The sequence below is a fragment of the Adhaeribacter soli genome (assembly GCF_008727925.1).
Lineage (GTDB): Bacteria > Bacteroidota > Bacteroidia > Cytophagales > Hymenobacteraceae > Adhaeribacter_A > Adhaeribacter_A soli.
The window spans coordinates 1-57,671 of sequence record NZ_VTWT01000010.1; the positions used below are offsets into that span (position 1 = coordinate 1).

Below are 57,671 nucleotides of genomic sequence, written 5' to 3' on the forward strand. Positions count from 1 at the left end.
AAGTTAGTTTTTATCCGCTAACGTGGTTTTCAGGGGCGCTGCGCTGGCGATATGCGTGAAATCAGAAAAGGGAAATTCTGAAAATTCTTTAATTCTGAGAATTCTGATTCTGATTCTGATTCTGATTCTGATTCAAACAATTGTCCTGAAAATCCTTTAATCCTGAAAATCCTGATCAAAAAACCCTCCCCTGAATTAGCTATTGGGTGGGGTCAATCGAATCGTTCTACCAGCAATACGCCGTTTACTTTGCTCAGGCGCTGAATCAGTTTTTCTAAGTGGGCGGTATCGTTTACGAAAACCATGATGCTGCCTTCAAAGAATCCGTCGTCGGAATCGATGGTAATGGACCGCATGTTTACCCGTAGGGAGTTCGAAATAATTCTGGTTACGTCGTTTACCAATCCTACCCTATCGGAACCTTTTATGCGGATACCGGCCAGGAAGGCGAGTTCCTGCTGCTCGGTCCATTTGGTTTTTACGATGCGGTTGCCGTGGTTGGCCAGTAACTCGATGGCTACCGGGCAGGAAGTACGGTGGATCACAATGCCTGCTTCCTCGGTCTGAAAACCAAACACATCGTCGCCGGGAATCGGGTTGCAACAGGTAGCTATTTTATAATCGAACTTTTCGGTATTTTCTCCGATCACGAGCATATCCGAATGGATGCCCCGCGCTTTTTGCACTTCCTTATCGAATTCCTTCGGTTCGAACTTCGACAGCGTTTTGGAAGCTTCGCTGTTGGGATCAAAAATATCGGCAATAATATCGTTCGGCTCGATCTTTTCGGAAGCGATGCGATAGTAGAATTCCGGCAGGCTGTGCACGTTGAAGTGTACCAGCAAGCGGTTTAAATTATGGTGGCTGTTTTCGATCTTCAGTTCCGCTAACCGTTTTTCGACCAGCGCTTTTCCTTCTTCGGCTTTCAGGCGTTTTTCGTCGCGGAGGTATTCTTTGATTTTTGCGCGGGCTTTGGAAGTGGTTACAAATTTGAGCCACTCCTCCGTAGGACGTTGCTTCTGGGAAGTAAGGATCTCTACCTGGTCGCCGTTCTTTAGCTGATAACTTAGCGGTACGAGTTTCTGGTTTACTTTCGCGCCCAGGCACTGCATGCCGATCTGGGTATGAATGTCGAAGGCGAAATCGAGGGTGGTAGATTTATCGGGCAAGATAATAAGGTCTCCTTTCGGGGTAAACACGAATACCTCTTCTACGAACAGGTTTTTCCGGAACTCGTCCATGAACTCCAGGGCATTGGAGTCGTTGGTTTCGAGCATTTCCCGCACCTTGTTGATCCATTGCTCCAGGGCTGTTTCGGAAGTGCTTGGTCCGCCGGCTTTGTATTTCCAGTGCGCGGCATAGCCTTTTTCGGCAATTTCGTCCATGCGCTTGCTCCGGATCTGCACTTCCACCCACTGGCCGGTCTTGCTCATTACAGTGGTGTGCAAACTCTCGTAGCCGTTGGCTTTGGGAGTGCTCACCCAATCGCGGAGACGGTCAGGGTTGGGTTGGTAATGGTCGGTAACGATGGAATAAACCTGCCAACAGGCAGCCTTTTCACTTTCCAGCGGCACGTTCAGAATAATACGGATCGCAAAAAGGTCGTAAATTTCGTCGAAGGTGATATTCTGTTTCTTGATCTTTTTCAGAATAGAATAAATGGATTTCGGACGGCCTTTAATTTCAAACTCGAAACCGTGCTTGCCCAGCTCCTCTTCTATTGGGGTAATAAAATCGCGGATGAACTTGTTGCGGGAGCTTTTGGTTTGCCGGATCTTGTTCGAAATATCCTTGTACGTTTCGGTATCGGTGTACTTTAAGTATAAGTCTTCGAGCTCCGATTTTATGGCGTACAAACCCAGACGGTGCGCCAGCGGTGCGTACAGGTACATGGTTTCCGAAGCGATCTTCAGCTGCTTGTCGCGCGGCATGCTATCCAAGGTACGCATGTTGTGCAAGCGATCGGCAATCTTAATGAGGATCACGCGCACATCGTCGGAAAGCGTGAGCAGCATTTTCCGGAAGTTCTCGGCCTGCTGGGAAGTACCGTATTCGAAAACGCCGGAAATCTTGGTTAAGCCTTCTACGATCTTCGCTACCTTCGGCCCGAATTCGCGCTCGATGTCGGAAAACTCCCAATCGGTATCTTCCACCACGTCGTGCAGCAGGGCCGCTACGATGCCGGTGGTGCCTAAACCAATTTCTTCCACCACGATCTGGGCTACGGCCAGCGGATGCAGAATATAGGGTTCGCCGGACTTGCGGCGCATGTCTTTATGAGCTTCTACGGAGGTATTAAACGCTTTCTTGATTATTTTGGCATCGTTGCCTTTCAGGAAAGGTTTGGCATATTTGAGAATCCGGCGGTAATGCCGGAGTATTTCTTTGCGTTCTACTTCAGGATCGATCATTCCTAAGTTATATGTTCAGTTTCGCTTGCGCGGGGTAATTCAAAAAAGTTCGTAAATATATTACGAATAAAAACAGTTTTTAAGAAATATTTGGTTCGGTTTTTTAGGAAATAAAGATTGGAGCCACTAAACAACCTGTTACTTACTGTCTTTAGAACTTTCTAAAGTGGAACTTCCAGATTGTTTGACAGAGACAACAGAAACATTGTCAATAAAATAATAAGCGTATTTCTTTGACTCACTTTTATCCTTCGCTGGATAAATAAGATTTCTTTTTAATATAGCTTTAAATTGTCCTTTAGAGATATCATCAGAAAAAGAGCCGATTACCAAATATTCTTCTCCTCCTTTGGCTTCGTATTCTATTTCTATTTTATTCCAGTTAACTGAATCTTTAGCTATACTAGGGTTCAAATTATATTTTACGACATTAATACCTTTTAATAAATGGTGTGGCACCTTTTCCATAAAGAGCTTCTTTTCTGGCGCAAAGCAAACACTAATATGATCTGAAAATAATTTAGAGCATTCTCCTAAACTCAAATAGAAGGACACCTTATACTTTATTCCTTTTTGCAGTCTCTGGAGAAGTTTTGTATGTATGTATTCTCTATAATAGAAGTCTTCATACCTTTTATCTTTCATAAGCAGAAATAAACCAGCATAGGCATTACCATCGTGCGGGTATTGAAAACCGCTGAAATTTTTAGGTACATTTTGCATATTACCTGCTTGACAACAGGCATTAAATAAATCTGCACTCCCAGTTAACCGAAACCACCCACTAGCATCTTCAATCATTCCGTAATCATTACAGCAGCCGGATTGCTTCGAATTTTCCTCAAAGCTCCCATTGTAAACTAAATTCTGCCCAACCGCATTCTTAGAAAACAAAAACGGTAGCAAAACCATTAAAATAAGCCTGATCATTCTTTAAAAATTGAATCCACCAAAAGTATACATTCTGATTTCTAACTCCTTACAAAACGCTATCAAATTTCCGGAAAAAACTTTTGGGAAAGTATTGCAGGAATTAAAACTTCGCCTTACCTTTGCCACGCAATAAAGCAATTCACCCTGCGGATGTGGCGAAATTGGTAGACGCACTAGACTTAGGATCTAGCGCTGCGAGGCATGGGGGTTCGAGTCCCTCCATCCGCACTTTAAAAAACCCTCAATAGCCCTGGTTGTTGAGGGTTTTTAAGTTTTTACCCCGGAAATCAGTTCTAACTAAATACGTTAAAGCCTTGAATATTACATTAGAAAAGCAGAACCCGACCAACGCCCGCCTGCGCGTGCAGCTTGCCGAAGCAGATTACGCGCCGAAAGTTGACGAACAAATAAAAGAATACAGCAAAAAAGCGCAGATCAAAGGTTTCCGTCCGGGCAAAGTGCCGGCTGGCATGATCCGCAAAATGTACGGCAAAAGCCTGCTGGTAGATGCGATCAACAAATTGCTGCACGAGTCGGTAAACAACTACATCAAGGAAAACAAGATCAAAATTTTAGGCGAGCCGCTGCCGGAGCGCGTAGAAAATATTGACTGGGATACCCAGAAAGAATTCGACTTCTCTTACGAACTGGGCTTACTGCCGGAGTTTGAGTTGAACCTGGGCGAAACTGCCAGCGTGGAAGGCTACAAAGTAGAGGTTGACGATGCTACTATTTCGGAAGCGTATGAGCACATGCAGCGCCAGTTTGGCACCACCACTAACCCGGAAACTTCCGAAGAGAACGATTACCTGTACGGCGAACTGAAGCAGCTTGACGGCGATTTCAAAACCACTACCCTGCTGCCGATCAACAAGATCGTAAACGGCAAAGAAAACTTCATCGGCAAGAAAAAAGGCGACGTAATTTCTTTCGACCTGCAGCAAGCGTTCAACAACGATGCCAGCGCGATTAACCACGTTACCGGCGCCGGTAAAGAGAAAGCTGCCGAACTGAAAGGTACTTTCGAATTCACCGTTGAAAATATTAACCGCACCGAGTCTGCTCCGATGGATCAGGAGTTCTTCGACAAAATTTTCGGTAAAGATGCCGTGAAAAGCCGCGAAGAGTTCGACGAGAAAGTAAAAGAAACTATTGCTGAAAACTATAAAGAAGAAGCTGAGAAGGTTCTGAACCACCAGATCGTTGACAAACTGGTAAAAGAAACCCAGATCGATATTCCGCGCGACTTCTTAAAGAAATGGTTACTGGCTGCCAACGAAGGTAAACTGACCCAGGAGCAGATCGACGAAAACATCGAAAACTACGAGAAAGAGCTGAGATGGTCGATGATCCGCAACAAAGTGGTAGAAGAAAACGACCTGAAAGTAAGCAACGAAGAGGTTATTAACCGCACCAAAGAGAAAATGATGGCCCAGTTCAACCTGCCGGAAGTTTCTGAGGAGCTGGCAGAAAGCCTGAACCAGTTTGCTGACAACTACCTGCGTCAGGACAACGGCAAGAACTACATTAACGAATACGAAGCCATTTTGGCAGAAAAAGTAATCGAGCGTTTAAAGGAAAAAATGACAGTAGTAGAAAAAACCGTTTCGGCCGAAGAGTTCCGTAACATGACTTTCTAAGCTGTTTTCATACCGTTTTACTAAAAAGTCCTCCTGTTACGGGAGGACTTTTTTTATTTTCGCACGATTTGTGTAACCTTGTTTCTGTAAAAAGGTAAACGCAAAAAACTCAATAACCAGACACTATGAATAGAGATGAATTCCGCAAGTTTGCTGTGAAGGGCCAGGGCCTGAGCGGCCTGGGTGTAGACCAGTACCTTCACCATGTGGAAAGCCTGACCATGCACAACATTAGCAATATGACCCGCTCGGTGATTGAAGAACGTCCGACTAACTTCCGCGAAATCGACGTTTTCTCCCGCCTGATCATGGACCGGATCATTTTCCTTGGCACCCAGGTAGACGATTTTATTGCCAACATTATTACGGCCCAGCTGCTTTTCCTGGAATCTTCCGACTCTAAAAAGGATATCCTGCTTTATATTAACTCGCCGGGCGGTTCGGTTTATGCCGGTCTGGGTATTTACGACACCATGCAGTACGTAGGTCCGGATGTGGCTACGATCTGTACCGGTCTGGCCGCTTCTATGGGTGCGGTTTTATTATGCGGCGGCGCGGCCGGCAAACGTTCTGCCCTGCCCCACGCCCGCGTAATGATCCACCAGCCAATGGGCGGCACGCAAGGCCAGGCATCGGACATTGAAATTACAGCCCGCGAGATCCTGAAGCTGAAAAAAGAACTTTACGACATTCTGGCACAGCACTCCGGCAAAACCTACCAGGAAATCCACGACAACTCCGACCGCGACTACTGGATGCGCGCCGATGAAGCCAAAGAATACGGCCTGATCGATGAGGTTTTGGTTAGACCTGCCAAATAATTTTATTCGAACGTATTACAGAAAGCTGCTCCGGACCCCGGGGCAGCTTTTTTCGTTTAAAATGGTACCGTTTTGCGATAAAAAATCCGGCTAAGGAATGAAACAAAAACATGCGTAAAACTGAATTTATTCCGTAGAACCGGTTAGATTTATAAGAAGCCTATAAAATTCCGCCCCTCCTGCTCTATGATCTTTAGAACCCCGTTGCTCTTTATTTCCGCTAAAGTAGAAGCGTTTTTCCGGCTGCCGTTCATGCAAAAGCTGGCCGTAAAATACCCGAAGCTTTTTCAATTTATCAGCCGGCGGTTTACCATGCATCATTTCTTTGGGCTGCCTTTTACGTTGCTCATCGGAATTTTAACTTTTAACCTGGCCCTGCTTTCAGATCTTTCGGAAGATGTGGTAAACTCGAAAAAACTGCAGGCCATGGACCGGCAGGTTTCTTTATGGCTTTTTCAGGACCGCACCGACCTTACCAGTCTGACTTTATTTTACTTTACCTGGCTGGGTTCTTTAGAAGGGGTATTAGTAATTTGTTTCTTGGCAGCCGGCTACTTTATTTATCAGAAAAAGTACTTTTACTTTGTAGCGCTCGCAATTTCTTTAACGGGAAGCGGACTTTCAGTTTATTTTACCAAATTATTTTTCCGGCGGGAAAGGCCTTTAGAGCTGGCTTATTACCAGGAACACACCTTTTCGTTTCCTTCAGGCCACGCTACCTACGCCGTTTCGGTTTTCGGTTTACTTTTCTACCTGGGTTTGCTGGAAATTAAAAGCACCGCCGGGCAGATCTGGTGGATCCTGGGGAGCCTGATCTTTATCCTGCTTTTAGGTTTCAGCCGCATTTACCTGGGCGTACATTTCCTGACCGATGTCGTTGGCGGCTACCTGCTTGGTTTGCTCTGGGCCATTCTGGCGGTATGCGTAATGGAGTTTTTGGCCTTGAGAGCAAGCAAGGTAGTAAGGAAAATGTAAAATAATTCAGATGGAAGCTTTAGCCAGACTTCGCTCTTAATAGGCTGTCTGCTATCCGTCAGCTAAAGCAGACGGCAATGAAACTCCCTAATTATTTTTTAATTCTTTAAAGCAACCAGTTTTGTCCTGGTTATTCCTACAGCCTTGGAGCAGGGCTAAAGCCCATTTTCGTTCTGAAGAATTCGTGAGTTTAGGTTATGCAATGATATTCGCACAAAAGTCTTGTCGTACTTTTTAAACAGAAATGGTACGGTTTAGGGCAAAAAAACAAAAAGCCGTTCAGGAATCCGGAACGGCTTTTTTGAAACATGAAGAAACTCTTTTACTCGGATACTTTTTGCAGTTTCAGGGTTGCATTCATTTCTTTCCCGCCTACTTTTATCAGATACATGCCGGCCGGCAGATCTTTCGTTTCCACCGGAAGCAGGTTACTGCCGGTTTTTAGCGTCACCGATTTTTGCGTCAGCAGATTACCCACCGCGTCGTAAACTGCCAGGGTTACTGTCTCCGCCATTTTACTTTCTACCAGAACCGAAGCATTTCTGCTGGCCGGGTTCGGATAAAGGATCGGTTCTGTCTTTCTGTTAAGTTTACTGTCCAGCGCAATTACCTTGCTGTATTCAAACGTACCATCCAGGTCTACCTGCTTTAACCGGTAGTATTGCAGCGAAGAAACCGGCTCCATATCGGTAAAGCTGTAGGTCTGCCATTGCGAAGAATTCAGGTTGCCTTTTACTTTTCCAATTTGGGTGAACTCTTTTCCGTTCAGGCTTCTTTCCACCATAAAGTGATCATTATCTTTTTCAATTGCCGTAGCCCAATCCAGTACCGCAAGGTCGTTAACCAATTTGCCGGTAAAAGAAACCAATGCCACCGGAAGCGGAGCAACAGGGGCATCAGTGTTAATGGTTACGGTTCTGGTTAACTGAGCCGTACAGTTGGTAGAACGCGTTACATCGGTAGCTAACACATTGAAGGTTTTAAGTTCATTTATAGCGCCGGTAGGCAGGTATATATTTCCTCCATTGCCGGATACTATTCCACCAATATTGGTTGTGCCTTCTCTTAACTGGTAACGGTAATTCAATTGTGAATTTTCAACCACCACGTTAGCCGTTCCACCAGGAGCAACGGAGGCAGGAGCCGTTACATTAAGGCCTGTATTCGGAGCCGGGTTAATGGTTACCACGCCCGGTGGATTTGCCGATGGATTTAGCGTCATAGTGGTAGGGGTACAGGTTCCGCCGGTTATACTTTTGGCCACAATGGTAAAGGTTTCCGTTACCGGGCTCGATGTACTGCTTGTAAGGGGGAAGGAAATAACGGATACATAGGCCGGAGAAGCATCGCCGGTTCCCAGCACGGATGGTCCCCGTTCTGTACTGCCATTCATTAACGTATAAATAACGCCTGCCTGGGACCCCGTAAGCCTGAATTCTGTAGCGCTACCCGAACAAACCTGGGGATTGGTTAAAGAAGCGGTTCTGATGGCAGGCGGGTTGCATTGCACAATTACGTAAGTGCCCGTGGTATTATTGGAATAAGCGCTTTCGTTGCTGCCGATGGTGCCGGAAGTGGCATTCAGGTAGCCGCCGGCATAAAGGTCATTGTTATGAGTTCCGGCAGGAGCTGCAGTAGTTAAATTTAAGGTCCAGGTAGTTGTTGGGGAAGTAACCGTACCGATCAGGTAACCATCTATGTAAACGTTTATCGGGGTATTGGCCGGTCCGGTTCCGGATACGGTTGTACCGCCTTCCAGGTAAGGGCCGCCTGTAATATTAGGCAGCGCAGGTACTGCAGGCGGGATGGCGGTAACTGCTACAGAATTAGAAACTGGACTTTCAGTTTTACCCGTGGCAGTAGCAGTTGCGGTAATGGCACTGCCAACTGCTAAAGTTACTGCTGCAGGCTTCGCAAAACTCCAGGTACCATTTGTAACGGTAGTAGTACTGGAAGTAACATCTCCTGTAATGGGTGTGCCATTCAAATAAATCGTAATAACGGAACCGTTTGCTTCGGTTGAAGTTCCGGAAATAGTAGTTGCATTGGTTCTGATCGGGCTATTGACAATTGGCGGGTTGCTTGGGTTTACTACATTAGCTGTGATTGAAGCCGAGCAGCTTGTTCCTGAAACAGCTTCGACTTGTACAGTTTGGCCGGAGCGCAAAACAAGATTTGAAATAGTCCAAGTTGCATTGGTGGTTCCGTTTGTAACAGTAGCCCGGCCAACGTACTGCCCCCCTACATAAACAAAAACCGAAGCGCCATTAATTACATTCCCGCTTAAAGTGGTGGTGCTTTGCAGCACCGGACTAGTAGAAAGCGTTAAATTATAGGTAATAGCCGAGCCAAAGCAGGTAGAAGAAGAAGTTGCGGTACGGGCAGATTCGCATTTACCAGCTTCTGTTGCTGTTACATAATAACTTCCTAGCGGCATATCGTTGGCCCCGGAATTACAGTTATTATAATTGTTATTATATTTAAACATAAAGGCACTACCAGGATTAGTGGCACTGATTGAACTGGCTCCAGTTCCGCCTGTAGTTACCGTTGCAAACACTACCCCAGGATTTTTGGCATCATAAATTTTTATTACCGTTCCAGCGGCTGCTCCCGGCACAGTACCATCAATCCCTTTAACCCCCGTACAAGTGCCCAAAACCGGCGCGGTGCTGTAGGTACAATTTGTGCCTACAATTACTTCATTCGAAAAGGCAGATTCAGATTCTCCAGTGAAAGTTGCCGTGGCGGTATAGCGCTCGTTTGTAGTCAGGGTCATGGTACCGGTAGCCGGGTACGTCCAGGTGCCGCCGGCTTGTACCGTGGTTTGCCCTAGATAAACTCCGTTGCGGTAAATTTTAATAATGGTTCCGGCAGCCTCCGAGGATGTTCCGCTAATGGTTTTTCCGGTACCTGCCACCAAAGAAGTACTGGTAATTACCGGCGCATCGGAACGGAAGGATTGGTAATAAGTAGTGGTTGTGCCGTCCGGAGCTTTGGCCACGAAACCGTTTACCAGTTTCTCCCAGGCAGCAGCCGGGTTACTGTAAGCCCGGTCATCAATTCCACTTATATCAGAGATTGGACCTTTAATTACGCTTTGGGGCGCCATGATGGTATTAGCCACCATCCGTAAAGGAGTACTGGTGGTAACCAGCGGCCGCAAGCTTGAGGAGCCGTTAAAGTAGGCCGTTATTTTAGAAAAAGGAATGTAAAAATCGTAGAAATAATCGGCACCGGCGTTTTCAAAGTAAGCGATGCCTTTTTGTGCGTACGTATTATAGGGCAGTTCGGCGTCGGTTCCGATCTGGGTAGCCGTGCCGGTTGCATTATTAATATCGTAAAGCCTTACCGCAAAATTGGTAGCCAGCAGGATCTCAAACTCAAATCCGGGATTATCGACGCTTGCCTGCGGGTCGGCGTTTACGCCTGAAAAACCAAATTTACCGTCAGCATCTACCAGAATGCTGTAACCTTTGGAATTCGGCGCAATACCGCCCAGGCGAAAGCGGAACATAAAATTACCGGCCGGGGAAAGGTAAGAAGATACAGGATATACCTTGGTACCGGGCACATCGGCAAAATCAGAAAAGCCTTGTCGTGGTCCCCTGGCCAAATCTTCCATGGGTTCTTTTCCCGGAAGCGGAAATGGTTTATAGGGAATTTCACTCTCGGTGGTATCGTTGGTTTGGAACCCGCGCTGTACCCCGGCAGTCTTCTTAGAAATATAACCATCCAGGTCCGGATCCAGCACTGGTTTTCCGTGATTGATATGAGGAGCCACCGTTCCGGTTCTGGCAGGTTCCACAATCAACCCTTTTGTTTGGGCAAAGGTATAATGGTTAAAGACAAGCACTAAAATCAGTCCCATGAAGGAGCCAATCCAGTTAAAGCCTCTCAGTGCATTGCGTAAATTCATATCAAATTATATTTCTATTGTGGTTTTCAGAACTCAGTAAACAAAATTAATTCTAAATAACATGCTATATCAATCTATTCGGTAAACACCTGATTTTACCCGATAAAAGCCGTATTCATGCCGACGAAAATCTAAGCTTATTGCCTGTTAATAAGATTTACTTTACCTTTTTACAGCACACAAAAGCCTGGAACCCGATTGGAATAAAAAAAGTATAAACTTTTATCGCTTTTCCCCCTTTTCTTCGAAACCTTGTGAAAGCTTAATCGTTATGGGAATTGATGGTACTTAGCTAAAATTTATCTGGATGAAACTCAGGTTAAAGTTGGTTATTTATCGCTGAACACCCCTCAAACGATCCGTTACAAAATCGTTACACTTTCTTATTCATCTGTTTTACAGATATTTACACTCCGCACTACGATCAGACAGGTAGCCCCCGGTAAAGCAAAACTTGCCGGACAAAACATCCTAAGAAAAGCGGGAGAAATAAAGCAGGCAGGAAATACCGAAAAGCGGAACTGGAAAAGCGGTAGCCTTTCAGAAAAGGAAGGTAGTTAAAACCAGAAGATTTTTATTAAAGCAGGAGCTTATCCGTACTGATCAGATAGACACAATAAGTTCTTCCAGCGATTGTTCGCCCCGGCTCTCCAGTTTTTTGCGAAGGCGGTGGCGGGTAAGACGAATGGCTTCCGGGCTTACCCCCAGCATGGCGGCCATTTCTTTGTTTGTAAGCTCCAGCTTGCTCAGTACCATAAACCGGGTTTCGGCCGGGCTTAAACCGGGGAGCTTTTCTTTTAAGCGTTGTAAAAATCCCTGATGAACCGTTTCGAAGGTCTGCCGGAAGTCTTCCCATTGATCATCGGTGAGAATGGTAGCCTGCTGGAGTTGCAATAACGCTTCCTGGTCAACTAAAACCCCGGTAGCTAAGGCGTGAGATTGCGCCTGCTTCAGGTCGGCGGCAAATTGCTCAAGCAGCTTGTTCTTCTCGCGGATACTTTGGGTAAAATCCTGCAGTTTTTGCGCGGCTTGTTGCAGTTCGTCTTCCATGGTGGCTTTTTCGGCCTGCAGCTTACCTTGTCTTTGTTTATAAAGCAGGCGCTGCCGGCTTATAACCAGCGTGGCAATAATTAAAAGCAACACCACCCCTACCAGCAAACTATTAACCCAAAGGCCCTGAAATTTTTTCTGCGCTTCCAGCCGGTCTACATCGGCCCGGTATTTTTCCAGCTCCGCTTTATTTTCGGCCCGGGCCAGTAAGAAAGCATCCCTGCGCTTGTAAAGGCTGTCTTTAACCATAGAAGCCGAATCGGTATAGCGGTAAGCCAGGTACATATTGCCTTGTTTGGCACTTAGCTGCGCCAGGATGGGGTAAAGTTCTTTCAGGTGCTGGTAGGGATTGCCGGTGTGGGGCAGTACCTCACGGGCCTGCTGTATTTGTCCGGCAAGTATAGCCCAGTTCTTCTTCAGCAGGTTAATTTTCATTAAGATCAGCAGCGAATGCAGGCCGTTGTCTCTTTCGGAGGCTTTAAAACTTTCCCGGACATCCATTTCCAGTAACGGTATGGCCTCATCGTATTTCCCCTGCGCAAAATAGCTGATACCGATATTACCAGCCGCAATGCCCATCCAGGTACTGTCGTTGATTGCCAGGGCCATGGCATACGCCTTGCGGAAGTTTTTCTCGGCCTCCGGGTACCGTTTTTCGGAACGGTGAATGAGCCCAAGGGTATTCTGAAGGTTTATCGGAAAGCGTTTTTTATAAGATGGCGGTAACTTCTGGGCTTCGGCAAAATATTTCCGGGCATTCTGGTTATCGCCGAAATTAAAATAGGCCGATCCGATATTGGCAATCAGTTCCTGCTTTTCCGGCAATGCAGCATCCGGCATTTCTTTCAGCAACTGGTAATAAGCCAGGTAATTTTCGAAGCTGGGGCCATGCTTATGCATGATATGATAATAGTAATGCGCCAGTTTATCGCGGGTCCTGATCTGCAGTTGCTTTATTTTTTTCTCGTCGGCAATTTCCCGCAAAGCCAATAGCTTCTTTTCAGCCAAAGGGTGGTCGGGTTGCCGGCCTACCATATAATAAGTGTAGCGGATCAGCTTCGTTTCAAGAAAAAGCTCCTCGTCAGAATTCGCAAGGGCCAGCCGGGCAAGTTTTTCTATTTCCGGAAAGAGCGTTAGGGAATCCTGACGCAGGATCTTGCCCGAGTAGTACGTAGAATCTAAATAAATAGAGCGCTCGGCGTAAGTTTTGTTCAACAGAAAACCGGGCTGCCCGGAAACAGCAAACGGAAGAACCAGAAATACGAGCAGAAAAGCAATGCGGGCTGACATTACAGCAGATGTGATTTCAATACAAATATATAATTAAATATTATTTTCGTTATATACTTATCAGGAAATAAATCAGCTGCACAGGATGCCAAAATGGTTAAAACCCACCTAATCTGTATTTTAACCGGAAAAACGCTATATAACCCGAACCAGAACAGCCAGGCAGCGGTACGCTACGGTTGACAAATGAAGAAACGATGAATTCTGCCCGGGAATTTAGCCACTTACTTATCTTTTTCCGTGAGCGGCTGCCGCCGGCAAAACATTTTTTTCTCCGCCTAGTTAAAATTCAGTAACTCCCTGTTCCTGAAAAAATGCTTATAGAATGCAACGAGCACTAATATTTCCGCATCTCTATTATCTGATATTTATCCGAAGGAAAATTTTCTCGCAAACTATTGTATCGGGAAACCTTTTCCTTTTATTACCTTTGTAAATGCTTTACTTTTAAAGCAAGTATTTTTTACTTCACTAATTCCTATGGCAGAAATTATTTGCTCCTTCTGCGGCAAACAGAAAAAAGAGGTTTCGGTAATGATCTCGGGCGTAAATGCACACATCTGTGAGCGTTGCGTAGGCCAGGCTCAGCAAATCCTGAACGAGGAAAACAAGATCCGGTCGAAAGAGAAAACCCCGAAATTCAACCTGGTGAAACCACGGGAAATGAAGGATTACCTCGATCAGTTTGTGGTAGGCCAGGACGAAGCCAAAAAGGTAATGAGCGTGGCAGTGTACAACCATTACAAACGCCTGATGCAAAGCCCGAAACAGGATGACGTGGTGATCGAGAAATCGAACATAATAATGGTAGGCGAAACCGGAACCGGTAAAACGTTTCTGGCCCGCATGCTGGCCGGTATGCTGCAGGTGCCTTTCTGCATTGCCGACGCCACCGTTTTAACCGAAGCCGGTTACGTGGGAGAAGACGTGGAAAGCATTTTAACCCGCTTACTACAGGCTGCCGATTACAACGTAGAAGCGGCCGAACGCGGCATTGTATACATCGACGAGATCGATAAAATTGCCCGCAAGAGCGATAACCCCAGCATTACGCGCGATGTAAGCGGCGAAGGCGTGCAGCAGGCCATGCTGAAACTGCTGGAGGGCTCGGTAGTGAATGTGCCGCCGCAAGGAGGCCGCAAACACCCGGAGCAAAAAATGATCTCGATCAATACGGAAAACATCCTGTTTATCTGCGGCGGTGCTTTTGTTGGCATCGACCGGATCATTAAGAGCCGCCTGAATACCAAACCGATCGGCTTTGCAAAAACGTCGCTGGAAGAAACCGATCATAATAACTTCCTGAAATACATTTCGGCCCAGGACCTGAAAGCGTTTGGTTTAATTCCGGAGCTCATCGGTCGATTGCCGGTACTCACTTTCCTGAACCCGCTCGATGCCGAAACGCTGCGCCTGATCTTAACGCAACCGAAAAACTCCATTGTAAAGCAATACAAGCGCTTGTTCGAAATGGAGAACATCAAGCTTAACTTCGATGAAGACGCGCTGAACTACATTGTAGAGAAAGCCTCCGAATATAAATTAGGCGCCCGCGGCTTACGCTCCATTTGCGAAAGCATTATGACCGATGCCATGTTCGACCTGCCTTCAGAATCGGAAGTGAAAGACCTCTTAATCGACCTGGATTACGCCCGCGAGAAATTTGAAAAATCGGCACTGAAGCAACTGAAGGTTGCGTAGGTTCGAATTTTCGATGTTCGAATGTTCGATTTATAAAAAAAGCTCCGGAGAGATCCGGAGCTTTTTTTGTCTGAACTATGATTTATTTGATTTTTATGATTCTTATGAATCCTTTCATTCAATGTACGGGCGGGGCTTGTCCCCGCCCCACGATATTGCGATAAAGCATTACGAAAAAATATTGCGGGAAAGCCTAGCAATTTTTCCAGAAAAAAATAGCGTAAGATTAAAACCCTAAGCTTCCTTTTCCTTCAGATATCCTACCATTAATTTAGCAGCCTGTTCGGCGGTATTGGCGCTTCCTAATTTCGCTTTAATCTCCGCATAGCCGTTAAGCATTTGCTGGCGGTAAGGTTTTTCGAAAAGAATGCGCTTTAGTTCTTCGGAGATTTTATGCGGGTTCAGTTCTTCCTGGATAAGTTCTTTTACCACTTCCTTATCGGCAATTAAATTAACCAGCGAAATGTAATTTACCTTGATCACCATTTTACCGATGGCGTAGGAAATGGCGCTGGTTTTATAGCAGACAATTTGGGGCACGTTGAACAAAGCCGTTTCCAGGGTAGCCGTACCGGAAGTTACTAAGGCTGCTTCGGCGTGCGAAAGCAGGTCGTAAGTTTGTTCGTAGAGGATCTTGATGTTGGTGCCTTGCGTAAATTGCGCGTAAAATTCCGGGCTGAAGGTAGAAACGCCGGCCACTACGAATTGATGTTCCGGAAAATCGGGCATAACCTGCAGCATGATGCGGAGCATATTCTCGATTTCCTGTTTGCGGCTGCCGGGTAAAACGGCAATGATCGGCTTTGCTCCTAATTCATTTTTCGGTAAGAAATCCTCAGAAACCTTATGCGCATTTACGCTGTCGGAAACAGGGTTGCCAATGTAATCGGTTTTATAATCGAAGCGCTGGTAAAAATCTTTCTCGAAGGGCATGATCACGAACATGCGGTCTACGGACTTTTTAATGCCGTATACACGCCCCTGGTTCCAGGCCCAGATCTTCGGAGAAATGTAGTAGAACGTTTTGAACCCGTTGGCTTTGGCGAACTTTGCAATGCGCATGTTAAAACCGGCATAATCTACCAGAATTACCACGTCGGGCTTCCAGCTTAGAATATCCTGCTTGCAATGCTTTAGAAAACGGGAAATTTTGAAAATACTTTTAGCTACTTCCACAAAGCCCATGAAAGCCATTTCGCGGTAATGCGTAACCAGCTCCCCTCCTACAGCCTGCATCTGCTCGCCCCCCCAGAAACGGAATTCTGCCTCCGGATCCTGGAGTTTGAGTTGCTTCATCAGATTAGAAGCATGCATGTCGCCCGAGCGTTCGCCGGCTATGAGGTAGTATTTCAAAATTTGAATTGTTGATTGTTGATTGTTGATTGTTGATTGAATTACCCGGAAAACCAATTAGCAATTAACAATCAGCAATTAACAATAAAATTACTCGCCGTAATATTCCACGAAGTTGCGTGGCGTTTCGTAGAGTTTGAGGCTGTGGAGCTTAGCGCCAGAAGCTGGGGAAGCGATTTTTTCAATTTTTGGGGCCAGGATATTCCAGAATTCGATCACTAAATTTTCGGTGCTGGCCAGCTTGCCTTCCATGAAAGATACGTCCAGGTTCAGGTTCTTATGGTCTACTTTCTGAATGATGTTCTCGCGGATCAGGGTGCTGAGTTTTTTAAGATCGATCACGAAGCCGGTCTCCGGATCGGGCTTGCCCTTTACCGTTACGATCAGGTCGTAATTATGGCCGTGCCAGTTCGCGTTGGCGCAGGGCCCGAAAATTTCCTGGTTCTTCGATTGCGACCAGTTCGGGTTATGTAGTTTATGGGCGGCGTTAAAGTGCTCGGTCCGGCTTACGTAGATCATTAATTTAATGTGCTAATGGCTTAATATGGTAATGTGCTAATTTTTAAATGGTTTAAATGGCGTAATTGTTAATGTAATTGTTTGAAAATCGGTAGGGTTTAAGGCTAAAAAAGTCAGCAGAAACTGACCTGATTGCACCATTACCCGATTTCCAAATCCATTAACACATCAGCACATTAACCCATTAGCACATTAACCAAATTTATAATTCTTTTTCAGGAGCAAATATACGAAAAAAGGCACCCCGAACAGCGAAGTTACGACGCCAACCGGCAATCCGGCGGGCGGAAAAACGATGCGGGACAAAAGATCGCAGACGAGCATGAACAAACCGCCGGTCAGGGCACAGAAAATCAGGTTCAGTTTGCCGGTTATGCCCAACAAACCACGGGTTACGTGCGGAATGATGAGGCCCACAAAGCCAACCGGTCCGGAAAGCGCTACGGCAAAGCCGGTTACTACCGAGACCGTGAGCAAAATGATCCAACGTGTTTGCGCTACGTTTACACCTAACATTTTGGCACGTTCAGGACCAAGTAAAAGTACATTCAGGCGCTTTTGCATGAACATGAAAATTACCAAAGCCAGCAACAAAGCCACCGCCGGATAAGGCAACGATTCCCAGCTGGCTTTTTCAAAACCGCCCATGGCCCAGAAAATTACCGATTTCAGTTTGCCTTCGGAAGAGGAAAGAAAGGTAATGAGCGAAGTTAAGGCCCCGATAAGGGATGTTAACGCAATACCGGCCAGCAGCATCTGGGAGGGAATAAGTTGCCCGGAGCGGGTACCAAGGGCGACCACGATTATCGTTACCACAAACGAACCCAGCAAAGCGGCAAAAGGCGGCAGGTAAATTCCGAAAACGGTTAGGTTGGTGAAGGCAAAAAAGCAGAACGAGGCTCCGAAAGAAGCTCCCGAAGCGGTGCCCAAAATGTAAGGATCAGCCAAGGCATTGTTGATCATGGCCTGCATGAGGTAGCCGCAAAAAGCCAGCGAACCGCCTACGCAAATAGCCAAAAGCAAACGCGGCAAACGCAAATGCAGCACCGCAAAATGCGCCGGATCTTCGGGATTATAATTAAAAAGGGCGTTCCAGACGGTAGCGAAATCGGTCTCGAAACTGCCCAGCTTCAGCCCGGCCACCGTTACCGCAAAGGTGAGGAACAGCATTAAAAGAATATAAAGCAGCGGCCGATTCACTTTTGCAGGTAATTTCTGATTTCACGAATAGATTCTACCACGCGCGGACTGGGGCGTGAAGCCAGGTCATCGTTCAGGACAAAGATGCGCTTATTTTTGTAAGCGTCCACTTTCTGCAGTTCGGGGTAAAGCCGGAAAAGCGTTTCGTTCTGCTCTTTGCTGATGCCGAAAATAAAACCAGGGTTCAGCTGCAACACGTATTCGCGGGTAAGTTGCGGCGACTGTTGCGGGAAAACTTCTTTCAGCGCATTCTCGCCACCGGCTTTTTCCAGCTTATCGGTCATGAGCGTATTGCGGCCGTACACGTAGATCGGATCGGTGTTAATGATGACTAGCGCACGTTTCAGTTCATGGGTTTTTACTTCGTTCTCGATAGCGTTCAGTTCGGTTTGCAGCGAATCGGTAAGCTTTTTTGCGGCAACTTCCCGGTGCATAATTTTGCCAATGTCGTTCAGACCGCGGAAAATATCAGCTACTTTATCGTACCTCTGAAAATAAACCGGAATGCCGAGTTGCTCGATTTTAGCAGCCGTTTCCATGGGCGTAATGCCGTCTTCGGTGAAAACAATTTCCGGTTTCAGGGCCAGCAATCCTTCCAGATCCACCGGATATGAATTGATAACCGTTTTCTTCTTCGCCGCTTCCGGATAATTGCAAACCTGCGTACGGCCCACGATCATAGAATCCAGCACCACGGCAAAAAGCATCTCGGTCATAGCGGCAGAAAGCGCCATAATGCGTTTTGGGTTTTCAGGAACTTGTAGTTTGCGACCCAGATCGTCGGTAACAGTTATTTTGCTTAATTCAACTTTTTGATTGGAATTGCCTATCGACTTTTCGGAATTTCCGCCGCAGCCGGCAAGGAAAACCAGCAGCAGGATTTTGCTGAAAAAGCTTCGGAAAAATGATAGGGGTTTAGGCATAAAAAGTACTAATTGTCATCCTGAGCGTGAGCGAAGGACCTTGTCGGCGCATAGCAGAAACGTCTGTGCAATGAGCCGACGAGGTGTTTCGCTCGCGCTCAACATGACAGCAAAAGTTAAAATGAGCGCAATTAATTTTTCGTAAATTTAGCCAATTTTTAACAGGCACCTAAAAACGCATTCATGATAGTAGTAACCGGAGCGGCGGGCTTTATTGCCAGCTGTTTAGTAACCCGCCTCAACGAAGCCAATTTCAACGATATTGTAGTAGTCGATAATTTTTCGATCGCCAAAAAGGAAAACAACCTGAAAGGCAAAAAGATCAGGGAATACGTAGACCGCATGGAATTCTTCAACTGGCTGGAGAAAAACTACGAGGAAGTGGAATTCATTTTTCACCTCGGCGCCCGCACCGATACCACCGAGTTCAACAAAGATGTTTTCGACCTGCTGAACCTGAACTACTCGAAGCAAATGTGGAATGCCTGTTGCGAATACCAGATCCCGCTGGTGTACGCGTCGTCGGCGGCCACCTACGGCAGCGGCAAACTGGGCTACGACGACGAGGAAGCCATGATCCCGCTATTGCACCCGCTCAACCCCTACGGCGATTCCAAAAACGATTTCGATAAGTGGGCATTAGAGCAAACCGCGAAACCGTTTTTCTGGGCCGGCCTGAAATTCTTCAACGTGTACGGCCCCAACGAATACCACAAAGGCCGAATGGCTTCGGTGGTGTTGCACGCCTTCAACCAGATAAAAGAAACCGGCAAACTCAAACTCTTCCGCTCGCACCGCCCCGATTTCAAAGACGGCGAACAGATGCGCGATTTCATTTATGTGAAAGACCTGGTGGAGGTTTGCTACTTTTTAATGCAGAACCGCAAAAATTCCGGTATTTACAATTTAGGCAGCGGCAAAGCCCGCACCTTCCTCGATCTGGCGTTCCAGACTTTCCAGGCCATGGGCCGCGAAGCCGAAATCGACTTTGTAGATACCCCTGCCGATATCCGCGATACCTACCAATACTTTACCGAAGCCAACATGCAGAAACTCCGCAGCATCGGCTACGACAAACCGTTCCATACCTTGGAAGAAGGTGTGCAGGATTATGTGAAGAATTATTTACTGGAGGGGAAGTATTATTAGAAATCATACGGATATAATGCTGATAACCGTAGTTATGTTGTCTATCCAGCAGTTGGTACCAATTATAACAGACACATTGCAATGACAACAAAACAACTGACAATTATTTTTTTGGCACTTTCAATTTTGACAAGTTGTAGGCGCGGTTACATAGTTGAAAGCGACAAGGTTTATTATGAATTTTGGAATGAAGGAAGTGGGCAAAACAAGCGATTAATTGAACAAGCAGACGCAAAGTCTTTTAAAGAATTAACTTTTGACTGCGATTGCAACTTTAAATTTGGCAGGGACAAAAATCACCTGTTTATAGATGGAGAACATATAAAAAATATTGACCCTAACACTTTTAAATTTATTGGAAACTATATTTTCCGTGACAAAGACTCCGCTTATTTCTTCGGATTTTATAATAACATAAACGACTGTGTAATTAAAGGTGTTAATCCAGATAAAATAAAATTGATTAAGTATCCTTGGGCAAAGGCAGATAATGTTCTAATCCATGGCAGGGACACTGTAAATATTCCTGACATAAATAGATTTATTCCTATTGATGATGACTGGGGAAAGACAAAAAAATACGTAATTAATAAGAATCAAATTTTATACGGAGCAGACGTAGAAACCTTTAAAATCATAAGTTCCTTTCAAGGAAAGGATAAAAACTTCAATTACGAATTCAGTATTATAAATGAAGATGATTTTAAAAAAACGAGTTATAAAACCTTTGATTTTGCAAATAAAGATTTCTGTCACACTGAGCCTATAGTTTTTGTAGATTTTTACGACAGTTTGGTTTCATATAAAGAAGATAAAAATGAACCTATTAACCTTGTTGAAAACCTGAAACAAAATGGTTTCACACTAAATAAAACGATGTATTTAGATTGGGGTGGAGAATCAAAAGTTATCAGAGCTTCTATGGCAAGTGGAAACTGTAACTGTATTGTTGAAAAACTTTATCGTTACGATTATGGAAAACCTTCCGAAACAAGAAACATTTTTAAAGTGACAGAAAGAATATACTGTGAACCGAAATAGAAAGCTGCTCTTTGGAGTCTTCCGCAGGATGACTTCAAAGTACCAATGAAATAAGCCGTCTCCGACGGCGCTACACCACACGATATCAACCCGAAGAAATTTGTGGCAACGTAGGGAAGTCAGAGACTTCCATTTTCATTAAAAGTTTGAATTCGTCATGCGGAAGACTCCAAACAGCATGGACAAAAGCCCGCAAAAGAAAAGTTAAAACGCTACCCATACTCATGGAAAAACTCGAAATCCAAAATACCATTGTCATTAACACTACACCGGAAAAAATCTGGGAAGTTTTAACCCAACCGGAACAAACCAAGAAATACATGTTCGGTTGCGAAACCGTATCGGACTGGAAACCTGGTAGCTCCCTGATCTGGCGGATGGATTACGACGGCAAAGATTTTGTGGCGGTAAAAGGAAACATTCTGGACATTCAGCCGGAAAAGCTTTTAACGTACACCGTTTTCGACCCGAATGCTACCATGGCCGATATTCCGGAGAATTACCTGACCGTAACGTACGCTTTAACTTCCGCAGACGGACAGACGAACCTAACCGTTACGCAAGGCGATTACAAAACCGTAGCGGAAGGAGAACGAAGATATCAGGAAGCTTACAACAACGGCGAAGGCTGGAACCCGATCCTGGTGCAGATCAAAGCAGTAGCAGAATCGCTTTAAAACTTTTTTCTGCCATAACTAATTGGCTAGAAGCCATCTCATAAATACCCAGAGCAGCTTTTGAAATTGCTTTCTGCTAATAAATTTCTCTGTAGCGTAGGGTTTAAACCCTACGCTACAGAGAAATTTTGATTTATGAGATAACTTCTAATAAAAAAAGGAGGGTGAAATTCACACCCTCCTTTTTACTTAACTGACAACTTAGTCTGGTTACTGTTTCAGCAGCCGCGAAGAAAATACGTTCTGTTTGGTTTTAGCGGTTAGCAGGTAAAGGCCGGCCGGATAATCTCCTTTCAGGTTCACCTGAAGATCGTTACTTCCATTTACCACTGGCCGCAATTCACGGTACACCTCCCGCCCGCACATATCCGTCAGGGTCAGCTCTACGGGTTCTTCATCCAAGGCCTTCAGCTGCAGGCTGAATTGCTCTTTAAACGGATTCGGAAACACTTTTACCCCCTCTTCCTGCTTACTGAAACTTACGGCTTTAGGCCCGAAGAAAGAAGCCTTGCCATCCAGATCGGTTTGTTTCAGGCGGTAGTACCAGGTTCCGGTTCTGCCCTGCTGTTTGTCCAGGTATTTATATTTCTGGTTGCTGCTGGAATTTCCGTTCAGGGTATTTACGCTACCGGCTGTTTCAAAATTGCGGCCATCGGCTGAAACCTGTACTTCAAAGCCCTGGTTATTTTTTTCGGTGGCCGTTTCCCAAGTCAGGAGCGCGCCTTGGTCTACTTTTGTGGCATTGAAATACATCATATCTACCGGAAGCGGGCTATCCAGATCGCCAACGGCAAAAGGCGAGAAAGCGACGATTCCCTGCCCAATGGCGGCGTAAGGGTTCAGGCCGGAAGCCGTTCCCGGCAGGCCGATGCGGTTCCAGGTCCCGGCTTGTGCATCGTAATGGCTGATGCTGCAGGTAGCGCGGTTAAAGCCAGCCGTTTCATCGTCAGCGGTCCATTGCAGCCGGAGCTTAACGTTATCGGTATTGTTGGTGGTTTCGTTGGTTACATCCCAGGTCTTGTTCACCACGTGCGCTGCTATCAGGTTCCCGTAGCGGTCTTTCACCCCATCGGTTACATGCACCGAAAAGCTGTTGGCAGGCCCCTGGTTGGTAATATAAGCCGGCGTGTAGGACGACGAAGTAGCACCTACCGGGAACAATACCTCTCCCGATCTGCCGCCGGTGCCGACATTGCGGATCAGGAGCTTACCGGTGCCACCGGTAACCACATAGGCAGCAGAAGTTGGCCCCGTAATGATGGCTGATGGCCCTACCGTAAACACATGGTTGCTTGCGTTCAGCTTTACGTTATTAAATTCCAGCGCGGTAATAACGGAGGCGTCGCCTTCCAGGGTTTTAATTACACCGGTGCCGGTTTTTGAAATTGCAAGCTTGCCGTAAGTAAGGGCAGCCACGCGCTGATTGGCGCCCTTGTACATGACCTTGCTAATTGGTCCTAAAATAATGTTGGCAAACCCAGTCGGGAAGGTACTGGTTCCTCCAAGCCCTAAGGCCGCATCATCCAGCACCTGAATTACGCCGCCACCGGTGCCGGCAATTGCAAACCCGCCATTCTCCAGGGTTCCGGCGGTTACTTTTAAATTACCAGTTAATTTTCCCTGAGTAACGGCGCCATCCAGGGTAACCGTAGTCGGGTTTTCGATGGTAACGTGGGCATAGCTCAACGTGCTCGGCATGGTTTGCGGGGCAAGCCCGTCGAAGATCACAGTGCTGGAAGTACCGGGGTTCAGCGTACCATTGGCGCCTAAAATTCCGCCAACCCGCAAAATGCCCGTTCCGGAAATATCGATCATGGCATTCGTTCCGCCTACGAAAGTGATATTATTTCGGATCTTGACTAACCCATTCGACAACATGAGTTTTCCAATGCGTAATCCGTTGCTCCCGGTAAGAGTAAGGTTTGCGGCTTCCAAGGTTCCGCTCCCTACCTCAATTGTTTTAGAATCGCCATCCTGAGTAGGGGAAGTTATCACTACATTCCCGCTTACTACAAGCTTGTTCGATCCCGAAAAGATCAGGGTTGAACTTCCACTGGCCGATTTAAGCGTAAGGGAAGCACACTGTGCCAAAGGAACATTCAGCACCAGCACATCTTTGCCGCTAATGCTTACATCGTCCAGCGGGCCGGGAATCCCCCCATTGCCGTTATTGGTCCAGGTTCTGGGGTCGTTCCAGTTGCCGGACCTGAAAGTAGAAAAAGAAGCAGCTTCAGCACTTGGCCGCACCAGTAAAAAACATAAATTTACTAAGAACAACAAGGCCACTGGTTTAAAACAAAATCTTTCAGCAATTTCATTTTTCCATTTTTTTTCAGAAAAGAGTACCGTTTTATTCATGGAAGTTATTGGTTAAAAATTAAACAGGGTAATAAATAAACGCATCATTATCCAGCCGGAATCATTAAATACCAGCACCTGCAGAGGGTATTTCAAAATCTTGGATTATTCTATTTTTATATTATTTTAATTATTATTTGTATTTTACATGTATTTTAAAATAAGGTTGCATTTTTGCACTTTTTCAACACACACAAAACATAAAAGCAACAAAAACCACAGTCAGCTATTGGCTTATTATTAGTTATCGAATCAAAACTGAAGGAGAATAAAACTGGAATGGACAGGAAATAAATGAATGCCGGGAGGCACTTCTACGATCAGTATATACAGTAAGGAAAGTATCCGGCTTAAAGCTGAGCGAAAAGAAATTGAATGAAGTTATAAGGCGCCGTATTGGTGCCGGAATCGAATGCAGGAGAAAGCTTTAAGCTGCAGCAGAAAAATTTTACTTAAACTTAAAGAAGAGCAGGCTATTGTTTCGGGAACTGTAGCAGCTTTTGCTTAACTTAGCAGTTCCCGGACAAATAATAATCCGGGAAATATTCCGGAGGGCTTACCGGTTAGTTAAACTTAATTACCCATGCAGCAACTGCTGATTTTTGATATGGACGGGGTGTTGCTCGACAGCGAACCCTTGTACCGGAACATGAACCAGGTTCTCTTCCGGGAACTGGGAGCGGAAATTACGGAGGAAGAATACGAGGCTTTTATCGGTATTTCAGCTACCAAAATGTGGCAATACATTAAAGAGAAATGCGGCCTGCCGCAAACGGTAGAAGAACTGAAAGCCCTCGAAAAAGAACGGAAGCACCAGACCCTTCTGCAAACAAACCTTGCGCCCACGGCCGGCATTGTGGCTTTCCTGGATCATCTGAAACAAACCGGCCACACCCTAGCGCTTGCCTCTTCCAGCCTGCAAAAGAATATCGGCCTGATCCTGAGTAAACTGGATATTGCGCACTACTTCGACCTGATTGTAAGCGGCGAACAGGTAGCGAACGGTAAACCGGAACCCGATATTTTCCTGAAAGCAGCCGCGCATTATAACCAGCCTCCGGCCAACTGCATTGTAATCGAAGACAGCAGAAACGGCGTGCAGGCAGCTAAGGCAGCCGGCATGTTTTGCATTGGCTATTACAACCCGAACTCCGGAAACCAGGACCTTTCCCAGGCCGACCTGATCATCGATAATTTTGCGGACGAAAGATTATTACAAATTTTCGGGCTGACCGGAAAGAAAATACCAGAACCAACCTGCAACCGTTAACCTGAAAACCAACACCTATGAACGAAACATATTTACACCTTGTCCTTACGCACATTCCCATTGTAGGCAGCCTCATTGCTTTCCTGTTGCTGTTTTCCGGGTGGCTGCAAAAAAGCAAAGACCTTACTTCGGCTGCTTTGGTGTTGCTGGTAGCCATTGCCCTGATTACAGTGGCAGTACAATATACCGGCGAAGAAGCTGAAAAATTCACCAAACGCTTGCCCGGTTTTTCCCAGGAAGCCATTCATGCCCACGAAGAAGCCGGGGAACTGGCTTTCTGGCTCATGGAATTTGTAGGGATCGGCGCCGCGGTGGCCTTGTATCTGCTCCGCAAGATCGGGCAACGGGCGCGGATGCTGGTGCTCCTGGTTTTGCTGGGAAACCTGGCCGCGTGCGGGGTATTTTTATATGCAGGTAAATTGGGAGGCGAGATCCGGCACACGGAAGTTCACGTGAAACAATCGAACCTGCCTACTGTGGAAACTATTTCCGAATAGAAGCTACAACTGATTATTGCATATCCCCCTTTGGAGCAGGGTTGATTCATTTTCAAAAATACTGGTCTAAGTTTAAAACTTTGACCTATAAATAATCTGAAGTTTGTAACTTCAGTGAGGCGACAGCCTCAAAATGAGCTGTTTCAACAGGGATCAACCGATAGCTAACACCCTCTAACTCCCCTCAAGGGGAGAATCCGCCAAAAGGAATCGGCTCTACTCTCCAAAGGGGGAATTTATCAAATAGGCTTGCTTAAACAGTTGTTCCAGAAGAGTATAAGATATGATACGGCATCCGCTTGTGCTTGCTAAATATCCCTGATCTATTAACAGGAAGGCATAAGGATAACCTGATCTTAGTTTACCCGCTGCATTTTAAATTCTTCGGATCTTAATTTCCCTTTTATCTCACCTTCTATTCGGGCTGTTAATTGATTGCTGCCGGTTTGGTGGTAGATGATGCGTTGCGGGAAATCGTGGGTTTTATTTTCAAAAACGAAGGTCTGGTCTTTCCCGGAGATCAGTTTGAACCGCACCGGTTTTCCGTCGTTCTGGTCTGCAATTACGGGCACGTAATAAACTTCGCCTTCCTGTATTTCCAGGGAAATGACTTCGGAGAAAATAGTATCGTGCTGGTCCACCAGATAGCTTTTTCCGGTCATTTGGCTAGCGTTTTTTACCTGCCAGGTTTCTGTTAAAAGACCGGCTTCCGATTGCTGCTGCCACGTTCCGGTCAGCCAGTGCAACTGCTTCAGTTGCGCTTCAGCCTTCTTTGCGCCGGTATTACAACTTAGCAGAAGCGGCAGAAACAGGAGCACCCAGAAGTAAAATCCAAAGGTTCTAAATCCAAAAGGCAGGCGGTTTTTCAGCATAATTTCATAGCGTTTAGAACAGTACCGAAACCTGTGCCCGGCCGGTGTGAATGGCACGGATGGCGTCGGGTTTGCGGCCATCGTAGATCAGGGAAATGTTCAGGCCGTTGCTTAAGCGCTGCTGCACCGAAACATTCCATGTGGCATTATTTCCCGGCCGCAAGGTATTTAAAATTTCGTAACCTACTGCCGAGTTTTCATCGCCGGTAAACCCGATGCGGATGTACTTGATGGCTGCCGTAACGGTGCGTTTGCTTACCTGGCTCAGGCGCGTATCCAAGCCCAGTTCATGAAAAACGGCTTCTTCCTGCGGCTGTTCTTCTTCGCCCGGCAAAGCTTCCGGCTTAATCATATTCTGCTTTTTCGAGTAAGAATAATTTACGGTAAAACGGAGGTTCGTATTGGGCTGATAAGCAACTTCCGGCGTAGCCGTGTAGCCTTCTATCCGGAAATTCCTGGAGGTTAAATAACTGGAGCTGCTTTCGCGAACGCCGCGCTCCAGGTTCAGTTTCGAAGCAAAAAGCTCGTTTAAATTATAGCGCGATATTACGGTTTGCGTGTTCTGGTTGCGGGTATCGGTACCGTTGCTAAGCAATACCTTCTGCTGGGCCTGCTGCATGGTGCCTTCCATCCCGAACTTCGGATTGCTGCGGTTGTAGTAAAGCGTGTTCCGGAGCGATTTGGAAAGCGAGATCAGGAACAGGTCTTCAATATCCTGGCTGAAGGGATTCAGGCGGTTCATCAGGTCTTTGTCGGTGGTCTTTTTATCGATGCTGATATAAGTAAGCGAATTGAAGCGGGAAGCAAAATCGCGCCAGCCCTTCTGCCCTTCCCAGTTCCGGGGCATGGAGCCGCTCAGACGGTAAGTAAACGTATTGGTAAAAGCAGTAATATATTCGTCGGAAGGCAGGAACACTTTGATGTGCGTGCGCTTGTCGATGGCCGGCGTCTGCGCTTCGAAATAATCGTTCAGGTTTTTCGGGTTCCCGCCTTCGCGGAGGTAGTGCGTACCCTGGCCGTGCACGGTTTCCACGAAAATATATTCCCGCTTCTGTTCCCGCCCGGTAGCCACCGTATAACTCACTTCCGAGCGCAAATGCCGGTCCAGGAAATCGCCGTTCCAGTCGGTTCTGGCCAGAATGGTGTTTTCGTGAATGGTATCGTTGGAAGTGATCTCGCGGTAGGTAAGCAGCAAGTTCAGGTCGTTGTTCTGCCCGATTCGCGTATTGAGAGAAGCGTTGTAAGTGTTGGAAAGGTCGCGCGGAAGCAGCTCGCCTTCCCGCGGCTGGTAATCGTCGCGGCGGGTGTAATCGAGGCGGTAGCGCACATTGGCGCTATCGGAATTCTGCACAAAAAATACGTGCTCGTCGTAAAAGTTGGCCGAACCGATTACCGAATCCGGCCGCGTAGGTAGGGTAAGTTTGTTTTTGTCGAAGCGGTACACGTAGCCCGGCACGATTTTGCCCCAGTTATATTTGGCTCCCAGATCGCCCCGCACCCAATCGGACTGGGCATTGGCAACGGTATTGTTCAGCAGGAAAAAAGTACCTTTCAGCTCCAGTTTCCCGAACTCCTGCGCCGCATCGAGCCAATGCTGCAGGCCGTTTACTTCTCCCTGGCGGTAGCGCTTGCTGATGCGGTAGTTGACTAAATTCTTTTCGTTCCGGAACAAACCGGCCGAAAAATTCAGAATGTTGTCGTTCACTTTCTTTGCGTTTGCCGGCAAGCTCCAGTCGCGTTCAAACTCGATGTCGCGGTAACGGTCTATGGGCTCAAAGGTATCGTCGGTGTATTCGTAATTCAGCGTGCTCCGCAATTTGTAGTTCCGGATCCCGGCCAGTTCTTTATCGAGCACTTCGTAACCTACTTTCATGGCGCGCCCTTTATCATCTTCGGCATCTACCCTGGAAAAGCGGTTCAGGTCGAATTCCGATAAAGCGGTTTCGGCGTAAAGGGTGGCTTCCCTGGTTACCTGGTAGCTGGCGCCGGCCGTCATCATCTGCTTTTTAATAGGCAAGGGCAACTGGCGCACCGGCAAATACCGCCCCTGCCCTGTTCCCACAAATTCATACACCCGCCCGTTTATGGAAGTCGCTTTCTGCACGTAATCGCCGTTGCCCTGCCCCACATCCGAAAACCGTACCGTAAAAAATGCTTCGTTCGGGTTCTGCGATTCCTTGAAGTACACGATCTGCATGCCGTTAATAACTGTATCGCGCTTGTCGTATAAAATCTGCTTCGGATCAAACGCTACGGAATCGGCCCCGGAAATCACTGCTTTGGAAACGTCATCCCCGATCTGGGCCAGCAGTTTTTTCTGGTCGTTTTTCAGGTCGATCTGGTTCGGGTTATTCGGGTTATCGGCTTCGTTGTAGTAATTCACCTGAAGCTTGAGTTTGTTCAGGGTCTGGTAATGGCTTAAATGCGTAACGCTCCGGCTGTAATTCTGGTCCGAATATTCGAAATCGATGCGGATGCGGGTGTTTCGCGTGATCAGGTTTTTGGGCATGAACGTTACTTCCGCCTGGTTGTAATCGATGGTATAATCGTAATCGAAACCACGCTGCAGCAACCTGCCGTCTAGGTACACCCGCTCCGAATTGGCCAGTACAATAATGAATTTATCGCCGTTTACGCCATTGAGCCGGTAAGGTCCCTGCACGCTTTCGATGGGCGTAATGTTCTGGGAAGCAAATTTCCCTTTGGCCACGGCGGCAGCAACCGAAGTGGCCGAGCCGCGATTTTCCTTCGGCTCCGAAAAGACTTCCAGCGCCCCGCCCTGCACATTTTTATAGAACCGGAGGAAATTGGAAGGCTTGTTCCGGAGTACTACGTCGCCGCCCGTCAGCGTCCAGCGCCGGTGTTGCAGCGTAATAAAAACCCGGTCGAATTCCTGTAACTGCTGCGTATTGCCTTCCGGCTGAAACGGAATATTCTGATCGGTTACCGAAGCAATAATATTAATGTCTTCCGAAAGTTTTCCTTCCAGTTGCAGGTTCAAAGCCGAATTCACGAATACGTTCTGGGTATTGCCGAAGGAAAGCCCGCGGGTGTAGCTGCCGCTTTTGTTCAGACCCGGTGTGCGGAACAATTCTTCCCGTACCGAAAAATCCTCGAAAGCATAGGCCCGCTCAAACGAAATCGAATCCATGCGGAGCAGGTCGCGCTTGTAGTAAGGTTTTCCCAGGTTTAAAGGCAGCACGCGGTAGCAAACCAGAATAGAATCCGGCCAGAGCACATTTACAAAGGAAAACTCGTTGGTGGTGGGGTTGTAATTGTATTTGAGTTCCTCCTGGGCATTGTTGAAGAACTGCACCGATCCGGGTAAAAGGGTAAGCGAATCGAGCTTAAAACGCTGTTCGGTTACCTTCACCCATTTGCAGCGCTTGCTGGAGATCTGGGCAAACGCGAACTGGCTTAGCAGGATAAGAAAAAAAAACAGGCCAAGCCGCTTCTGCATAGTTACGCCAGAGGTAATTCGATGTAAAATGTAGTGCCTTCGTTTTCCACGGTTTCGAACCAGATCCGGCCGCCGGCGCTTTCAATGCCTTTTTTCGCCACCGCCAAACCAATACCCGAACCGGTGTATTTGGTACTGAAGTTCGGAATAAACACTTTCTCGCGCACTTCTTCCGGAATTCCCGTACCGTTATCCTGAATGCTGATCAGCGCTTTATTATCCGCAAGCTTCCGTAGGCCTACCTGAATAAACGGTTCACGCCCTGTTGGTATTGCCTGCAACGCATTCAGAAATAAATTATTAAACGTGCGGGTCATCAGGTTTTCGTCGGCCATTACTTCCAGCGGCTCTTCCGGCATGGTTACTTCGAAACGGGCCGTAGCGGGGTCAAAGTTCAAATCTACGCTCCGCTTCAGTACGGTTCCCAGATCAATGCGTTCCGACTTCAGATCCGGCATCGCCGTAAAGGAAGAAAACGAAGTGGCAATGTCGCTCAGGATGTCGATGTTCGTAATAAGCGTCTGGGAAATCTTGCTGATGAGGGCTTCCACGTTGTCGCGTTTTTCGGCAATGGCTTTCTGCAAATACTGAAGCGAAAGCTTCATCGGGGTAAGCGGGTTCTTGATCTCGTGGGCTACCTGCCGGGCCATTTCGCGCCAGGCCGCTTCCTTTTCCTTCAGTGCCAGTTCGTTCCGGCTTTCTTCCAGTTTCGAGATCATCTGGTTATATTCCTTCACCAACAGGCCAATTTCATCGTTCGAAGTATAGGTGATCCGCTCGTTCTGCCCGGTAAGCGTGGTCTGTTTCAGTTTCTCCGTGATCAGGTTCAGCGGCACGGTAAGCACGCGCGCGGCCAGGTACGTAAGCACCATAAACCCGATGAACATGATGGTAAAAATGTTCAGAATGGTAGTGGTAAGCTCGATGAGTTTCAGGTTCAGTTCTTTTTCCGAATCGAAGAACGGCAGCCCGATAAAGCCCAGCAAATCCCGATTCCCTTCGGCGTACAAAGGCAGATACAAGGAACTGAAATTCAGCAAACCGGCTTTTTCGCCCAAGAGGACATTCTTTTTCTTGTTCTCTACAATGGCCGCATACGCCTGCGGATTAATAAGTTTGGAAAGCAGGCCGGCCTCAAAAATAAGCGGCTGGCTCGAAGCCTGCAGTTTGCCGGTGGCATCGTAGAAATTAATATCCGCCTCGGAAAGGTTGGAGAAATCCGTCAGTACTTTTTCCAGCCTGGTTTTACTGGCCAGCAGGGTACCGTTTTTCAAGGCTGCCGCCAGGTTATCCTGGATCAGCTGCCCCCGTTTTTCATACGTATCCGTCAGGTCGCTTTTATAAGAAGCCGTTACCAGACTGCCGATGGAAACGCTTATCAGCAGCAAAGGCAGCATAATACCCAGCGTGAGAAAGATCTGGATCTTGGTGCTGAAATTGGTACGGAAACGGGTTAAAAACTCGCCGCGTGCCAGGGAATAACTACCCATTCCCGCCAGAAAAACGAGCAAATGCAGCAAAAACAGAAACGAAAAATTCGACCAGATATCGCGTAATAAATACCGGGTAGTGGATATCACCAGCGTAGTATCTTCGGAAAGTTTTATGGCCAGGTGGTCGCGGTTTTTGCCGGTGCGGCCGCTGGTAAAGATCCTTTCCGATTCCAGCCATTGCGGATCGAAGCGGAAGCCGTAATCGTAATCGCCTTCGCTCGAAACCAGTTCCCCGTTCCGGTAAATGGCGTAACTTAACGATTTTGACTGCAACGGCTGCACGTATTTTTCGTCTACCAGTAATTCCGGGATCACGCTGCGCGGCGTGAGTTTTTTGGGAGAAAGCTCCAGCACAATGGTAGCTTTCCCGTGCGCGGAAACCGGCACCGGAATGATCTTCAGGTATTTCTGGGTGCTTAAAGGGTCTTTCGATCTCAGCAGGAACAGATCCGGATAAGCTGTTTTAAGGCTCTGGGTACGGACCATGCGCTGCAAAACTGCCAGGCTGTGCATGGAATCAGGTTGGTTTTGCTGGTGGCCCGTTACGTCGAAAACTCTTACATCCGTTTCGTATTTTTCAAAATCGCCCCGCAAGTAATACCGCCGGATCTTCTGTTCGATAAAATCGATATCAGGTACCGCGCCTTTCAGCTTCTTCCGGAACAGCGGATCGGCCGCAATAGCCTTCGATGCATTTTCCAGCAGGTACTCCGTCATTACATCGGTTTCCTGGCCTAACGATTTAGCAAACTGGCGCTTATGTATCTGCAGCTGGTTATGGTAATTCTGATAAAGCGCCATGCTGCCGGTCCAGGAACTAAGGGCAATAAAAATAACGATGTAGAAATAATTGCGGTGCGGCAAACCCGCCGTAACTTCCCACGATTGCCACACCAGCACAAGGGCCGTAAGCGCAAAAGCCGCGAAAACCAGAAATGCTACTTCGTGCTCCAGAAAGTTTACAAAAATAAAAATCAGCCCAAGCGAAATTAAAATAGCAAGGCTTTGCCGGAACAGGAACTCCGGCAAGGCAAAGAACAGCAGCAACAGTACATAGGTGAAAGCCATAAAAGCTCCCGTATGGACCAGCACGGCCGTTAACAGCGCTATTTTATATTTATCGAATTGCAGGCTTTGGGTAATATCCAGCACCAGCGAGGAATTGGTATAAACGCTGGAATAAAAATGGTACAGCAGATAAAGCAAAAAGTAGAAAACCGCCAGCAAACCCAGCTTCAGCCCTACCGATACTTTGGGATCGAAGTTGAATTGCCCCAGGGCAGCCACTTTTTTCCGGCATAACCATACCATCTCCAGCCCGATAACCAGCAGCAGCACCGCATTTATCAAAAGATCGCCGAGCGAAGGAGACCAGAAGGAAGCCGCATATTGCCGCGGATCGAACAAGCCTACCCGCAAAAGCGAAGAAGGCAGGTTCAGGTAAAGCAGCAGGAACCGGATGGCTACCAGCCCGAAAAGGAAAACAAGTACGCCCCTTGTCCGGAAACCACCTTGAAAAAGGCCGAGCCTGATCTGGTAAATCCAGGCAATAAAAAACAAGACCGCCAGGCCAACAAAAGCAACCGCCAGCAAATTATAATCCGATCCGGCCAGGCTTTCTTTATCGAACCGAATAGAAAAGAGGTAATTTCCCCGCTCAGAATAAACTTCCGGAAGTCCGGCGCTCAGGTCGGCTACCAGGGTTCCTTTAATATTGCTGAAAACCGCCGGGTTAAGCCCCGATACCAGGTACCGGTTCCGGATACCGTAGTTAACTTCCAGCGGCACGCAAACCAGCACCAGAAAATCGGGCTCTACGGCGTGCTTTACCACCAGGTACTTTCCGGATTTATTTTCAACCACCTGTTCTGATTTCAAATCGTGGATGCTCTCGAAGTCGGAAAGTGTGGTATTATCGGACCAGAAAATAAGTTCGTCGTTCTCGAAAATGAAAGCCGGAAACTGGTTTACCTGCAACAAGCTCTGAAAATCGTGGTTGCCGGCAAGCAGTTCGCCTTCCAGGTGCAGGCCCTGCCGGTTAGCCTGTCCCAGAACAGTATCGATCCGGGTTTCTAAGGTGGCAATGCTTTTGGCCTGGTCGGTAGCTTGTTCACCGGAACGGCGGCTGAAAATCCAGCCCAGCACCAGGCAGAAAAGGGCAACTAAAAGAAATAAAAAAGGGCGGTGCCGGAATTTCAAAGTGAAAAGTAGTTTTTTCTCAAATTAAACACAAAAACCATGCAAAACCAGCTGCCAATGAGATTTAATTAAGGTACTCATCAACAGCATAGTTGCTAAATGGTCCCGCATCCTTAAGTACCAGGCAAAAGGAACGGGCTAAAAAAAAGGTCTGCCCGTAAATAACAGGCAGACCTTAAGTATAAACGTGATTAAGCTACTACTGAATACCAGTTTGGTTTTTCCGGAAACCGGTATACCACACAAGGCTAACCACACCAATTAAAGCAAATGGAAAAGCCAGCAGGTAAAGAATTCCGGTATTCAAACCAGAACCAACCATTTTTGCCTCGTCTTTATCTTTATGTTCACCTACCTGGGCACGGCACATTACACAACCCTGCGCGTTGGCATCTACCGTTACAAAGCTGAAGGCGGCAATTAAAAGCAGGCTGCAAAGAATATGCTGAACAATCTTTTTCATAATTAAACAACTTAACAGTCCTTCACGAACTCAATTAAAATTATAATACGGCGAAATCATCAGGTACACCAGTACCCCGCTAACGGCTACATAAAGCCACACCGGAAACGTCCACCGCGAAATACGGGTATGCCTGCGGAACTGGCCGGTAATGGCAAAGTATACGGTTAGCAAAACTAATGGAACAATTACCGCCGCCAGAATAATATGGGTGATCAGGATAAAGAAGTAGAAATACCGGATCAAACCTTCCCCGCCGTAAGAAGTCGATTTCCCGAAGTAATGGTACGTAACGTACGAGATCAGGAAAAGGGCAGAAAGAGTGAAGGCAGAAAGCATGGCACCGCGGTGGGCGACCTGCCGGCCGGTTTTTATAAAGTAGTAACCCAATACCAGGGCAAGGGCCGTACAGGAATTCAGAATGGCGTGCAGGGTCGGTAAAAAGGAAACATCTACCGGAGCAGGATCGCCGCTTTTCGGCATGTAGAATAAATAGGCAACTACAACCGGAATGGCAACGGAAAGAATGGCAATAAGCGCCAGGTAACGGGAATCTTTATTTTTCATTTTGTTTGTAACCATACTGCAAAATCTCGATCTCGGTCAGCAGGCGGTCAACATCTTTCTGGCTGGTTCCATCATAGATCCCGCGCACATGCTTTTCCCGGTCTACCAGGATAAACTTTTCGCTGTGCACAAAATCTACCGTGCCATCGGCGCTTTCCTGCACCGGCAGCAAATACCCATGCTGGGCCAGCTCATAAATTTCTTTTTTAGCTCCGGTCAGAAAGATCCACTGCTTCGGATCGGCATTATACCGATCGGCATATTGCTGCAGTACCTGCACCGAATCGCGCGTGGGATCAACTGAATAAGATACAATTTTAACAGAAGGGTCCTGGCGGAATTTCTCCTGAACCCGGGTCATCTGTGAACTCATTTGCTTACAGATGCCCTGGCAGGAGGTAAAGATGAAATTTGCGACGTAAACAGTATTGTCGAGATCGCGTTGGGTAACTGTTTTCCCTTCCTGGGAAATCAAACTGAAATCAGGCACTTTCCGGAAAACCGTATCGCCATCCTGCATTACTACTTCGTAGGTATCGTCCAGTTCAGGATAGTAATACCGTAAGTTGTAATGGTTGGTGCCGAAGCCTTTCAGAAATAAAAATACCAAGGCAGGCACTATTAAAAGTATCCCCAGTAAAAGTACCTTTTTCGGATTCATTATTATTTAAAGTAATTGAAAATGCTTTCGCCGTAGTAGGTGCCTTCCGTTAACAGGGCAATCAGCAACCAAACCAGCAAGGCCGTTGGAATCATAATAGTCCAGATCAAAGATTTGGTTTCATGCTTTAAGTGCATGAACTCGGCAACAATGAAGAAGGCTTTGAAAATGGTAAGAATAATAAAGATGCTGTTTCTCAGCATGCTCGGCTCCATGGCAAAAGCAAAAGCGAACTCGATAGCCGTTAAAACGCAAAGAATAACAAAGGTACGCCAGATGGCTTTGGTTTGCGCCGGTGGAATTACGCCAGTAGTTGCCTGCGGATCGTGATGTGAATGGGATGCCATAATCGTTATATTCGTTTGGAGTTAATACAGTGCCATCCTTTATCAGAACGGCACTGCTACTTAATTTCTTATAGAACAGATAAAATAATTTCTTAAACCAGGTAGAAGAACGTAAACACGAACACCCAAACCAGGTCTACAAAGTGCCAGTATAAACCAACTTTTTCTACCATTTCGTAGTGGCCGCGGCGCTCATAGGTACCGTTCACTGTGTTTACAAAAATAATAATGAGTAAAATAAGTCCGGAAAATACGTGCGTGCCGTGGAAACCGGTTATAAAGAAGAACAGGTCCGCAAACAAAGGTGGCCCATACTGGTTCTGCACGAGATTAGCGCCAAATATCTTCGTTCCGTCGGCCAGCGTCATACCGCCTTCCGTACCGTGAATAAAGTGGCTCCACTCCCAAGCCTGGCTACCAATAAAGCAGCAACCAAACAAGAGCGTCCACAACAACCACTTCTGCACATCATTCTTATCCATCCGGTGTCCGGCTTCTACGGCTAATACCATGGTAACCGAGCTTAAAATCAGGATCATGGTCATTAAAGCCACGAAAGCCAGCGGCAGGTCCATGCCGTGCAAACCAGGAAAAGCATTGAAAACTTTATCCGGGATCGGCCAGTGATCTAACGAGAAAGTAAATTGATCATGCGGGCCGGTGTAGGCATGGTGGCGGTGACGGATCAGGCCGTACGTGGTCAGGAACGCGGAGAAAGTAAACGTGTCCGATAGCAGGAAAAACCACATCATTAGCTTTCCGTAGCTGGCTTTTAATGGCTCATTGCCGCCATCCCAGGTTCCTGTGCGTGGCTGCTCCAGTGTTGTAGTGTTCATAGTTTGATTTATTCGTATTCGTTTTATTTTATTTCAGTTAGAGCAATTCTTTCTTATTTGTAAGCAATTAAAAACAGGTAAAGGTACAGCCAGAGCGCGGTTAAAAAGTGCCAGTAGGTAGTGCACATTTCAATGCGGAGCAGGCTTTTGGCATGCACTTTAAATTTAAAAGCTAAAAGTAACACAATTATTAGAAATACTAAACCCGTAATCAGGTGGAAACCGTGCACGCCGGTAAGTACATACATAAAAGAACCGGAAGGGTTGGCTGTTGCGCCCCCGAAAAAGATCTTATTCTGTACCAATTCTGACCAAACACCCCACTGCCCGAGCAAAAAGGCTATTCCCAGCGCAAATGTAATAAACAATGCCGCTTTTAATGCTTTAAGGTTATCTTTTTTCGCGGCAATATAAGCCCACTGCATGGTTACACTGCTCAGCACAATAAAAATAGTATTGTAAAGCAAGCCTTGCGGATAATCGAACTGCTGCCAGTTCCCTTCCGACTGTCGTACAATGTAAGCGCTGGTAAAAGCACCGAACATCATACAAATACTGACAATAAAAAGCCAGGTGGTAAATTTAAGGGGGTCCACGCCAATTTGTTTCGGCGCGTTATTAAAATCTTTATTTAAAGCGGGTGACATCATAATATTTAAACTTTATCTAGAACCAAAGCGATCTGTACAATAGGCAGGTATAGGAACGATCCGAACATGATGCTCATAGCGGCCTTTTTGGTACAGGTTTGCATTAAATACAAGGTTTGCATTAGGAACAGCACCCCGCAAACCACGGCAATAATAGCCGAAGTAGTACCAGTCATGCCCAATTGCAGAGGCAACATCCCCATCGGAATGAGTAAAAGGGTATAGGTCATGATCTGAAAAGCCGTTTTCAGATCCTTTCCTCCGGCGGTAGGCAACATTTTAAAACCGGCTTTCTTGTAATCATCGTCCAGCACCCAGGCAATGGCCCAGAAGTGCGGGAACTGCCAGAAAAACTGAATACCGAAAAGCACCCAGGCCTCCGGGGTAAGAGCTCCGGTGGCGGCCACCCAACCGATTAGCGGCGGCATGGCTCCAGGTATGGCTCCTACAAAAACACAGATCGGGGAAATTCGTTTTAACGGGGTATATACAAAACCATAAAGGATCAGAGAGATTAGCGCCAGTACGGCGCAAAGCGTATTAAAGAAGACAGCCAGCAGCGTAATTCCGGCTATCCCGGTAATCACTGCAAATACTGCTGCTTCGTTTACGGAAAGCACTCCGGTTGGCAAAGGACGTTTAGCCGTGCGCTTCATCAGCTTGTCCAGGTCTTTTTCAATGATCTGGTTTATGGTATTCGCCGAACCGGTAACCAGCATTCCGCCAGCCATCACCAATAAAGCTTCTACCCAACCGGAAGTAAAATTCCCCAGCATGAAACCAACCGCACTGGAAAAAGCAACGGTAAGCGATAAACGAAACTTCAATAGCTGAAAATAAGCAAATATTTTCTGCATCCCTCCTACTTCCTGATAATCCTTCTCAATTCTCTGCGTCAACATATCTGTATTAAGCCGTTACTAAAATTTTGGCAGCTTTGTGTTTGCCCGCGTAAAAATACATCATAAAAATGTAAAACTGAACTCTAAAGAGCAAAGTACCAGGTAATAAATGCAGTGGCTATAAAATGGAGCCAAAGCTACCCGGACAATTACCGCTCTAATCTTACTTTCAGGAAGGAAACCAGACGGATTAAAAATATTCCGGATCCGCATCCTGGGGTACTTCCATTCAAAAAACCATTCACTCTCTGGTGACTACCTATTGCCTGGTTCTTTCAAAAGAGCCCATGCTCAATGGTATGGTTTTCAGAAAAAAACCGGCTGACAAAAAAAAGGAATGGCCAATCAGAGAAATGACAGACTCCGAACGAATTCAAAGTCTGTCATTTTCTTTAATCATCATAAAAGCATCCGCAAAGCCTATTCAAGCTCCTTTTCGTTTGGAAGGTTCGAAGAAGTAGTTTGCGAGAATGGAATGTGCTGCGGAATATAATCTTCAGCTGCACCCGGCTTGCTGTAATCGTAAGGCCAACGGTATACCGTAGGAATTTCGCCCGGCCAGTTGCCGTGACCCGGGTTAACCGGTGTGGTCCACTCCAGGGTATTGGAATGCCATGGGTTCAATGGAGATCTTCTTCCACGGAAAATGCTGTAAACAAAGTTGAACAGGAATATGAACTGTCCCAGGAAAGCCAGGATGGCGGCCAAGCTGATGTACATATTCAGGTCACCGAATTGGCTGAAAGCATCGAAGGCGGTGAAAGCGTAATAACGACGCGGGAAACCGGCAATACCTACATAGTGCATCGGAAGGAATACCAGGTACACACCAATGAAAGTTAACCAGAAGTGTATATAACCCAGTTTCTCATCCATCATACGGCCGAACATTTTCGGGAACCAATGGTAAACGCCACAGAACATACCGAAGAAGGCCGCGCTACCCATTACAAGGTGGAAGTGGGCAACTACAAAGTAAGTGTTGTGCAACTGAATATCAACCGCCGAGTTACCCAGCAAAATACCCGTTAAACCACCGGAAATGAACAGGGAAACAAAACCAATCGCAAAAAGCATTGGCGTTGTAAATACCAGGTTACCTCTCCAGATCGTACCCAGCCAGTTAAACACTTTTACCGCAGAAGGTACAGCAATAATTAAGGTTAGGAACATGAACACCGATCCTAAGAATGGGTTCATACCGGAAACGAACATGTGGTGCGCCCATACTACGAAGGCAAGCACGGTAATACCCAGCAGGGAACCGATCATGGCACGATAACCGAAAATAGGTTTACGAGCATTGGTGGCCAGCACCTCAGAAACAATACCCATGGCAGGAAGAATTACGATGTAAACTTCCGGGTGACCCAGGAACCAGAATAAGTGCTGGAACAGAATCGGGCTACCGCCAACGTTTGTCAGCGCCTCACCGGCAACATAAATATCGGAAAGGTAGAAGCTGGTACCGAAGCTACGGTCGAAGATAAGCAGCAACGCGCAGGAGAACAGTACCGGGAAAGAAAGTAAACCTAAGATCGCGGTCAGGAAGAAAGACCAGATCGTTAATGGCATTTTCGTCATCGACATGCCTTTGGTACGCATGTTAATTACCGTAGTAATGTAGTTTACGCCACCTAAAAGCTGAGAAACGATGAACAAAGCCATGGAAACAAGCCACAGGGTCATACCCGCGCCGGAACCCGGCATTGCTTGCGGAAGCGCACTCAGCGGCGGATAAATGGTCCAGCCGGCAGCCGCAGGACCGTTTTGCAGGAACAGGGAATAGAACATAATGGCACTGGCTATAAAGAAGAACCAGAAAGAAAGCATGTTCATAAAACCGGATGCCATATCGCGGGCACCTATCTGCAGCGGAATAAGGAAGTTACTGAAAGTACCGCTCAAACCTGCCGTTAACACAAAGAACACCATAATGGTACCGTGCATGGTAACCAAAGCGAGGTAAAAATCCGGGTTCAGCTTACCGCCTTCTACCCAGGTACCCAAAACAGGCTCCAGCCAGGCAAAAGTAGCTTCCGGCCAGCCTAACTGGATCCGGAAAAGGCTCGATAAAGCGCCGCCGATAAATGCCCAGAAAATACCTAAGAAAAGGAACTGCTTGGCAATAACTTTATGGTCCTGGCTGAAAATATATTTCCAAAGCCAGTGTTGGTCGTGATGCTCATCATGCTCGTGGTGAGCATGTTCGGCGTGCACTTCCGGGTGTATTGTAATATTTGGATTAGCCATAATACTTTGTAATTAATTCCTATAACTGAGCTTTTTCCCTAACTATTTCCTCTGCCTTTTTCGCATCATCCTGCTCGCTGGCTTCTGTAGCTGGTCCGGTAGTTGCAGGAACGCCGGTCTTCAGATTGGCCATCAGGTCAGGATTAGACTCTACAAAAGATTTCTGCTTGGCAACCCACTTTTCATAATCTTCCGGCTCGTCTACCACAATTACAGCGCGCATGGCAAAGTGACCACGGCCGCAAATCTGGTTACAAACCAGTTCATAATTAAAATCAGGCTTGCCGGTTTCTTCCGCCATATCGGCAGTAGACTTGGTAGGCGTTAACCAGAATTTAGTCGGCATACCCGGTACCGCGTGCATCTGCGCGCGGAAATATGGCACGTAGAAGCTGTGAATAACGTCGCGGGAGCGGATCTTGAACAATACTGGTTTTCCTTTCGGGATGTGGATCTCATTGGTAACGAAATCATCCATTACATTCTTATCCGTCAGGTCCATACCGAATTCGTTCGAACCATCAATAAGCGTGTGTTTTACAACCCCAAGCTTATTATCGGCACCCGGGTAACGGATAAGCCAGTTGAACTGCTTGCCCATTACTTCCACCACAATGGCATCGGCCGGAGCAGGGTTGGTAATAGTAGTCCAGGTTTTCCAGCCGCGGAATACTAAAAGCGCCATCACGATGGCCGGAATAACGGTCCAGAAAACTTCCAGACGGTTGTTGTGAGATAAGAAATAAGCTCTGTTTCCTTCTTTATGCTGGTATTTGTAAGAATACCAGAAAAGCAGCACCTGGGTGATCACAAACACGATCATCAGGATGGCCATGGTAAGCCAGAACATGTCATCTATCCATACACCGTGCTCCGAAGCAATCGGGATAAGAATATTTTCCCGGTGGCTCATATAAGACCAGGCAAAGGCAGCTCCACCCAGAATAAGGAAAGACAGTAAAAGGATAGCGTTTATTTTATTACTCTTCCCTACCCGTTTCTGGGTGCTACCCGTAAAAACCGATGCAAGAGTTTGGATGCGGAATAGTAATACTAATATAACGAGTACTAATATTACCGATATGGCTACAGCTAACGTGATCATTATATATCGCTTTTAATCTAATTCTAAACGTGGTGATGGATACTCTCTTCCAGGAACGGGTGGTTAACCGGAACCAGAGAAGCCTCCGTTAAACCTTTGGTAAATCTGTTCAGGAAAATACCCAGGAAGGTTAAAGCTGTTCCTAACTCAATTAAACCAAAGCCGCTGTCGCCGCGCAAAGTACCTGGCATAATCATCAGGTAGAAATCCAGCCAGTGACCGAAAAGCACTACAACGCAAACTAATTTCAGCATGATCATCTGGCGTTTGGCATCACGGGTCATCAGTACCAGGAAAGGGAACACGAAGTTCACGAACAGGTTTGTGAACAGGATCCAGGTGTAATGATCCTCGTAGCCGCCCATCCGCTCGCGGAAATAAGTTACTTCTTCCGGCATGTTTGCATACCAGATCAGCATGAACTGAGAGAACCAGATGTAGGTCCAGAAAATACTGAAAGCAAACGTGAATTTACCTAAGTCGTGCAGGTGATTGGCGTTTACCATTTTCAGGTAACCGTTCTGCTTTAAAATAATTACCGTTAAGGTAGTAGCGGCAAGACCGGTAATGAACCAGCTGGCAAATACATACCAGCCAAACATGGTTGAGAACCAGTGTGTGTCGATAGACAGCACCCAATCCCAGGCAGAAAGCGAAGAAGTAACGCCGAATACGACCAGGAACATGGCTGAAATCCGTATGCTTTTATCGTAAAAAGTCAGGCCGCCATTCAGGTCTTCCGCAACGGATTGTTTCCGTAACCACCAGGCAAAGAAGATCCAGGAAGCAAAATAAAGCACCAGACGGATCGTGTAGAACGGAATGTTCAGGAAGCCAGATTTACCGGCAATGATCGGGTCATAGTTCGGCCCGTCTATTTCATAAAGGCTGTGGTCAGTCCAGTGGAACAGTGGGTTATGACCGGTAAAAATAATAGGCAACAAAAATACCAGCAGCATAATTACCCCGCCAACCGGCAGGTAATAGCCCAGGCCTTCCAGTACGCGTTTGATCAGAACCGACCAGCCGGCGTAAGCTACATACTGCACTGCGGTAAAGAAAACACCTACAATGGCAATACCGGTAAAGTAAACGTTATTTAACCATAAGTTAGCCAAAAAGCGTTCGTACCAGGTAGTAGCGTGGTGGCCGGTTGCGGCAGCTGCCCCGTGAGCATCATGATGGGCCGGACCGGCGATCATCATCAAAACAATGCCCGCTACCAGAAGTACAAGCCCCAGCCCGATCATCATCAGGAACCGGTTGCTTATCTTCTTTGGAATAATGAGTCTTTCTTCTGCAATCATTATTATATCGTTTATCTTCTTATTTCTTAACTGGTTTCGTAGATTCACCGCTACCTGGTGCCGGAGCCTCTGTACCAGTTACCTGGTTGGTGTTTTGATCGGTTGAAACGTTGCCTTGTTCCGGAGCGCCTGCATTATGCGAACCGCCGGCACCCGGAGAAGTAGTGGCTTCGCCTTCGCCCTGAAGAACATTCTTCACGTACAGGGCAATCTTCCAGCGTTCCTGCGGATTCACCTGGGTGTTGTGCGGCATCATCCGCCCTTTACCGTGGGTAATTACCTGGTAAATGTGGCCCATTGGTTTTGCTTTAATGGCAGCGGACGTCAGGTTGGCTACCCCTTTGAATTTAGGAGCTACCAGACCGTCACCGGCGCCGGCATCGCCGTGGCAGGCCGAACACATGCGGGTATAAAGCACTTTTCCTTCTTCCAGCGTAGCTTCATTTGCCTGCAGCGGGTTTACCAGACCGGCCCCCATTACATCCATGGTAGAGGTATCGGCACTGTAATCAATAAAACCCATTTTACCGCGGGCAATCGTATTCCGGGCTGGTACCCGTAAATTCCCGCCTCCCGGGTTAAATTCGTTACTTGCCTCTTGCTTTAAAGGCTCATAAGGAATGGAATTATACATCTGCGGGGCATATTCCACCCCCGGATCGTTGGTTAAGCTGGGAGTTCCTTGACCGCACGAAAAAAGCATTGCGGAAGAAAACAGGGCAGCCGAAGCTTTTGCACCAAATTTAAACATCTTGTTCATTAGCTTACTACCTCCTTCTCGTTAACTTCAACCGCGCCGTTAGTGCGAAGCAGGTCACTTAATTGTACCATATCCGTTTTTCCTTCTTTCACTTCAATGGCCATTATAAATTTATCGTCGGTAGACCGGGGGTCCATCACCTGCGTATTGGTTTTCGGGTAAAGTCCTGAAATGATCAGAAACGTTAATACCATGCCGTGCGCGGTAAAAAATACCGTTAACTCGAAAGATACCGGTATGAATGCCGGAAGAGCAATATTCGGCTTACCACCAATGATCATTGGCCAGTCATACCCGAGGGTGTAGATCTGCAGCCAGAGAGCGAACGCCAGACCACAGCAGCCTAAAAAGAAAGCCGCAATCGGTAAGCGGGAGCGCTCAATACCCATGGCATCGTCTATTCCGTGAATAGGGAACGGGGTATAGCATTCGTGGATCTTAGTTCCGGCAGCTCTTACATTTGGAATCGCGTGAAGCAATACTTCTTCATCATCGAAAACGCCGAGGACATATTTTTTATTAGTCATGTTTAGGATGGTTAGTGTGGTTGGAATCAGTTACCTGCATAACTGGATGAGGAGCATTGGCGTGCATGGAAGTGCCCGGAGCATGCGTCACTCCAGAAGATGATTTCAGAATAGTTTTTACTTCAAACATGTTGATTACCGGGAAATACTTGGCAAACAACAGGAACAGGGTGAAGAATAAGCCCAGGGTTCCCACATAGATTCCGATATCGATAATGGTTGGCGAGAACATAGCCCAGCTGGAAGGCAGGTAATCGCGGTGCAGGGAGGTAACGATAATTACGAAACGCTCGAACCACATACCGATGTTTACGAAAATAGAGATGATGAACGTAGCCGTTAAGCTGCGGCGGATAGAACGGAACCAGAAAAGCTGCGGCGTAATTACGTTACAGGTCATCATGCTCCAGTAAGCCCACCAGTAAGGACCGGTTGCCCGGTTAATGAATGCGTACTGTTCGTATTCCACACCTGAGTACCAGGCTATAAAGAACTCTGTGATATAAGCCACACCTACAATAGAACCGGTAAGGATAATTACCTTGTTCATCGACTCGATGTGCTCTAAAGTGATATAATCTTCCAGTACAAATGTCTTACGGGTGATGATCATCAGGGTAAGTACCATCGCGAAACCGGAGAAGATAGCACCCGCAACGAAGTACGGAGGGAAGATGGTGGTGTGCCAGCCCGGAATAACCGAAGTTGCAAAGTCCATAGATACGATGGTGTGTACCGAAAGTACCAGCGGCGTTGAAACACCGGCCAGGATCAGGGAAACCGTTTCGTAACGGGACCAGTGCTTGGCAGAACCAACCCAGCCTAAGCTAAGTAAACCATAAACCGTTTTGGCAATTGGGCCTTTCGCACGGTCGCGGATGGTAGCGAAATCAGGAACTAAACCAATGTACCAGAATACCAGCGATACCGAGAAGTAAGTGGAGATCGCAAAAACGTCCCAAAGCAGCGGGGAGTTAAAGTTAGCCCACAGGGAACCGAAAGCATTTGGCAACGGAAGTACCCAGTAAGCAAGCCAAGGGCGGCCCATGTGCAGTACCGGGAACATAGCAGCACAGATTACAGCGAAGATCGTCATCGCTTCTGCGGCGCGGTTAATAGAGCTTCTCCACTTCTGGCGGAAAAGCAAAAGGATAGCGGAAATTAGTGTACCGGCGTGACCGATACCTACCCACCATACGAAGTTGGTAATATCCCAGGCCCAACCTACTGTTTTATTCAAGCCCCACTCCCCGATTCCGTACCAAAGCGTGCGGTAAACCGACCAAAGGAATATACCGAGGAAGAACAGGGAAACGGCAAGTGCTGCTGCCCAACGCATGTTCGGCTTCGATTCTACGTGCCGGGCAATGTCTTGCGTAATGTCGTGGTATGTTTTCCCACCGGTTACTAGAGGCTCTCTTATGGGAGATACATGCTGCATAACTCTCTATTATTAAGTAAATTAAGCTAGGTTTCTGATTTTCGTTAAGTAAGTGATGTTCGGCTGGGTGTTTATCTCTTCCAGTACCGTGAAGGCACGCTCTCCCTGCTCCCGCTCCATCACCTTGCGGATCTGGCTGTTCGGGTCTTTCATATCGCCGAAAATAATCGCGTTGGTTGGGCAGGACTGAGCACAAGCCGTAACAATTTCACCATCTACCGGACGGCGCTTGTCTTTTTTAGCTTCCAGTTTACCTAACTGAATCCGCTGCACGCACATAGAGCATTTTTCCATTACCCCACGGGCACGTACCGTTACATCCGGGTTCAGAACCATACGGCCTAAATCTGAAGTCTGGGCGTAGTTAACATCCGTAAACTTCTCATTATCCGGATAAGAGAACCAGTTGAAGCGACGTACTTTATATGGACAGTTGTTGGCGCAATAACGGGTACCTACGCAACGGTTGTAAGTCATTTGGTTCAGACCTTCGGTGCTGTGCGTGGTAGCAAGTACCGGGCAAACTGTTTCGCATGGTGCGTGGTTACAGTGCTGGCAAAGCATTGGCTGGAAAATAACCGTAGGGTTATCCGAAGGCTCTTCCATAGCCGTGAAGCCATCTTCGCGGGTAGCATCGGAGCTGTAATAACGGTCGATCCGCATCCAGTGCATTTCACGACGGTTCAGAACTTCCTGCTTGCCTACTACAGCTACGTTGTTTTCTACGTTACAGCCAACTACGCAGCTACCGCAACCAATACAGGAGTTCAGGTCGATAACCATACCCCAGTGGTGGTCTTTGTATTCGTAATCCTGCCATAAGGAAACTGCCGAAGGTTTTTTCGGGCCATCCGGCGTAGCAATTGTGATCCGTTCGGTTACCGAAGCAGGGTCTTTTTTGTATTGGTTCAGGTTCGATTCCTGCACCACGATCCGGCCCATGATGGTGTGGTGGGTCTGCGTCTGGGCAATTTCCCGCTCACCGCCGGCTTTCTCTATGGTTACAGTTGTATTGTAGGAAATACCGTTGTCAGCTACAGTAGCCAGCGGGTAAACATTCTCCCCTACATTGTCGGCTACTTTACCGGCCAGTTTACGACCGTAACCAATGGCAATACCTACCGTATCTTTTGCCTGGCCTGGCTGAATTAAAGCAGGGAGGGTAATAGATTTGCCGTTGGCAGCCGTAATTTTTACCAGATCATTCTGAGCAATTCCTTTGTCTACGGACATGGATCTCGGAATAGTCACGTAGTTATCCCAGGTAGCTTTGGTAACCGGATCCGGTAATTCCTGCAACCATGGGTTATTTGCTTCAATACCGCCCTGGCCGATACCTACTTTTTCGTAGATCTTCAGCTCGATGCCGGCTTTCTGCGATTTGTTCAGCGCAACGCCAACAGCAGCGGTAGTCATTGGGGCATACGTTTTAACCTCCTGGTTTAACGTTACATTTTCTACTACGCCATCGTGCACGACTTTATCCCAGCCAGCATTGCCGCCGGTAATTCCGGCCCAGTTTGCTTTCAGGTAATCGTAATAGCTGGTATTGTTGCCGGCCCATTTCAGGAGCGATTCCTGTGCCTGGCGGGTTCTGAATAATGGGGAAATGGTTGGCTGGGCTAAGCTCATATAGCCTTTTTTCGGCATATAATCGTTCCAGCTTTCCAGGTAGTTGTGATCCGGGCAAATGAAGTTCGCCAGTTTGGCAGTCTCATTCACTCTGTCGGCCAAGGAGATCGTTAAACCAACCTTTTTCATACCGGCTTCTACATCGGCTGAAAGCGGATGGTCGTAAACCGGGTTCGTGCCGTAGAAAATTACTGCGCCGATTCCGCCGCCGTTCATTTCACGCACAAAACGTACCATCTGCTCATCATCGCCCTGACGAACGTAAGACGGAGCGTTGGTATTAATAGTAGTGCCTTCCGCGCCTAAAGCCTGGTTAATGGCACGAACCATGGTCTGAACGGCCTGGTCGTTAGCGCCCGCTACTACCAGGGCGTTGCCTCTGGCAGCCATCAGGTCGGCAATGGCTTTATCTAATTGCTTGTTGCTGTAAGCAGGAGCGTTTAAGCCGCCTACCACTTTATTATAAATTGCAGCTACTACCAATGCTTCTTCCGAAGGCTTGATAGCTACGCGAACGTCGGCGTTGGAACCAGTAAGCGAAAGGTTGGTTTCGAACTGGTAGTGGCGTGACATATCGGAATTCTCTTTCGTGATTTTCCGGGTCTGGATATACTGTTTTGCATATTCCACCGGCGAAATCCAGGTGCCTAAGAAATCGGCCGCTACCGAAAGAATTACTTTGGCTTTGCTGAAATCATAACCAGGAACTGTGCCGTCGTTGGCTTTCAGTAAGCCGGAAGCAGAATTAGCATCATACACCACGTGCTCGAAGCTGCCGAATTTACCACCGAATTCAGCGATGGCTTTCTTCGTAGTCGGGCTGATGATGGTATGGGAAAGAACCACTACTTTTCCGGTTGCCCCGGTTAAGCGGCTCATGATCTCAGAATCTACTTTTTTCCAGTCCGTTGCTTTACCGTTCATCATTGGAGCGGTTAAGCGGTTAGTATCGTAAAGGCTAAGTACCGAAGCCTGGGCTTTCGCGCTCAGACCACCTTTGGTAACGCCGGAAAGCGGGTTACCTTCTAATTTGATCGGACGGCCTTCGCGGGTTTTTACTAAAACGCTGTTGTAATCGCCACCTTCGAAATAAGTGGAAGCATACCAGTTGGCAATGCCCGGCTCAATTTCTTCAGGTTTGTTCAGGTAAGGAATTGCCTTGCGCACCGGAGCCTCGCACGAAGCCAGGGTTGCTGCAGCCAAACCAAAACCGAGCAGTTTCAGGAAGTCGCGACGCGGAGCTACTTCGGCTTCTGCAGCATCGGAACCGTAAGTCTCTTTTACCGGAAGGAATTCCGCGAACTCGTTATGAGCTGCCTTGGCGAATTCCGGAGTATTTTCTAACTCTTCTATTCCTTTCCAGTATTTTTTAGATTCTTGCATACTATATATAGAATTCTCAGATACAGTTTTAAACTTTAATTAGTAATGGCATTTTGAACACTCGGCTCCGCCATTGGATACCACGGTGAAAGGCGCTTTGCTGTCCTGACCTTCGTGCAGTTTTACCAGGTTGTCGTAATAGGCATTACCCTGGGTATTCAGCGGCGTTTCGCGGTGGCAGTTGATACACCAGCCCATGGTAAGCGGTGAGTATTGGTAAACCACATCCATGGTTTCGATCGGGCCGTGGCAGGTCTGGCACTCTACGCCGCCTACTTTGGTGTGCTGCGAGTGGTTGAAGTAAGCCAGGTCCGGCAGGTTGTGAATGCGCACCCACTGAATTGGACGGTTGTTTTCCAGGGCCGCGTAAATTTTCTTGATCTCCGGCGACTCTTTCTTGATCTGGCTGTGGCAGTTCATACAGATGTTGGCCGAAGGAATGTTGGCGTTCTTGCTCTTGTATACTGAAGTATGGCAGTAGTTACAGTCGATCTTGTGGTCACCGGCGTGCAGTTTGTGCGAGAAAGCGATCGGCTGCTTTGGCTGGTAGTTCTGCTGAATACCAATGCTCATGGCTTTGTTCCAGGAAAGGTTCAGCAGGGCCAGAATAAAGATGGTAATGGCCAGGCCTTTTACTACCGGCGTTTTTAACACGCTCATGTAATCGGCTTTCGGGTTTACCAGTTCTTCGTCTTCAGGGGCTAACTGACGGTTTTTGTTCAGGTAGTTCTTTAAAACGGTAGCAATAATAAGGAGGGTAACTACCATTACGATAAGCACCACTACCAGAATAACCAGCAGCAGGTCGAGGTATTTACCAACTTCCCCGGCATCGCCGCTTGTAGCCTGAGCTACTCCGGCACCGCCTTCAGCACCCGGACCACCTTCGGTGGAACCTCCGGCTGGAGCTGTCTTAATGTATGCTAAGATTGACTTGATCTCGTCGTCGGAGAAAGCAAAGCTTGGCATCTGCTGTTTGTTGTATTGATTGAAGATGGCTACGGCCTCTTTGTCGCCGGATTGCACCATTTTAGAGGAGTTGCGGATCCAGCTGATGAGCCAGGCCTCCGGGCGTTTTTGCGTGATGCCTCTCAGGGCCGGGCCAACTACTTCTTCGTCCAGTGCGTGGCAGCTGGCGCAGTTGTTTTTGAACAAGGCGTCGCCGGCAGAAGCCAGCGCAGCATCAGCACCGCCGGCTTGGGCCTCTACGGCTCCGGCAGTTACACCTTCTTTGCCCACGTTTGCCTGTTCGCCACCCTGAGCGTAAGCAGTGAATGTGAGGAAGAGGGCAATGAGAAACGAGAAAAGGGGCTTGTACTTCATTCTAAGGGTACAGCTAATCATAGCTTCGATTTGTTATTATTTGGCAAGTTGAAACTTCAATACGGCCACAAATCTACTACCCCTTTTTTATTATTCAAACTTAATATTTGTGATTTTTGCACCTACACAGGAAGACAGGAAAAACACCTATTTAAAATTCTGATTCTCAATAATTTACACTGTTTGGAATTCTAATTTAGAACTATTTTAAATAGACCAAAACCTGCTTTTAGCCTATTTGTAAAGCCTTTTCTGCAATTTGCTTTACTAAATATTTGTGTTAAGCAGGAAACAAAGGCACAGCATTTGCGTTTTACATCGTTGGGTTTTTCGCTCTTAAACCCTACGGTTTCCGGCTGTTTGTAAAATGGCTGATTATTCTCCTTCGCAAAAGGTATAAGCTGAATTTTCCGGCAGTCAATCTCCTTTCTTCCCCTCCAACCAGGTTTAGGTCCATGAAATTCAACTGAAACTAATTTGAGCTTTGGAATTGATTTCTTCCCTTATCGCTTTTGTCTTCCCCCATCCTACCCTATAGTTGTATTTCAAAGGATTTCATTGCCGTCTATTTTTTCTGACGGCTTTCAGGGAAAGAAACTTTCTGTTCTCCGTCAGTTAAAGCAGACGGCAATGAATATTTAACTTTAGCTCATTAATGAGGTTACGCAAGTTTTTTTGTCTGAACACGGTTTTAAGGATTGAATAGATTGACAGGATTTTATTCCGGAATAATAATTTGGGATAATAGTAAGTATTGCCCGTTGCTTTTAAACTACTTAAGATTTCATATCAACCTTGTGCATTCAGTAGCAGTCTCGACTTTCCTTTAAATCTCCTCTCCGCCTTGCGGAAAATCCTATCTATCCTTTAATCCTATAAATATTAAATAATGGGAAATAACGGGACAAATTTATTCTAAACTTCCACGATTCTCATTCAGTAAGAAAATGATGGAATCGAAGCACGGAAATCACAAGATTCCCCGAAATAAATCGGGATCTTCGACTTCCAGAATGACAGCAAAGGCAAATTCTAATTATTTAAGCTGATTTGTCTACCTTCTTAGTTCAGATAAATGGGCTTTTACAAACCTAAACCTGGAATTTCGGACAAGATACCCCTGCTTACTACCGAACGATATCGACGTAACCCTTGTACTTTTTTTGCTTGTAGCGAATAAGGTAGAAATAGGTGCCGTCGGAGACATTTTTCGCGTCCCAGGCAAACTCGCGGTCATCGGAGCGAAATACTTCCATCCCCCATCGGTTATAGATTTTGATTTCCTGAAATGCGTTGGCGCAACTACTCTGGGGCAGATTTGGCAGGGTGAAGAAATCATTCTTTCCGTCGCCGTTGGGCGTAAAGATGTTGGGCGCCAGAAAAACGGTATCCCGGGGAACCGGCGCGGCCGGCAAAGCAACCATCAGGGAATCCGATTGTGGCGCAAAGCAAGAATTTTGGTCTTTTACAATAAATAAAAGTTCGTGCAACGGGTTTCGCTCCAATATTTCGCAAGTTGGCGTCCAGGTAAATTCGGAAACCAGGTTGCCGGTTCCGGATAGCGGCCCGAACTGCATGCCCACAGAAGCCGGATCGAAGCCGTTGCCCTTTATGCTTACCGTAATATTATCGTTGCCGGCATCGGTGCTGGTTACGGTAAAACGGTAGGTATTCCCGGCCGAAACCTGGTCCGGAACGTTCTGGACCGTAATAGTTGGTTTCTGGTTTACTTTCGGAACAACTTTAAAAGTAAGTTGCAGAGTATCGGAAGCGGGGCTGCCACAGGCATTATCGGTAATGATCATATTTACCTTGAACACGTTGCTGCCATTGGCGCTCCGGCAGGGATCCCAGCAAATGGTGCCGTTAAAAACCTGACCACTTTGCACCACCGTTCCGGATGCCGGCGTAACTACCGGCTTTTCGGCGTTACCTACCGGCTCGATGCGCACGGTTACCTGCTGGCCAATATCAGGATCTGAGAATCGGACCGGGTAGCAGAATTTGGTAGCCTCCGTTACCATTAACGTATCGCCTTCTTTATAAACGTCGGTTCTATCCGGCAGATCAACCTGAACGGTTGGGGAGTCGTTGGTCGGACAGTTGTTGATCTTCACCTGCACGTCGCGACGCACCTCTCCTATTTTTACGCCGTTTCGGTATTCGGAACATTTAAAGGCGAACACAAAAAGTCCGGCCGTTGCCGGCGTTACGCTGAGTAATCCGGTCCGGGAATTTATGCGCAAGGCCGGCGTACCCTGGATCATGGCATTCAGGCCGAAGCCCGGCATCCAGTCAACCCTGGAATAGGGCGCCGGGAAATGGGCCGTTAAAATGGGCGAAGCCGCCGAAGAATTCCCTTTTAAGGGTTCGGAAAGCTCGTAAACCAGGCTATCGCCGTCGGCATCGATGGCGGCCATGGAAACCTGGTAGGGCTGACCGGCACACAGATATTCCGGCGGAATAGGCGGAAACTCCGGGCTGCTGTTTACAAAAGACGTTCCCCCGGCAGTTACCCGCGGGAATTCGGCGTAGAAGACTGTTCCGGAGCCCTGAGGATCGATAATGTTCTGCACGGCCAGGTTGCGGCAGCAGCGCTCCCAGACCATATAATAGCCTTGCAGATTATTATACAAAGCCGGCGAAAGCTGGCGGCGGATACGATAGATCAGAATCCGGGTTTGAATGGAGCCGGTCTGGCAACGATCGTTTACGTAAGGCACGTCTTCGGTAGTTTCCAACGGGATGGTAACGGTTTCAATCAGGGTATTCGTTTGTTTGGAGAAGGTTGCCACATCCACCGTGGGGTCCTGGTTTCCCGGTCCTAAGCCCAGCACATCGCCGTAAACGCGCAATTCTATATCGTAAACAAAGTTTCCCACTGCCTGGATCCGGAACTCCCCGCCTACCAGGTGGGATGCCTGACTATCGTTCCCGGAAAAGAACAATCCTGAAACCAACCCGATCAAAATAAATATTCGCTTCATCTTCGGTTCAATTAATTTTCAATGCAGCCTTTTTCCCTCCCTGTAGCTTTCCTTTTCAGCTTATTAACTAATGTTCCGCAATCAGGAGAAAAGTCCTCCTTCGGAGGGGGCAGGGTTGATTTATTCTGTCGGATTCTCCTCGTTTGCTCTTTCGGATCTATCGATCCGAAAGCATCCTGTTGCGGGTTTATTAACCCGCGTGGACCATTTTCAGGCCACACTCCGGGGATCAATAGATCCCCAGCAGGAAGTTTTCGGATAAAAATATCCGAAAAAGCTGTTTTAGGTTAGAATGAATCAACCCTGCTCCAAAGGGGACCTCAAAAGACAAACGTAACGTTAGTCATTAATTTTTTCCACTTGAATTTAAAAGCATTCGCGGCCAAATTAAGGAATAACCCGCAAAAACTATCAAAGCTGTTATATATTTCATTCCAGGCTTGGGCCTTTACTTTTCACCGGCATTTCCCTACCATTTTCCAAGGCCTTCCTAATAAAAAACAGGCTCTCCGGAAAAGTGCTATAAAATTCTGAGCTCCTCCGGAATTAATAATAACCGGAATTGGTCTTCTTAGTTTGGAAACAACCCGTTTACCGATGACCACTTTTGCCGAACACGTAATTGCTTTCAATAAGACGCTCGATTTTACCGGCACGTTGCCTGATGGTATTGGCATTATGAACCCGTTCAAAGAAAACCCGAACATTCTGCCGATTTCATCCTCCTTTTACCGGAAATACTATAATGATGAGCAGAAACGGTACATGATTTTAGGAATAAACCCGGGCCGCTTCGGCGCCGGCGTTACCGGTGTGCCCTTCACCGATTCCAAACGCCTGATAAACGACTGCCAGCTGCCGTATTCCGAAAAACCCACGCACGAGCCGTCCTCCGTATTTGTTTATGACGTAATTCAGGCGTTTGGCGGACCGGAAGCTTTTTATCAGCAATTTTATATCAATTCTATTTGCCCGTTGGGCTTTACGGCTATCGGCAAAACGGGCAAAGAAGTGAACTATAATTACTACGACAGCAAAGAACTGACCGCCGCCGTTTACGATTTCATTGTCCAGAGCATCCGGCAGCAACTGGAATTTGGAATAAATACAGAAGTTTGCTTTTGCTTCGGAACCGGCAAGAATGAGAAATTCCTGCAGGAGCTGAATAAAAAAGAAAAATTCTTCGGCGAAGTGGTAGCCCTGGAGCACCCGCGGTTTGTGATGCAGTACAAAGCCAAAAGCAAGCAACAGTACATCGATAAATATCTGCAGGCATTCGCCAGAGTGCAGCAATAAAAAACGGGCCATAAAAAAGTCCGGCCTCAAAAAAGCCGGACTTAATAATTAACCATAATTGTATTTTTTATCTGAATTTACTGCCTGGTTACTTTAAATACGCTGCGTTTACTTCCCTGCCGAACCTGCAATAAATACAAGCCCGGTTTTACTTTTCTTAAATTTTCCAGCCTAATTTCACCGGAAATATCCGGAGCCACTGCCGTCCGGTAAATGACCTGCCCTGTTAGCGTGGTAAGCATAATTTCAGCGTTCAGAGCAACTTCCGGCAGCGAAACCCTTAGCTCGTTGGTGAATGGATTTGGCCAGACACTTGGTTCAAGTACTTTCAGGTCTCCCCGTTTAATTGCCACTACCTGCGAATAACTGAAACTGCCATCCAGATCGGTTTGCTTCAGGCGGTAATACAGTACTTTTTCGGCAAAAACAGTAGCGTTTAAGTCGGTAAAAGTGTAGTTGCGCTGCTGATAGCTGTTGCCGGCGGCTTGTACCTTATCTATCGGTTCAAAATCGCGGCCGTTGGCTGACCGTTCGATTACAAAAGCTTGAGAATTTTCTTCGGTAGCCGTAGCCCAGTGCAGCACATTTCCTTTGTCAGTAGCATTTCCTTTAAAATAGAGCCAGCTAACCGGCAACGGGTTGTTTTGATCGGCAATGGTCCAGAAAGAGAACGATCTGGTTTGAACCGTCATGGTATGCCAGTCGCCGGTGGAGCCGATCGGTTTCAGAACATCAGCGGCAAACCACTTCTGCCCGTTGTCTTCGCTTTTCCAGACCTGCGCTTCATTTCCCGGAAATACCAAACCATTGTTGTCGGCAGAAAGCCATTTTAAAGACAGGTTTACCGGCGTTCCGGCCTGCACATCCGGCTCGATTTTCCAGCGGCGACTGATACTTTTCTTGGTCTGATCGGTAGCATTTTTCACGAAAGAACCCGTTATGCGCGACACCTTTACATTGCCCCAGTTTCCGCCGCCTACGTTATCGAACTCAAGCCCTATATTGCCGAAATCGTGCTGCCCGGAGCCGTTTATCGCAACCGTTTTGATCAGGGTTCCTTTCAGGTAACTGGCATTGCTTTCGCCGGAAATAGTACCGTTTAAAGTCAGGTTGAAATTGTTCAGATCGAACACGCCCTGCGTCATTTGAAGGTTTCCGGTTACGGTCAGGTTGCTTTGTAATTTTGCCCCGTAGGAATCGTTAATTTCCACGTTCGGAAGTTCCGGGTAGAAAGCCGTTATATTATGCGTTTTACTTCCCTGTTCCAGTATAATTTTACCGGCGCCGGAAACCGGCCCTTCAAGCTGCAGATCGCCTCTTAAAGAAAAATTAAAGCCATTCGTATTTACATTCCGGCTCAGAATAAGCAGGTTCTTTACAACAGTATTGCCCAGCAGGGCCCGGTTTCCGTGCAGTTTTAAATTATGGTAAGTAAGCGCAGGCACATCGTAAGCATCCATGCTGGTAAATTCGATATAGCCGCCCGTATGGTTAAAAGTACCCGGACAGGTAAAATTCTTCATCAGCTGTAAAAAACAATCCTGTACTCCGGGCACCAGGTTTAAAGTACCTTCACAATTCAGGTTTCCGGAAACGGTAAGCATGCCATCGGATAAAGTCAACACTGCGCCATTCTCAATTTTCAGGTCCTGCGCTGCCCAGTAATTAAATGATCCGGAAATCACAGGCATCCTTGGCGCACCTGCCGGAATCACCACATTGGTTGTACTGGTTGGCACGCCGCCGCACCAGTTGGCTGCAGTGCTCCAGTCGGTGCTAACGGCTCCTAACCACGTTCCGGATTGGTTTACCGTTACGGTAGTAGCAGCACTGGCACCTGAACAAACACTGGCAGCATAATTTCCGGAAGAACTAACCGAAATACTGTTGCCGGTCTGGCCGTTGCTCCAAAGAATGGTCCGGCTAACGGAAACATCCGTATTATCTAAAGCACCGGTTTCGGTCAGGCGTGAAATGCGGGAACTGCTAATGCCTTTGTAGGTGCTGAAATCTCCGCCGGTCACTATTTTACCATCGGGCTGCAAAGCCAGGCTCATCACAACACCATTAAAACCAGCACCTGTCACAAATGTGTTGTCCGGCGTTCCGTTGTAATTCAGGCGCACGATCCGGGTTTGGGCTGAACCATTATAGGTTGTAAAATACCCCCCGGCCACTATCTTGCCATCCGGCTGCACCGCCAGGGCAGGTACCGGGCTATTAAAACCGGTACCGGTACTGAAGTCCGGATCTAAGGTGCCATCATCTTTAAGACGCGCCAGGTAATTGACCGTACTTCCATTAAATAAGGTAAAATTGCCGCTTGCCACTACTTTGCCTTCCGGTAACACTCCTACACTTAAAACGGTATTGTTGAACCCGGAGCCGGGGTTAAAGCCGGCATCTACTGTGCCGTCGCTGTTCAATCGGGCAATGTTGTTGCGGCTTGTTCCGTTAAAAGTTGCAAATAATCCGCCGGCCACTATTTTTCCGTCCGGTTGCAGTGCTAGGGTCCTTACCCCACCGCTAAATCCGCTTCCCGGGGTGAATCCTGCATCTAAAGCTCCTGTGCTGGTTAGCCGGATAATCCGGTTTGCGGCCACTCCGTTTACCTGTAAGAAGCTGCCACCAAGTACGATCTTCCCATCCGGCTGTACTACAATAGCGTGAACAGCCCCGTTAACCCCCATTCCAATGGCAAAAGTATTATCTATGGTGCCATCCGGATTCAGACGAACCAGATTGTTGCAGCTCTTTCCATTGTAACTATTGAATTCTCCCCCTACCAGTATTTTCTTGTCTGCCTGTACCGCAATAGCATAAACGTAGTGCGTAGGTAAGCTTGAATTGGCAAAGCCGGTACCTGGATTGAAATCTGTATCCAGACTGCCATTTACATTGATCCGGGCAATGCCTCTCCGGCTTACTCCTTTGTAGCTCGTAATGGTTCCACCCGCCAGTACTTTCCCGTCTGAATCTACATGCAAGGCATAAACTGTTCCCGAAAAGCCGGTGCTTCCGACTACAAAACCCGGAGCAATCGCCGAAGCGGTGAGCGTTACACTGCTGCCCTGACAGATACTTACTGGTCCGCTTTTATCTATAGTGACTACCGGCGGCATGATTACCTTTACCGGAATTCCGGCGCTGGTTGCCTGGCAGCCATTCGGGTAGGTAACCGTAACGGTATAGTTCCCGGCAGTGCTTACCACCAGCGATTGGGTAGTTTGCCCGTTGCTCCACCGATAGCTGCTCATGCCAGCCGGAGCTGTAAGAGTAACCGAAGCACCAGCACAAAAGTCCGTAGATCCGGAAGCTGTAACGGTTGGTACAGCTGCCTGGTAAGCATTTACCGTTACCGTATTACTGACTCTAGAACAGCCGGAACCATAGCTGCTGGTTACATAATAGTTGCCGGCGGAATTCACAGTTATACTGTTGCCGGTCTGGCCGTTGCTCCATACCGGGTTTACTGCACCC

At 47.2% G+C, this 57,671-nt stretch carries 39 protein-coding genes and 1 tRNA gene (1 of these 40 running past the window's edge); 11 read left to right on the plus strand and 29 right to left on the minus strand.

Annotated features, from left to right (window positions below; translation table 11 throughout):
* Positions 1-212: 212 nt before the first annotated feature.
* Both F0P94_RS16095 and F0P94_RS16100 read right to left on the minus strand, forming a co-directional pair.
* Complete coding sequence (locus F0P94_RS16095; RefSeq protein ID WP_150904941.1) at positions 213-2,411, minus strand: RelA/SpoT family protein; 2,199 nt, start codon at positions 2,409-2,411, stop codon at positions 213-215.
* Between the two features lie 138 nt (positions 2,412-2,549).
* A complete protein-coding gene (locus tag F0P94_RS16100) occupies positions 2,550-3,341 on the minus strand; it encodes a hypothetical protein (protein ID WP_150904942.1) in 792 nt (263 codons plus the stop codon).
* A 149-nt stretch (positions 3,342-3,490) separates the two neighbouring features.
* On the opposite strand from F0P94_RS16100, the gene F0P94_RS16105 reads away from it, so the two are divergent.
* The 4 genes from F0P94_RS16105 (at position 3,491) to F0P94_RS16120 (ending at position 6,780) form a co-directional block, all read left to right on the plus strand.
* Positions 3,491-3,572, plus strand: a tRNA-Leu gene (locus F0P94_RS16105).
* Between the two features lie 86 nt (positions 3,573-3,658).
* On the plus strand, positions 3,659-4,984 hold the full coding sequence (gene tig / locus F0P94_RS16110; protein ID WP_150904943.1) for a trigger factor: 1,326 nt from the start codon (positions 3,659-3,661) through the stop codon (positions 4,982-4,984).
* A gap of 125 nt (positions 4,985-5,109) precedes the next feature.
* Entirely contained in the window at positions 5,110-5,805 is a 696-nt protein-coding gene (locus tag F0P94_RS16115) for an ATP-dependent Clp protease proteolytic subunit (protein WP_150904944.1), read from the plus strand.
* Positions 5,806-5,991: 186 nt separating this feature from the next.
* The gene (locus F0P94_RS16120; protein ID WP_150904945.1) at positions 5,992-6,780 is read left to right on the plus strand and encodes a phosphatase PAP2 family protein; all 789 of its coding nucleotides are present in this window, start codon (positions 5,992-5,994) and stop codon (positions 6,778-6,780) included.
* 322 nt (positions 6,781-7,102) lie between these two features.
* On the opposite strand, the gene F0P94_RS16125 is transcribed toward F0P94_RS16120, so the two are convergent.
* Together F0P94_RS16125 and F0P94_RS16130 are read right to left on the minus strand one after the other, a co-directional pair.
* On the minus strand, positions 7,103-10,651 hold the full coding sequence (locus tag F0P94_RS16125; protein ID WP_191907071.1) for a T9SS type A sorting domain-containing protein: 3,549 nt from the start codon (positions 10,649-10,651) through the stop codon (positions 7,103-7,105).
* A 651-nt stretch (positions 10,652-11,302) separates the two neighbouring features.
* On the minus strand, positions 11,303-13,039 hold the full coding sequence (locus tag F0P94_RS16130; protein ID WP_150904947.1) for a tetratricopeptide repeat protein: 1,737 nt from the start codon (positions 13,037-13,039) through the stop codon (positions 11,303-11,305).
* 480 nt (positions 13,040-13,519) lie between these two features.
* On the opposite strand from F0P94_RS16130, the gene clpX reads away from it, so the two are divergent.
* A complete protein-coding gene (clpX, locus tag F0P94_RS16135) occupies positions 13,520-14,740 on the plus strand; it encodes an ATP-dependent Clp protease ATP-binding subunit ClpX (protein ID WP_150904948.1) in 1,221 nt (406 codons plus the stop codon).
* Positions 14,741-14,974: 234 nt separating this feature from the next.
* Here the strand turns inward: clpX and lpxB are convergent, their stop codons facing one another.
* The 4 genes from lpxB to F0P94_RS16155 form a co-directional block, all read right to left on the minus strand.
* Entirely contained in the window at positions 14,975-16,093 is a 1,119-nt protein-coding gene (gene lpxB / locus F0P94_RS16140) for a lipid-A-disaccharide synthase (protein WP_150904949.1), read from the minus strand.
* 90 nt (positions 16,094-16,183) lie between these two features.
* Positions 16,184-16,612, minus strand: a complete 429-nt coding sequence (locus F0P94_RS16145) for a 6-pyruvoyl trahydropterin synthase family protein (RefSeq protein ID WP_150904950.1) — start codon at positions 16,610-16,612, stop codon at positions 16,184-16,186.
* Between the two features lie 192 nt (positions 16,613-16,804).
* Positions 16,805-17,782 (minus strand): FecCD family ABC transporter permease, encoded by a 978-nt coding sequence (locus tag F0P94_RS16150; RefSeq protein ID WP_225307248.1) that lies wholly within the window; start codon positions 17,780-17,782, stop codon positions 16,805-16,807.
* A 26-nt stretch (positions 17,783-17,808) separates the two neighbouring features.
* A complete protein-coding gene (locus F0P94_RS16155; protein ID WP_150904952.1) occupies positions 17,809-18,735 on the minus strand; it encodes an ABC transporter substrate-binding protein in 927 nt (308 codons plus the stop codon).
* A 183-nt stretch (positions 18,736-18,918) separates the two neighbouring features.
* On the opposite strand from F0P94_RS16155, the gene rfaD reads away from it, so the two are divergent.
* The 3 genes from rfaD to F0P94_RS16170 all read left to right on the plus strand — a co-directional run bounded on the left by rfaD (position 18,919) and on the right by F0P94_RS16170 (position 21,602).
* The gene (gene rfaD / locus F0P94_RS16160) at positions 18,919-19,884 is read left to right on the plus strand and encodes an ADP-glyceromanno-heptose 6-epimerase (protein ID WP_150904953.1); all 966 of its coding nucleotides are present in this window, start codon (positions 18,919-18,921) and stop codon (positions 19,882-19,884) included.
* A gap of 81 nt (positions 19,885-19,965) precedes the next feature.
* Positions 19,966-20,925, plus strand: a complete 960-nt coding sequence (locus F0P94_RS16165) for a DKNYY domain-containing protein (protein ID WP_150904954.1) — start codon at positions 19,966-19,968, stop codon at positions 20,923-20,925.
* A 224-nt stretch (positions 20,926-21,149) separates the two neighbouring features.
* A complete protein-coding gene (locus F0P94_RS16170) occupies positions 21,150-21,602 on the plus strand; it encodes an SRPBCC domain-containing protein (protein ID WP_150904955.1) in 453 nt (150 codons plus the stop codon).
* Between the two features lie 210 nt (positions 21,603-21,812).
* Here the strand turns inward: F0P94_RS16170 and F0P94_RS16175 are convergent, their stop codons facing one another.
* Positions 21,813-23,882, minus strand: a complete 2,070-nt coding sequence (locus tag F0P94_RS16175) for a T9SS type A sorting domain-containing protein (RefSeq protein WP_191907072.1) — start codon at positions 23,880-23,882, stop codon at positions 21,813-21,815.
* A gap of 661 nt (positions 23,883-24,543) precedes the next feature.
* Between F0P94_RS16175 and F0P94_RS16180 the strand changes: the two genes are divergently transcribed.
* Both F0P94_RS16180 and F0P94_RS16185 read left to right on the plus strand, forming a co-directional pair.
* Complete coding sequence (locus tag F0P94_RS16180) at positions 24,544-25,230, plus strand: HAD family hydrolase (RefSeq protein WP_150904957.1); 687 nt, start codon at positions 24,544-24,546, stop codon at positions 25,228-25,230.
* A gap of 17 nt (positions 25,231-25,247) precedes the next feature.
* Positions 25,248-25,727 carry a DUF2231 domain-containing protein gene (locus tag F0P94_RS16185; RefSeq protein ID WP_150904958.1) on the plus strand — a complete coding sequence of 160 codons (480 nt, stop codon included), beginning with the start codon at positions 25,248-25,250 and terminating at the stop codon, positions 25,725-25,727.
* Positions 25,728-26,083: 356 nt separating this feature from the next.
* Here the strand turns inward: F0P94_RS16185 and F0P94_RS16190 are convergent, their stop codons facing one another.
* The 19 genes from F0P94_RS16190 to F0P94_RS16280 all read right to left on the minus strand — a co-directional run bounded on the left by F0P94_RS16190 (position 26,084) and on the right by F0P94_RS16280 (position 52,895).
* Positions 26,084-26,599, minus strand: coding sequence for a DUF6265 family protein (locus tag F0P94_RS16190; RefSeq protein ID WP_150904959.1), 516 nt, complete (start codon positions 26,597-26,599; stop codon positions 26,084-26,086).
* 13 nt (positions 26,600-26,612) lie between these two features.
* On the minus strand, positions 26,613-30,059 hold the full coding sequence (locus F0P94_RS16195; RefSeq protein ID WP_150904960.1) for a hypothetical protein: 3,447 nt from the start codon (positions 30,057-30,059) through the stop codon (positions 26,613-26,615).
* 2 nt (positions 30,060-30,061) lie between these two features.
* Positions 30,062-33,751, minus strand: a complete 3,690-nt coding sequence (locus tag F0P94_RS16200; RefSeq protein ID WP_150904961.1) for a sensor histidine kinase — start codon at positions 33,749-33,751, stop codon at positions 30,062-30,064.
* A gap of 199 nt (positions 33,752-33,950) precedes the next feature.
* Positions 33,951-34,214: a hypothetical protein gene (locus F0P94_RS16205; protein WP_150904962.1), complete on the minus strand. Its 264-nt coding sequence runs from the start codon at positions 34,212-34,214 to the stop codon at positions 33,951-33,953.
* Positions 34,215-34,244: 30 nt separating this feature from the next.
* A complete protein-coding gene (locus F0P94_RS16210) occupies positions 34,245-34,781 on the minus strand; it encodes a DUF420 domain-containing protein (protein WP_225307249.1) in 537 nt (178 codons plus the stop codon).
* The gene (locus F0P94_RS16215) at positions 34,771-35,442 is read right to left on the minus strand and encodes an SCO family protein (protein WP_150904964.1); all 672 of its coding nucleotides are present in this window, start codon (positions 35,440-35,442) and stop codon (positions 34,771-34,773) included. Before F0P94_RS16215 ends, F0P94_RS16210 begins: the two co-directional genes overlap by 11 nt.
* Positions 35,443-35,444: 2 nt before the next feature.
* On the minus strand, positions 35,445-35,789 hold the full coding sequence (locus F0P94_RS16220; protein WP_150904965.1) for a cytochrome C oxidase subunit IV family protein: 345 nt from the start codon (positions 35,787-35,789) through the stop codon (positions 35,445-35,447).
* A 92-nt stretch (positions 35,790-35,881) separates the two neighbouring features.
* On the minus strand, positions 35,882-36,625 hold the full coding sequence (locus tag F0P94_RS16225; protein ID WP_150904966.1) for a cytochrome c oxidase subunit 3: 744 nt from the start codon (positions 36,623-36,625) through the stop codon (positions 35,882-35,884).
* Positions 36,626-36,678: 53 nt separating this feature from the next.
* Positions 36,679-37,275, minus strand: coding sequence for a cytochrome c oxidase subunit 3 (locus F0P94_RS16230; protein WP_317133064.1), 597 nt, complete (start codon positions 37,273-37,275; stop codon positions 36,679-36,681).
* Positions 37,276-37,280: 5 nt separating this feature from the next.
* The gene (cyoE, locus tag F0P94_RS16235; RefSeq protein ID WP_225307250.1) at positions 37,281-38,177 is read right to left on the minus strand and encodes a heme o synthase; all 897 of its coding nucleotides are present in this window, start codon (positions 38,175-38,177) and stop codon (positions 37,281-37,283) included.
* 420 nt (positions 38,178-38,597) lie between these two features.
* Positions 38,598-40,430, minus strand: coding sequence for a cytochrome c oxidase subunit I (locus F0P94_RS16240; protein WP_150904967.1), 1,833 nt, complete (start codon positions 40,428-40,430; stop codon positions 38,598-38,600).
* Positions 40,431-40,449: 19 nt separating this feature from the next.
* Positions 40,450-41,535, minus strand: coding sequence for a cytochrome c oxidase subunit II (locus tag F0P94_RS16245; RefSeq protein WP_150904968.1), 1,086 nt, complete (start codon positions 41,533-41,535; stop codon positions 40,450-40,452).
* 23 nt (positions 41,536-41,558) lie between these two features.
* Positions 41,559-42,842, minus strand: a complete 1,284-nt coding sequence (locus F0P94_RS16250; RefSeq protein ID WP_225307251.1) for a quinol:cytochrome C oxidoreductase — start codon at positions 42,840-42,842, stop codon at positions 41,559-41,561.
* 19 nt (positions 42,843-42,861) lie between these two features.
* A complete protein-coding gene (locus tag F0P94_RS16255; protein WP_150904969.1) occupies positions 42,862-43,602 on the minus strand; it encodes a c-type cytochrome in 741 nt (246 codons plus the stop codon).
* Positions 43,602-44,129, minus strand: coding sequence for a DUF3341 domain-containing protein (locus tag F0P94_RS16260; protein WP_150904970.1), 528 nt, complete (start codon positions 44,127-44,129; stop codon positions 43,602-43,604). The genes F0P94_RS16255 and F0P94_RS16260 overlap by 1 nt, the downstream gene beginning before the upstream one ends.
* A complete protein-coding gene (gene nrfD / locus F0P94_RS16265) occupies positions 44,122-45,570 on the minus strand; it encodes an NrfD/PsrC family molybdoenzyme membrane anchor subunit (protein ID WP_225307252.1) in 1,449 nt (482 codons plus the stop codon). Before nrfD ends, F0P94_RS16260 begins: the two co-directional genes overlap by 8 nt.
* Positions 45,571-45,591: 21 nt before the next feature.
* A complete protein-coding gene (locus F0P94_RS16270) occupies positions 45,592-48,585 on the minus strand; it encodes a TAT-variant-translocated molybdopterin oxidoreductase (RefSeq protein ID WP_150904971.1) in 2,994 nt (997 codons plus the stop codon).
* A gap of 39 nt (positions 48,586-48,624) precedes the next feature.
* Positions 48,625-49,908 carry a c-type cytochrome gene (locus F0P94_RS16275; RefSeq protein WP_225307253.1) on the minus strand — a complete coding sequence of 428 codons (1,284 nt, stop codon included), beginning with the start codon at positions 49,906-49,908 and terminating at the stop codon, positions 48,625-48,627.
* 1,127 nt (positions 49,909-51,035) lie between these two features.
* Positions 51,036-52,895, minus strand: a complete 1,860-nt coding sequence (locus F0P94_RS16280) for a gliding motility-associated C-terminal domain-containing protein (protein ID WP_150904973.1) — start codon at positions 52,893-52,895, stop codon at positions 51,036-51,038.
* Positions 52,896-53,492: 597 nt separating this feature from the next.
* Here F0P94_RS16280 and F0P94_RS16285 point away from each other — a divergent pair.
* Positions 53,493-54,191, plus strand: a complete 699-nt coding sequence (locus tag F0P94_RS16285; protein WP_150904974.1) for a uracil-DNA glycosylase family protein — start codon at positions 53,493-53,495, stop codon at positions 54,189-54,191.
* 77 nt (positions 54,192-54,268) lie between these two features.
* Here the strand turns inward: F0P94_RS16285 and F0P94_RS16290 are convergent, their stop codons facing one another.
* On the minus strand, positions 54,269-57,671 hold the 3' end of the coding sequence (locus F0P94_RS16290; RefSeq protein ID WP_150904975.1) for a LamG-like jellyroll fold domain-containing protein. 4,457 nt of this gene lie beyond the right edge of the window; only the last 3,403 of its 7,860 coding nucleotides appear in the window; its start codon lies off the right edge, out of view — the gene reads right to left on this strand; the stop codon is at positions 54,269-54,271.

Coding starts and splice junctions, on each gene's coding strand:
- F0P94_RS16220 (WP_150904965.1), bottom strand. CDS start 35,789: ATGGCATCCCATTCACATCACGATCCGCAGGCAACTACTGGCGTAATT.
- F0P94_RS16100 (WP_150904942.1), bottom strand. CDS start 3,341: ATGATCAGGCTTATTTTAATGGTTTTGCTACCGTTTTTGTTTTCTAAG.
- F0P94_RS16215 (WP_150904964.1), bottom strand. CDS start 35,442: ATGAATCCGAAAAAGGTACTTTTACTGGGGATACTTTTAATAGTGCCT.
- F0P94_RS16275 (WP_225307253.1), bottom strand. CDS start 49,908: ATGAAGTACAAGCCCCTTTTCTCGTTTCTCATTGCCCTCTTCCTCACA.
- F0P94_RS16210 (WP_225307249.1), bottom strand. CDS start 34,781: ATGAAAAATAAAGATTCCCGTTACCTGGCGCTTATTGCCATTCTTTCC.
- F0P94_RS16170 (WP_150904955.1), top strand. CDS start 21,150: ATGGAAAAACTCGAAATCCAAAATACCATTGTCATTAACACTACACCG.
- cyoE (WP_225307250.1), bottom strand. CDS start 38,177: ATGTTGACGCAGAGAATTGAGAAGGATTATCAGGAAGTAGGAGGGATG.
- F0P94_RS16125 (WP_191907071.1), bottom strand. CDS start 10,651: ATGGGACTGATTTTAGTGCTTGTCTTTAACCATTATACCTTTGCCCAA.
- F0P94_RS16150 (WP_225307248.1), bottom strand. CDS start 17,782: ATGCTGTTCCTCACCTTTGCGGTAACGGTGGCCGGGCTGAAGCTGGGC.
- F0P94_RS16270 (WP_150904971.1), bottom strand. CDS start 48,585: ATGCAAGAATCTAAAAAATACTGGAAAGGAATAGAAGAGTTAGAAAAT.
- F0P94_RS16280 (WP_150904973.1), bottom strand. CDS start 52,895: ATGAAGCGAATATTTATTTTGATCGGGTTGGTTTCAGGATTGTTCTTT.
- F0P94_RS16130 (WP_150904947.1), bottom strand. CDS start 13,039: ATGTCAGCCCGCATTGCTTTTCTGCTCGTATTTCTGGTTCTTCCGTTT.
- F0P94_RS16285 (WP_150904974.1), top strand. CDS start 53,493: ATGACCACTTTTGCCGAACACGTAATTGCTTTCAATAAGACGCTCGAT.
- clpX (WP_150904948.1), top strand. CDS start 13,520: ATGGCAGAAATTATTTGCTCCTTCTGCGGCAAACAGAAAAAAGAGGTT.
- F0P94_RS16225 (WP_150904966.1), bottom strand. CDS start 36,625: ATGAACACTACAACACTGGAGCAGCCACGCACAGGAACCTGGGATGGC.
- F0P94_RS16255 (WP_150904969.1), bottom strand. CDS start 43,602: ATGAACAAGATGTTTAAATTTGGTGCAAAAGCTTCGGCTGCCCTGTTT.
- F0P94_RS16185 (WP_150904958.1), top strand. CDS start 25,248: ATGAACGAAACATATTTACACCTTGTCCTTACGCACATTCCCATTGTA.
- F0P94_RS16120 (WP_150904945.1), top strand. CDS start 5,992: ATGATCTTTAGAACCCCGTTGCTCTTTATTTCCGCTAAAGTAGAAGCG.
- F0P94_RS16250 (WP_225307251.1), bottom strand. CDS start 42,842: ATGATTGCAGAAGAAAGACTCATTATTCCAAAGAAGATAAGCAACCGG.
- nrfD (WP_225307252.1), bottom strand. CDS start 45,570: ATGCAGCATGTATCTCCCATAAGAGAGCCTCTAGTAACCGGTGGGAAA.
- F0P94_RS16165 (WP_150904954.1), top strand. CDS start 19,966: ATGACAACAAAACAACTGACAATTATTTTTTTGGCACTTTCAATTTTG.
- F0P94_RS16205 (WP_150904962.1), bottom strand. CDS start 34,214: ATGAAAAAGATTGTTCAGCATATTCTTTGCAGCCTGCTTTTAATTGCC.
- F0P94_RS16145 (WP_150904950.1), bottom strand. CDS start 16,612: ATGATCTACGTAAGCCGGACCGAGCACTTTAACGCCGCCCATAAACTA.
- F0P94_RS16260 (WP_150904970.1), bottom strand. CDS start 44,129: ATGACTAATAAAAAATATGTCCTCGGCGTTTTCGATGATGAAGAAGTA.
- F0P94_RS16115 (WP_150904944.1), top strand. CDS start 5,110: ATGAATAGAGATGAATTCCGCAAGTTTGCTGTGAAGGGCCAGGGCCTG.
- rfaD (WP_150904953.1), top strand. CDS start 18,919: ATGATAGTAGTAACCGGAGCGGCGGGCTTTATTGCCAGCTGTTTAGTA.
- F0P94_RS16245 (WP_150904968.1), bottom strand. CDS start 41,535: ATGATCACGTTAGCTGTAGCCATATCGGTAATATTAGTACTCGTTATA.
- F0P94_RS16155 (WP_150904952.1), bottom strand. CDS start 18,735: ATGCCTAAACCCCTATCATTTTTCCGAAGCTTTTTCAGCAAAATCCTG.
- F0P94_RS16180 (WP_150904957.1), top strand. CDS start 24,544: ATGCAGCAACTGCTGATTTTTGATATGGACGGGGTGTTGCTCGACAGC.
- F0P94_RS16230 (WP_317133064.1), bottom strand. CDS start 37,275: ATGATGTCACCCGCTTTAAATAAAGATTTTAATAACGCGCCGAAACAA.
- F0P94_RS16240 (WP_150904967.1), bottom strand. CDS start 40,430: ATGGCTAATCCAAATATTACAATACACCCGGAAGTGCACGCCGAACAT.
- F0P94_RS16190 (WP_150904959.1), bottom strand. CDS start 26,599: ATGCTGAAAAACCGCCTGCCTTTTGGATTTAGAACCTTTGGATTTTAC.
- F0P94_RS16095 (WP_150904941.1), bottom strand. CDS start 2,411: ATGATCGATCCTGAAGTAGAACGCAAAGAAATACTCCGGCATTACCGC.
- F0P94_RS16195 (WP_150904960.1), bottom strand. CDS start 30,059: ATGCAGAAGCGGCTTGGCCTGTTTTTTTTTCTTATCCTGCTAAGCCAG.